This window comes from Bacillus cereus group sp. TH152-1LC, from assembly GCF_027710505.1.
Classification (GTDB): Bacteria; Bacillota; Bacilli; order Bacillales; family Bacillaceae_G; genus Bacillus_A; species Bacillus_A mobilis.
In genome coordinates this window covers 115,343-173,013 of the sequence record NZ_JAQFNK010000005.1, presented here as the reverse complement: position 1 = coordinate 173,013, position 57,671 = coordinate 115,343, and the positions used below count along the sequence as shown (strand labels likewise).

Genomic DNA, 57,671 nt, shown 5'->3' with positions numbered 1-57,671 from the left:
CAAGTGGGGAGCTTTCCTTCATTCCTATTATAAACCTTCTGGGTTTAAAATGAGGACCACTCGTCCATCGCCGAGAATCGTCGCGCCAGAGAAATAGTTTGAACTATCTGCAAAGAAGTCGCCTAATGACTTTAAGACTATTTCTCTTTGACCGATAATTGTGTTTACAATAAGTCCATAGCTACGATGTGTATTACGAACAATTAACACAGGAACCATTTGACTATCATATGACCCAAACGCCTCATCTACTGTTTTTTCACCAAATACAGTACTTAAATGCTTCACTTCAATAATTTGATCACGATAGTTTAACACGTCTTTTCCTTGTACGGATTGGATGTCTTCTCTCTTAATTCGAATCGCTTCGACAATGTTACCAAGAGGTAGGGCATAGCGCGTGTCATTTGTTTGAACAAGCATGGATTGAATAATAGATAACGTTAACGGAAGTTCAATTCTAAATGTACTTCCTTTTCCTTCCTCTGAATCAATAATCAAATGCCCACCTAGACTATGAATTGTATGTTTTACAACATCTAATCCAACGCCACGTCCTGAAAGATCCGATACTACTTCAGCTGTACTAAATCCTGGTTGGAAAATGAGATCATACACTTCACGATCCGTTAATTTATTTGCCTCAGATTCTGTTACAACACCATTTTTAATCGCTTTTTCTAATACTTTTCCTTTATGAATACCATTTCCGTCATCCGTAATTTGAATAACAACATGATTTCCACTATGAAACGCTTCTAATTTAATCGTACCTGTCTCATTTTTTCCTGCATCACGGCGTTGTTCAACAGTTTCAACCCCATGATCAATCGCATTACGAATTAAATGAACGAGTGGATCACCGATTTCATCAATAACAATTTTATCGACTTCAGTGTCTTCACCTGAAATTTGTAAATCGATTTTTTTCCCTAAATCTTTCGCTAACATACGTACCATACGAGGGAAACGATTGAAAACAGTTTCTATCGGTACCATACGCATATTTAATAGTACATTTTGAATATCTTTTGAAATATCACCTAATCGATTTAAATGCTCAATTAACTCCTTGTTTTGAATCGTTTGTGCCAATTCATCAATACGCCCACGTTCAATTACACTTTCTTCAAACATGTTCATTAATCGTTCGATTTTCTCTAATTGAACACGAATGGAACGATTCTCACCTTTAGCATTTTTCGTTTTTGCAGCGCTTTTCGTTGTCGTAGCACTTGCTGGTTGCTTCGCTGCCTCCATAGGGGCTTCGACCTGCGTAACTACATCCGATTGGATCATTTCTTCTACTTGCACAGCTTCTTCTATAGCAAACTTCGAATCTACTTCCTGTAAAGATTCTCCTTGTTTCACTAGTACTTTCTCAATTTCAGAAACATGAAGCACTACCTGTTTTAATTCTTCTACGCTACGATCCGTATTCATAAATACTGTGAACTCAAATCCGAAAGCATCCGCTTCGATTTCTTCAATACTAGGAACTGTTTTTTGTATATCACCTATATTTTGCAGCGCTTCAATACACATAATGGCACGTACTGCTTTTAAAATAGCTTGCTGTTCAACTGTTATATGCACTTCATGCGAAACTGCATCATTATTTATAGGTTCTTGCTCAATATATTCCGCAGGAGTTTCTACATTGCCATTCAATAATGCTTCTAATTTCTGCTTAGTTGTAATTACATCAATATTGCCCATTCCGCCTTGTTGCACATCTGCAACCATCTTCTCCAAATTATCAATGCACTCAAAAATCACATCAATAATATTCGCATGTACTACTATATTCCCATGACGAATTTCATCTAAAACGTTTTCCATTTTATGCGTTAAATCCGCCATTTCCGTAAATTCCATACTCGCAGACATACCTTTGAATGTATGGGCTGAACGGAATATTTCTCCTACTACACCCATATCAGCAGGATTCTGTTCTAAAATTAACACATTTTCATTTAGCGACTGCAAATGTTCTTCCGATTCTTCAAAAAATATATTTAACAGATCTGTTTGCATTTTCATCCCCTACCTGTCTAACAAACATTTCATTTATGTATAACAATTTAGTGTTTTAAAACGAGAAAAAAGGGTGCCACACATCTTTCCGTTATCACTGTTTTGATTCCTTGTGGCACCCCTTTTATATTAGCTATTTGCTACTTTTGTTAAAGCTTCGATTACACGATCTGCTTGGAATGGCTTTACAATAAAGTCTTTTGCTCCACCCTTAATTGCATCTAATACCATACCTTGTTGTCCCATTGCTGAACAAATAACAACCTTTGCACTTGAATCAATTTTCATAATTTCTTTTAATGCTTCAAGTCCGTCCATTTCTGGCATAGTAATATCTAATGTTACAATATCAGGTTGAAGTTCTTTATATTTTTGAATCGCTTCTACTCCATTCTCTGCTTCTCCGATAACCTCAAATTCAGAATTACTTTTTAATAAGTTTTTAATCATCGTTCGCATAAACATTGCATCGTCTACAACTAAAATTTTATGTGCCATTCTATTTGTTTCTCTCCTTCTATGTATAAATATATCTTAATATTTCACCTTATCATTCTCACTCATTATACAAAATAAAACGATAAAATTTAATATTTTTTTAAAAGAATTTCTGTATTTTTATTATTTTATTACTAAAATAAAAATATACTATTCTTTAATATAAATGACAACGCGACGGTTTTTCTCCCAATTTTGCGGTGAATCATTTGGTACGACTGGTTTTGTGTCTGCATATCCGACCGCAGCTAACCTTTTATCCTCTACATTATACACTTCAATTAAATGGTGGATCATATTAGCGGCCCTCGCTGAAGATAACTCCCAATTAGAAGGGAACTTCTCGTTATGGATCGGTCTACTATCAGTATGCCCTTCCACAACAATCGGGTTTGGTACAGATTGAAAAAACCCGACTAATTGACTAATGATATCTTTCGCTTCAGGTTTAACGTTCGCATCACCCGTATCAAATATTAAATTATCTACTATAACGACGCTCACTCCTGTATCTTCTCGGTATACATTCACTTGACTAATACCGTTACTATCTACATATGCTTTTAACTTTTTGTACAAGTCATCCATTCGCTTTTTCGAGATCATTTTCTCATCATTTTTTTCATGTGAAATATCTGGTATTGTATTTTCCATTACTTTTGCATCAACTTGCTCCACGTCACTAAACTTTTCAAGCATCTGTGATAATTTTACTGTATCTTGCTTTGATGTAGCAACTAGTAATACAAAGAAAGTTAATAATAACATCGTTAAATCTGTAAAAGTCGTCATCCAACGAGGCGATCCCTTTTGCGGTCGTTTCATCATAACCATAACACTCCTTGCAATATTAGGCTGCTCGTTTTACTTTTTTCATCTTTGTTTCATATACATATGTATCTAGTTTCAGCTTTAATTTAGAAGGAATTTGTCCACGATACAATTCTGAAATTGCTTCAATAACAAACTTCTTCTCTGTATATAAATCTTCAATACCACGATACACTTTTTCAGCAAGAGGGATTGCAATCATATTTGCAAGTACTGATCCATACAATGTCGTTAACATCGCAACTGCCATCCCTGTACCAATTTGTGATGTGTCTTGCAAGTTTTGAAGCATAATAATAAGACCGATTAAAGTCCCTATCATGCCCCAAGCTGGAGCGAAATCACCAATTTTATCTAATAATGTCGCTCCCTTTCGTAACTCATACACTTCCGTTTCAACATCTTTCATTAATACTTCTTTTAATTCCTCTTCATCGTAACCACTTAACATAAGTTGAATTCCTTTTTGAATAAAAGGATTATCTACTTGCTCTCCATCAACTTCTAAAGAAAGCAATCCGTGTTTTTTAGACTTTTTCGAAAAATCAACAAACAAATCTGTTAACTGTTCCAAATCTTCTTCTCTTCTATGTAAAACAGTAAAAATACTTTTCGTATATTTTTTTATTTCTCCAAATCGATACGCCACAACAATTGTCGCTGTAGTTCCCCCTATGACAATTAAAATAGATGAAACATCTAAAAAGTTTTTAAAAGCTTTTATTCCGCCGCCGCCAATCATAATTGCCGCTATTACTATGGCAAAACCTACTATAATGCCAACTGGGCTAGAAATGTCAAACTTCCTTTTTCTTCTTTGCGGTCTAGCAAATCCTTGATTTTCGTCTCCCATATTCCTGCCCTTTCCTTTTCATTTTTATAAAACATTTTTTTATTTTAATAATGCGTTTTCACATATAACGTTTATTATACGCTTATCATCTATTTATCGCAATATACTCATAAAATTGACACATTTCATTTCCATATTAGAATTATAGTATGGAAATATGAGGAGGATTACAATGGAACATAACATTTTACAAGTCATTGCACTAGCAGAAAAACTAAAATATGAAATGCGACATAGCTGGCTTTCTAATGGACGTCAAGAAAGTGTTGCTGAACATACGTGGCGCATGTCTCTAATGGCCATTTTAGTTGAGCCTTATTTAGATCAAAAAGTAAACATTGAAAAATTACTTAAAATGGTTATTATTCACGACTTAGTCGAAGCTGAAGCTGGTGATATTCCTGCTTTTGATACAATGAATAGTCATGAATTACAATTACAAAAACAAAAAAATGAGCAAGAAGCCATTTTAAATATTAAACGAACATTAAAAGGTTCTCTCGGTGAGGAATTATATGATTTATGGATGGAGTTCGAAGCAAAAGAAACGTACGAAGCAAAAGTAGCTAACGCCCTTGATAAGCTTGAGGTGAAAATCCAGCATAATGAAGCTGATATTGATACGTGGCTACCAATTGAGCATAAAATGACATTCCAAGTAGCAAAGCATACAAACTTTGATTCTTTCCTGTCTAAATTACAAAAAATGATTGAACAAGATGGTGAAAAGAAATTACTAGCTGCCGGCATTGACGTGGAAGCTTGCAAACGATAATGAAAAGACACTCAATTTGAGTGTCTTATTTCATTATCGTTGATACAGCCTGCTTGTAAATCAGTTGTTGTTTCCCATCAACTAACATTAAAACGGTAAATTTGTCTATTGCAACAACTTCTCCTACTATTCTAACGCCACTCTTTAAAAAAATTGTAACAATACCTTTTTCTTCTTTTATTTGTTTATATAGCTCTTCTTGTAAATGTTCCAAATACTTTTCTCTCCTTTTTCGCAAAATATCTTAATATAAAAAACTACAAATTATTTATGTGCTTTATCTTTTACATTCATAAACTTATTAATAAGTATATCTAAATCTCGGCTAAATAACAAAACTTTATCATGTTCCAATCCATGTCTAGCAACAAGTTGAATTAGCTCTTTCTTTTTGTTTTCTATTTTATTGTGTAATTTTCCCATCTCCATCTCTTTACTAAAACTCCCTTTTCCCATAATATTACTTGTAAAATTATAGTACAAATCCTCTCATAAAAAAATATAAAAATGGTTTTTTTTACAATTTTTATATTTTTTTATGAAGAAATCGCAAAATATATAACGATTTCTTCACATATCCCTAGCTCAATATACAATCAAAATGACCATACAGGCGTTTGTCTAATTACAAAAGAGACTGGCTCCTTTTCCATACAAAAAACATACTGTATATAGTAGTCCATGAATTATATAGATTAACTTACTCAAAAGGAGGAAAACATATGAGCTATGGTGGAAGTTGCGCTGGTTTCGGCGGTGGATTTGCTTTGCTTATCGTACTATTCATCCTTCTAATCATCATCGGATGTAGCTGCTGGGGTGGCGGCGGATACGGATACTAATATATCCTATCCTTAACAAATGAACGAAAAACTATACGAAAACAGCTCATATTTGAGCTGTTTTTTCATACTTTCGTATGAAGTGATATCCCTCTTTTTTGCGATTTCAACTAATTACAAAACGTTTACGATGAAATTAAGAAATACTTTACTAAGGAGGATTACAATGATTAAAGGTCTTTACGAAGCACATTTACCTGTCCGCAACTTAGAGATATCTATACCTTTTTATGAATCACTTGGACTGAAATTATATAAAAGAGGAGATGATATTGCTTTCTTTTGGATTAAAGAAAATGAAAGTTGGCTCGGCCTTTGGGAAGGCACAGAATACAAAGTTAATTATCATCCCTCTTTACGACACATCGCCTTTCAAGTAAGCTTACATGATTTAGAAAATGCGATTCATTGGCTAAATCAAAAAGGCATTTCAGCACGAAAAGATTTCGGAATGGAACCAATTGAACCGATTGTTTTTCCAGAATTAGCGCATGCCGCCGTATACTTTAACGATCCTGATGGAAATAGTTTAGAATTGATTGCTCAATTACCTGTTGGACTTCCTACAGCGGAAAAAGTGTATGTAAGTGAGTGGAAAAAACAAGTTCAAGCATCATCATTACATAAAGATTAATCTTGTTATGTCAGTTTCTTATTCTACACTTCTAAAAACAAATAATAACTTCAAAAAACTATTTTACGGTCAAACGTTAAGTGTACTTGGAGATTGGTTTCATACTGTAGCTTTAGTAACATTCGTCTATAGCATAACGGAATCTCCGTTTATGATTGCACTCACCTTTATAAGTAAAGGATTACCTCAACTTCTGCTTAGTCCATTCATAGGCGGCGTTGTAGATCGTTTTTCTAAAAAGAAGATTCTGATTTTTACCGATATTTTACGAGGTATGATCGTCCTCACTTACTTATTTGCACTATATAAAATTGAGATTATTTTCATTTCTAATATATGTTTAGCTGTACTTTCTTGTTTATTTGAGCCGGCTAAACAAGCAACCTTAAAAAATACCGTACACCAAGATCATTTCGTAACTGCTAACTCTCTTTCTAGTATAATGAATAGTTTTATGTCTATTATGGGGGCTTCTTTAGGCGGAATCCTTGCACAATCTTTACATATTGAGTTCGCTTTTTTAGTTAATAGCCTGTCATACTTTATTTCAGCCTATTTTATTTATAATATGAGCGCCCCTTCTCATGATACTTGTAATAAGAAAAAAGCATTTTTTACTGATATAAAAGATGGTTATACGTACATATTACAAACAAAAATCATTTTAACCTTAATTCTTGTCGGCATTTCATGGGGCATGATTGGAGGTGCTTATCAGCTACTTCTAACGATCTATGCCGAAAAAATTTTTCACACGAATATCGGAATTTTATATACGGTTCAAGGGGCTGGGCTTATGATGGGAAGTCTCCTCGTTAATCTTTATATGTCTCATAATAAAGAAAGAATGAAAAAAGCATTTGGCTGGGCCTACTTCCTACAAGGAATTTTCTTTCTCGGATTCATCGTATCCGATCAGCTTATTGTCGGTGTGATTACATTGCTCTGTATGCGCATAGCAGGAGGAATCATCGTTCCACTTGATACGACATTACTTCAAACTTACACGAAGGAAAATATGATGGGTAAAGTTTTTTCATTCCATTATTCCATTTATGGATCTCTTATTCAGTTATCTATGTTTTTTACAGGAGCGCTTCTAGAAGTTCTTTCTCCGCAAGTTATCGGTACCTTGTTGGCTATATGCTGTATTTTTGTTAGTTTTATATGGCTTTACTTATTCTATCGCGGGAAACTGAGTAAAGAATCCACTATCACTTAATAGCATGTTTAATACATGCTATTTTTATTTTTGTCGAAATTCAAAGGAAAAAGGCGATTTATTTTCCTTACGTTCTAATTTTTTAGAATATACAATAAATTTAGATTGTAAGAAAGGAGATGTCATAATGTTTGACGATAGACTTACTATTTCAGCTGAGCAACAGAAGCTCATTTCTAACGCAACTCGCATTCAAATTCTTCACCTTTTAAAAGACGAAGCACTCACTGCAAAGCAAGTAGCTACTAAACTAAATAAATCTGCTGGTAGCGTACATTATCACGTTCAAATTTTATATGATGGAGGGTTACTTGAATTAGTAGACACGAAAGAGAAACGAGGAATTATTGAAAAATATTACAAAGCAAAATCTGCTCATTTCTATATTGAAGAAAGCGGCACAGAAGGAACGAATACAGGTAGTCATATTGTATCTCATTTATTTTTAACTCCAGAGGAATTACAACAGCTTACGTGGGAAGTTTCACAAATTTTATTACGCTGGGAAAACAAAACCGCTCGTCAATCAAACTCCGAAGAGGAATACGCTATTTCCTGCAAGATTAAAAAACAATGAAAGAAAGGTCCAGCTGCTCATGAAAAATAAATTATTATTATTGTCGGGAACAGGAATTTCTCGTTTAGGTGATTTTATGTATCTCATCGCCCTAAACGTAATGGTGTTAAATAGCACAAACTCCCCTGCTGCTGTAGCAGGATTATGGATTGTAGGTCCAATTGCGACCGTTGTTACAAAAATATGGTCTGGTAGCATAGTAGATCGATTAAACAAACGGTCCATTATGCTCATCACAGATATAATTCGGGCAGCTCTCATTGGCTGTATTCCACTATTTGATTCTATTTGGGCCATTTATATTTTTATCTTTTTAACTCGCATCGCTACATCATTTTTCGATCCAGCATCATTTTCTTATAGAACAATGCTCATACGAGCTGAAGAACGCGCTCAATTCAACGCTTGGAATAACTTTTGTACAAGCGGGGCTTTTATTATCGGTCCAGCCCTTGCTGGAATACTTCTCACCACGTACTCAGCATCCTTTGTTATTTACTGCAACTCACTTTCCTTTCTACTTTCTACTATTCTCATTTATTTCTTGCCAAACATTACATTACAAACAAAGCAAAACGAAGAAGTTGCAAATACTTTCGTACAAACATTACGAAGTGATTTGAAACAAGTTTTTTCATTCGCTCGAACGGAAACTTACATCATTCTCATATTCGTTTTATTTCAAGCTACTATGCTTGTTTCTATGGCGCTCGATTCACAAGAAGTTGTATTCACAAAACAAGTACTGTTTTTATCCGACATGGAATATAGCATGCTTGTTAGTATAACTGGTGCTGCATATATTTTCGGTTCATTTCTTGTTTCTCTCTTTGCTAAACGATTACCGATTCAACATTGTATCGGATTCGGTATGTTTTTTACAGCAATAGGTTATGTAATTTTCGCCTTTTCAAATTCATTTATAGTCGCGGCAGGCGGTTTCATTTTACTTGGCATTTCTTCATCATTTGCTGGTACTGGCTTTATCACATTTTATCAAAATAACATCCCAGTTCATATGATAGGACGTATTGATAGCGTATTTGATTCTATAAAAAATTTCATCCAAATCTTTTTCATTTTAGCAATTGGGGCATCCGCACAATTTCTTTCCGTTCAAATTACTGTAATCATTAGTTCATTACTCATTCTTCTCCTTTCCTGTTTATTAGCAATCCGGGTAATGACGCCTTCACGAGAAAAATATTTTAAGGCTACAGGGTCATCATTGGAATATTAAATGCATCATAAAAAGCGGCTATTTAGCCGCTTTTTTCCCATTTTAAAGGACAGTAAGCCCCCACTGATTTAAGTTTCACTTTATGTTAAAATATGTATTGGATTTGATTATGTAGGAGGGCTATTTTGGAGATTATATTCATTTTCATATGTATTATATTAGTAGCTTCTATTTTACAAACAAGTACAGGTTTTGGCTTTTCTATTATGGCAACACCTTTCTTACTCATGCTATTTCTACCACAAGAAGCTATTCAAATAAATATTATTTTATCATTAATTATTTCCATATCACTCATTTGGAAAATAAGAACAGACATTGATTTTATTCTACTGAAAAGATTAATTTTCGGAAGCATAGTTGGTGTTCCGTTTGGTATTATCATTTTCACTTCCATTAACATCAACACATTTAAATTAGCAATTAGCATCCTGCTCTTACTATTAACGTTGATGCTAATATGCAACTTTAAGATTCAATCAACAAAATCTAGAGATTTCATAGTTGGCGGATTATCTGGTCTTTTAACGACAAGTATCGGTATGCCAGGACCACCTCTGTTGCTTTACTTTACAGGAACGGATACGAAAAAAGAGAAATTGAGAGCAACCACTTTAGCTTTTTATCTATTTATATATTTCATTAGTCTACTAACTCAAATACTCTTTACTGGTACAAATAAAACAATTTGGGAATCCAGTTTTTATGCTATTCCAATCGTATTTCTAGGTTTGTATATAGGTCAAATTATTTTCAAATGGCTTAATCAACGGATTTTCAAAATATTTACGTATATCCTTTTAAGTTGTACAGGTATGTATCTTCTTATTGAGAGTTTACATTTGTTATAAGTAAGTTTTTCAATATAAAAGATGCTTTATATTATTACGTGTGGTGGAGTAGTCTACATCGAAAAAAAACATATTTTAGAGCTACAAAATCATAAATAAAATACTAACTAAACGATAAAAAGCGGCTATTATTCCGCTTTTTATATTCACATTAAATATTTTAAAACTAAAATCCCACCTATTACTATTACAAAGACATTGAAAAAAATCATCCAACGTTTTTCAAATTCCTTATATCTCTCTTCTTTCACTCCATATTGTTTTAGTTTTTCAATTAAAATTGTTAATTTTTGATTATACTCTTCACTTCCTAATTGTATATAATTGTTATTTATTTTAATTCCATATACATTTTTCATTTTTTTATGTTGCGAAACTGCTTGAATTGAGTTTATTAGTACATTGTATTCATTCAACTTTTTAAAATAACAATCTAACGCTACAATTTGTAACCTTGTATTAGTTAAAACAATGTAATAATAAAAAGTAGCACCTGCCGTGAATATATTCGGTATAACTTTAGAATTAACAAATCCTCCTTCTTCCACTAATATTTCACACTCGATTTCTTCTCCTTCTTGTAACTCTTTCCGAACTGATTCTTCCAACATTTGCACCGTTAATTTCTTCAATAATTCCCCGTTTTTCACATAATACTTATCTACATTTATAGACTCATTCGCTTCTTGCTCTAAACGTGCAATTTCTTCCTCTGAATATTGGAGCTCATTTAACATAGATAATAATCTTTTATCCATATTACACACTCCCTTTCCACAGTTTTTGGAGTTTTTTCTTCCCACGAGAAATTCTATTGTATATATAATCTGCCGTCACTTTTAATTCTTTCGCAATATCGTCAATGGAATATCCATCAATATACCTCTTCAAAAAGATATATCGATCTTTCTTATTTAAATCTTGAACTATTTCCATAATCTCTTCTTCTTCTTCTTGTTCTATTTCATACCTATCATGAATACCTGTATCTATTTCTACGTCTTTATCGATTTTATTCTCTTTATATATTTTCTTTTTATATTCCAATGCCTTTAATTTAGTAATACCAATCATCCAAGATTTTAAGTTTCCCTTTTCTGTATCAAATTGTTCGATATGAAACCAAATGACAGTAAATACATCGTTATAACAATCATCCACATATTGTTTCTCCATAGGGGTACTTAATGATTTATGAATAATGTATAAAATTAACTTTCCATATTGATCAATTACTTCTTTCAAAGCATCTTGATCACGTTTTTTCATAGCTATAATTAAATCCTCTTCAGAATCGAAAATCATAAACATCTTCCTTCCTCAATTCCCCTTTAGCAGCTGCCTTTACTTACTATTGGTATTTCATTCTCATTTTCTATCACTTTTGTAAAAATTTCTTAATTTTTATTTCTATGTATAATGATAACAAATAAAATACCTAAGTTCAGAAAGGAGTATCTACATTCTGAACTTAGGTATTAACAATTAAATTATTCACTTATACTAACGTTTCATCACAAACCTCTGTTACATTTTTAAAATATTGCAAGTTCTCCTTCGCTTCAGCTTCATTAAATAAATTGAGCTGCCTCATTATTTCAGCAGCAAATTCAACGTACGCAGATCCTACCGCTGTTATAATTTTTCCATCAACGGTTATATCTTTATTTTGTTTATATTCCCATTCATGTAAATGCGCTAATTGTTTTTCATCTGGTGTTAATGATGTTGAGAATTTCTTCTTATTAAGTACTCCTGCTGCATGTAGTAAAGATGTCCCTGCACAAATACCCGCTATCCATTTATTTTGCTTATGTAATTCGTTCACGATAGATAACAACTTTTCATTTTCTAAATGGTCAAAAATATGTCCTCCTGGTACGATAAGCACTTCATGGTCCGCTACTTCAATAAGCTCGATAGAGACATGTGGTTGACACAAAAAACCACCTTCTCCTGTAACTGTTTTGCCGTCTATTGTTGCTGTTATATTTCGAATTGCTTACTGATCAAAAATAAACTCGCTATATTTACTTCAAATTCTGCAAATCCATCAAATAAAAAGATTAATGCTTTTTTCATATTATCTCCTCCCCCTATACTTATTCGAAGACAATCATATTTCTCCTCCAAAAAAGGCAGACCTGCATACAGGTCTGCCTTTTACTCATTTCTTATTAAATCCTTTTTCCCTTAAAAATTCTTTCATATGCATTCTTTTTTCTTTAGCCATAAACGAACTCATTGATTCCGTCCATGTTACGTTTTTCTTATTTGATGATCTTTCTTTGTAATACGAACTCATCGTTTCATCGTATTCGTTTAATAATTCATCATATTTCTTTTCATCATATCCATTTTCATGAAGGATTGCTGCTACTGGTAAACGTGGTTTCACTCCATGATTTTCATCTGGTACACCAACTGTCATTCCGAATACAGGATATACTTTATCCGGTAAATGAAGCAATTCACTCACTTCTCTCGGATTATTACGAATACCACCAATATAACAAATACCGTATCCTAACGACTCTGCTGCTAACGCTAAGTTTTGTGCGAAAAGTGAAGCATCTACCGTTGCAACGATAAAGTCTTCTACTCCTTCATGTTTTATCTCTGTACTATGCTGTTCACACGCTATTTCAAGTCGTTTTAAATCTGCACAACAAACAAAGAATGCTGCGCAGTCTTTCACGTGACGATTTCCGGATAACTCTGCTAGTTTAGCCTTTAGGTCTTGATCTGTTACATATATAACAGAATACGCCTGTACAAAATGTGAGGAAGCGGCATGCTGCGCAGCTTGCACCATTCTTTCTACTACATCTTTCGGGATTGATTCTTCTTTATATTTACGAACTGAAACGTGTTGCTCCATTTTATGTATAATCTCATTCATGAAAAACCCTCCTTTTTTCTCTTCATAATGAAAAATTAACATATCTTTTTTAATATTCACAACTTATAAGCACAAAAAGAGCAATTCTTTTTGAATTGCTCTTTTTAAAACGTCTATTAATACGGTAAATGAAATTTTATCGATATATCGATAAATAACAATAAATTATTTCTTATCTTATTACGCTGTTTTCAAAACTTTAATACCTTTTACGATATTCCAAATAAAGTAGTAAATCCCTACAAGAATGAACACCGCATATGTGATCATCATTCCAATTCCAGCACCATCAGATTGATTGAAGCTTAAGCCATATATGCCAGATACTGCTAATCCACCAAATAAAATCGCATACGGGAAAATATGTGACCAAAATGCTTTTTTCGCGTGGTATTTCACTTCATCCTCCGCAACGAAGTACACGATAATTGGCAGTAAAAATGGTGCAAAAAAGATACTAAAGTAACATAGTGAAGATAATATATTATTTCCTTTCATCCGATTCACCTCTAAATAGTTTTTGTTATCTTCATTATGTCAGGAATCCATTGTAGAAACTATCGCTTTACCTTTCATGAACATGACATATTTGTAAGATTTCCATCAAAAATAATCCCGCCTGGATTTCGAGGCGGGATTATTTTCTCTATATTCGATTCATAAACCAATATTGCGTAATGGCTAAATACTCTCGTATATTCGATGGAATGACAATTCGCTTCGGTGTTTCAGCCGGAAGGCCTTCTAATTGTAAACCTTGTTTTGCTGCTATTTTTTTAGCTCTAAACATATGAAAATCGTTTGTTACGATCATTCCTTTTTTCATATCGCTCGGAATTAACGTTTTTGAGAATGTAATATTCTCATCTGTACTCGTTGATTTATCTTCCATTATGATTCGGTCTTCTGCAATTTTTAGTTTCATTAATCCATTTTTCATTGCTAATGCTTCTGAAATATCTTCCCCTTTTCCTTTCCCTCCAGATACTATAGCAATTGTTTTCTCATGTGATTGTAAATACTCAGCTGCTTTATCAATACGATATTGCAATGAGTACGATGGTTTCGTTCCGTTGACTTTCGATCCTAATACAATTATATAATCCGCATCGTAGGTAGCATTCATTTGCCCATGCTTATAAATGTTATATTGTAAAAATCCCGCATAAACGGCGCAAACCATTATAATTCCTATCATATACTTAATTATTTTCTTCTTTCTCATATCCATATACCCCTATGTTCTTTTCTTCTTTCATGATAATATCCATTTATTTGTTTGTATACAGACAAATTCCAATTCACCCTAATTTATCCTCCTGAAAGTAATATTTATATTTTCTTTCGGGAACAGTAAGTACAACTTTGCACGAAGGAGTGTCTCTATTGCTTCTCTTTTTATGTAACGTATCGTTCTTTTTTATCTTATTTTTACTATCACTTAAGATGCTCGGGAAATCTGCTTTAGCACAACTAACTCCTCATGATTTTGGTGCTATTATCTTTTTATCTTATTTAGCTTTTCAGGCCATACCAGTCTCTGGTGCTTTGCAAGCTTTTCTCGGTATGGTCGTTATTACAGGTTTGCATTTACTTCTTACAAAATTAAGCTTACTAAACAAACTAAATCGTTTCATTCTCGGACATCCTATCATTTTAATTAAACATGGTGACATTATTTTTGAGAACTTACAAAAAAGTAGATATCCAATTGCTGAACTACTTTCTAATCTTCGCGTCGCAGGATATCCAAGTGTTCACGAAATTGAATACGCTATTTTAGAAGCAAACGGAGCCATTAGTATTTTACCAAAGCGTGAGCTTGTACCATTAACTCCAAAAGATTTGAACATAGATGTTACGTATGCCGGATTACCAATTGCCCTTATCGTTGATTCGCAAATTCAATACGATAACTTAAAGTTAATTCATAAAGACGAAAAATGGTTATATAAAGAATTAAAAGAAAAGGGCATCACTAATATTAAAAGCGTTGCTTTCGCGTCTGTTCAAGAAACAGATGGATCTTTTGCGATTAGTTTAAAAGCATAAAAAAATCCCCTTACTTGCTCAAGGGGATTTTCTTCATTATATCGCTTCTTTCTCTCCCGCTATATTTAATGGAACAGGATGTTTCATACGATTCATCGTAAATACGATAATGGCTGTCAATACTTCAGCTACTGGCATAACGAGCCAAATTCCATTTATCCCAAATAATTTTGGCATAATCCATAATAATGGAGTAATAAATAGTAACCCTCGGCTCATTATAATCAGCACTGATTTTGTCGTTTGTCGCACGGATTGGAAGTACTCTCCATACACAATGTTATAGCCTAAAAATACATATTGGATAAAGAACAAGCTAATACCCGTTAATGTTAACTCCAATAACTCTGGAGATTGGACATCAAATAGACCAATAATATATTTCCCGAAGAATAATCCGACAATTATTGCAATACCACCGAGTACTACCGCAATTTTTACAGCGAACTTTAATCCTTCACGCAATCTCTCTGATAAATTTGCGCCGTAATGGAAACTAGCAATCGGTTGTAATGCTGCTCCAACACCGAAGAATAATAGTAATGTCATAGCGTGAATACTATTCACCATCGCATAAGAAGCGACTCCAACTTCTCCTGCATATTGAACGAACGCGATATTAAAACCGATTGTTACAATCGCTACTGTACTTTCTGCTGTAAAGCTCGGGAAACCTATGATCATAATTTGTTTAACTGTATCCCATTCAAAATGGAATTTCGTCCACTTTAAAATACTACTTTTTCTAAAGAAGTGCGTTAATAATACAAGGAAACCAATTGCTGCTGAAAGAATAGTCGCTGAAGCAGCACCCGTTACACCCCATCCAAAGATGAATATAAAGATATAGTCAAACACTATATTTAATACTGCCGTTACAACTAGACCTGCCATTGCTAAATTAGGATTTCCGTCATTTCGTATAAATGTACTTAAAATATTTTCTAAAACGTATATCATTCCAAACATTAATAACACATGTAAATAGTCTAACGCATACGGTAAAATCACTTCGTTTGCACCGAATAAGTATGCTATATCTTCTATTCTCCATAAACAAATCGCTGCTAAAACACCTACGATCATTACTGCTACTGTCATGGATTGCGTAAAAATAGACCTTGCTCTTTCTATTTTATTTTCACCTAGAGCAATGGAATATAACGTTGCTCCGCCCATTCCAATCCATAATGAAATAGAGAAGAAAATTGAAAAAGCTGGAATAGCCACGTTTACTCCTGCTAATCCGTTTGCTCCAACTCCCCTACTAATCATAACCGCATCAATCACAATATTAACTGACATTAATACCATTCCAAGAACGGCTGGTATTAAATATGAAATAAATAAACTTTTTATCGGTTTTTCTCTTAACTTTTCTGTTGTTTCCATCATATAAATGCTCCTTTTTTCAATGCTCTGTTCACAGTTTAAACCTTAAAGTTACTTGAAGGTCAATAGAGAATTTGAAAAATAGGTAACTTAATTATTCTGTTTGATGTCAATTTGTAATGATACGAGTTCTACATCTTATTGCTTTATTTTTTCATGATAGGAATTTGAATTTCAGTTACTTGCTCCTCTGGATTTTCTGTTACAGACCAATCAATTAATGCAATCTCAATTGCATCTCCACTTACTTCGTATCCTTCTTGATCAATATATTTCATTAATTTCTTATATGTTTCATCCGTTTCTTCATATGGGCCGTGATGGTATACACAAGCGAACATACCTTCTTTAATTTCATCTGAGCTATGTACTTGAAAAGGCATGTAATCTAACAGAATGAAGACACTACTATATGCTTGAAACTCATTTTGCATTAATCCTTTTTTTGCCACCGTTACACCGATATCTCCAGAGAATAAACTATCATCCATTTGTTTCATATTTTTTTGCAGCGAATGAATATAGTACTCAAACATATCATCCGTCGTATTCGGGGCAACAGCAATGGCTGTTATCTTTCGCTGCGGGATCTCTTTAATTACCATTTGTTCAGCTTTTGCTTTTGTTGCTTCCTTAATTAAATGAATTCTATGCTCCATTTTTGCCAAAGCATACTCAATTTCTCTTTGTTTTTTCAACATCATTTCTTGTTGTTTTTCCAGTAAATTGAGTGCATATGCTGGATTTCTTTCATCAATATATTTCTTAATTTCCTTTAATGGAATATTTAATTGGCGTAAGAACTTAATCGTATCTAATAGTGAAAATTGATCGATTGTGTAATAACGATAATTCGTTTGCGGATCCACAATGGACGGATGAAAAATCCCCTTTTCATCATAATAGCGTAGAGTAGATTCTGCTATATTATGCATTTTTGCCATTTCTCCAATTGTAAAGCGTTTATTTAATAACATATGTCCTTCTCCAATTCATAAAAAATGTCACCTTGTTTCTTCTTATTATATAGTGGTTCCCTCCATACCTAAATCGAATCCTATCATGAAAATCTGCTATTTTTTCATTGATTTTTCATACATTTTATTATATATTAATTACAGGTTCAAATTACGAGTTCAAAAGAACTTGTAATTAGACCCTTTGTTTAATGGGTTTTACATATTTTCATTAGGCAAATCCCGAGAAATCGTATGATAAAAATAAAAATGATGAGGAGAGGATCCGATGGAATTCGAATTTTTCTTTCAAATTGCACTTATTTTATTAAGTACAAAGCTTGCTGGTGATCTTAGTGTTAGACTAGGTCAACCTTCTGTACTAGGTAAATTAATTGTCGGTATCGTTATCGGTCCAGCTGTATTAGGTTGGATTGAAAATTCAGAACTTCTAACACAATTAAGTAATGTTGGTGTTATTCTTTTAATGTTTATGGCAGGACTTGAAACAGACTTAGAGGAATTAAACGCAAATCGTAATTCTTCTTTAGCAGTTGCACTTGGAGGTATCATTCTTCCATTCGTAGGTGGTTACGTTTCTGGTCTTGTTATGGGAATGGAACAAGGAAATGCTGTATTTTTAGGATTACTTCTATGTGCGACAAGTGTTAGTATTTCCGTACAAACACTTCGTGATTTAGGAAAGATGAAAACACGTGAAAGTACAACTATGCTTGGCGCTGCTGTATTTGATGACATTCTTGTTGTTATTTTATTAGCATTTGCAATGAGCTTCTTAGGTACAGACGATGTTAACTTAACAATGGTTATCTTGAAGAAAGTTGTATTCTTCGCTTCTATTATTTTAATCGGATGGAAAGGTGTTCCTGCGATCATGCGCTGGTTATCACCACTACGCGTATCTGAGTCTATCGTGAGTGCGGCTCTTATCATCTGTTTCTCATTCGCATATTTCGGCGAGCTATTAGGAATTGCTGGCATTATCGGTGCTTTCGCAGCTGGTATCGCTATTTCTCAAACGAACTACAAACATGAAGTAGAAAAGAAAGTAGAACCAATCGCTTACGCTATGTTCGTTCCAGTATTCTTCGTTAGTATCGGTATGAATATTACATTTGACGGTATTGGTGATCAAATTTGGTTCATCCTAGCATTAACAGTAATCGCTGTATTAACGAAACTAATTGGTTGTGGATTCGGTGCACGAATGACTGGATTTGACGCTAAGTCTTCTGCAATTATCGGTGCTGGAATGGTTTCTCGTGGTGAAGTTGCACTTATCATCGCTGGAACAGGACTTTCTTCAGGTCTACTAGCACAAGATTACTTTACAGCTATCGTTATCGTTGTTATTTTAACTACAATGATTACACCACCAATGTTAAAATACACTTTTGGTGCAAAAGATAAAGCAATGAAAGCAAGTAAATAAAATTTATATATAAAAAGAGATTGCTATCTTATAAGATAGCAATCTCTTTTTACTTTTATCTTTACACAATCTCGTTCTTTTTTAACCATTTTTCAAACATAATTCGTGCTTCTTCATCGTCAATATCATCACTAAATGAATACACCATAATGCCGTAATCATCCGTATATTCACCCAGTTTCATTTTCTCCACTTTCTTATAAAAATCGTCTACCTCATAATGCGGAATATAAGCATCCCAAACTGGTTCATTTATTCTTTTGTACGCCGTCACTTCTAAATCATATCCATCTTCATAATATCCGATGTGATAATGTTGACTCAGATCATGTTTCTCCATAAAAAGCCCCTCCTACTAAACAAAAGCGAGCTGTAATCTACAAGCTCGCTTCATTCATTAAATACGTTCCATCGCTGTCTTCAACGTTCCAACAACAAAAGCGATTTCTTCACTCGAAATAACAAGTGGTGGTGCTAATGTTAAGACGTTATTATATCCTGCTGTTGTCATACCATTTCGCCCTATAATTAACCCTTTTTCTTTACAAGCATTTACAACACTTGCAATTTTGTCGTTATCAATGGGCTCTTTCGTCTCTTTATCATTTACTAGTTCGATTCCAACTAGTAGACCTTTCCCTCTAATATTCCCAACAAGTGGATGTTCTCCAATTTCTTCTTTTAATTGCTCTAATAAAAGCGAGCCCATTTGTGCAGAACGCTCAATTAAATTTTCATTTTCCATAATCTCTAAGTTTTTAAGTGCTAATGCACAAGCTGCAGGATTTCCACCAAATGTATTAATATGACGGAAGAATTCATATTCTCCATTCCCTTTAAATGCTTCATATATTTCTTTTTTCACAGCTGTCGCTGATAATGGTAAATATGCGCTCGTAATCCCTTTTGCCATCGTAATAATATCTGGCTTCACATCATAATTCATAAATCCAAATGCCTTCCCTGTACGTCCGAAACCGCAAATTACTTCATCGCTAATGAGTAGTGCACCGTGTTTTTGACACGTCTCATGAACGGCTTTCATATAGTCTTGTGGTGGCATTAAAATGCCTCCGCCCGTAATAATTGGTTCCATAATAAAAGCTGCAATCGTTTCACTTAATTCCCATGTCATAACACGATCTACTTCTTTTACACATTCTACATCATAAATGTCCTCTGCTTCTATTCCAGGCATACGATAACAATCTGGCGGTGTTACATGTAAAAATCCTGAAGCAAATGGCTCATATTGATATCTACGCTGCGCTTGTCCCGTCGCTGCCATCGTAGCCATTGTATTGCCATGATACCCACGGTAACGTGACATAAATTTATAACGATGCGGTTCACCTTTTTGCGCATAGTATTGCCTTGCTATTTTAAAAGCTGTTTCGTTCGCTTCCGAACCACTATTAGAGAAGAAAATAACATACTCTCCTCCAAGCCACTCATTTAATTTTTCAGCAAGCTTTATAGCAGGTTCATGCGATTGTGACATCGGAAAGTATGATAATGTTTGTAATTGCTTATAAGCCGCCTCTGCGAGCTCTTTTCTTCCATATCCACTATTCACACACCAAAGACCACTCATACCATCTAAATATCTTTTTCCTTGTATATCTTCAACCCAGCACCTTTCTGCTTTTGCCCCTACCATTGTACTATTTGGACTAAAGGGACGCATTCCGTGCCAAACATATTGCTCATCTTTTGCTAACAATTCATCTGTCTGTTTCGTTTTCATCATTTCTTCCACCTTCCATAACAACTTATTTTTCACAAAAGCTGCGCTGGTGCCATGATGATTTAATTTTCTCCCTGCTTATTTTCATTCCACAAAATTAAGACAAAATCCTACTTACAATACAGTAATATTTACAAGAAAAAAAGAGCTTTTCTTATATATCGAAAAGCCCTTCTCTTTTTAATGGGAAGATACATCACTAATACCATGACCAGTATTAGATTTCACAAGAATTTCATCAAACTTCGCTGCATCTTCTTTCTTACTAGATAACACGGTTCCTAAATATGCTGCAAGGAATCCAAGCGGAATTGAAATAATTCCAGGTGTCGTATATGGGAAAATCGCTTCCCCAACAAATATAGCTTTTCCAGCTACAGGGTTCCAAACATTTGGACTTAACGCTACGAGAACAATTGCTGATACAAGACCAACAACCATACCCGAAATAGCACCCGTTGTATTAAAGCGCTTCCAATATATTGTGAATAATATAACGGGTAGATTTGCACTCGCTGCAACTGCAAATGCTAATGAAACTAAAAATGCTACATTCAATGTTTGAGCAAATAACGCTAGTATAATGGATAATACCGCTACTCCAATAGACGCATAGCGAGCCATTGAAACTTGCTCTTTTTCCGTTGATTTCCCCTTGCGAATAATTTCATTATAAAAATCATGTGCAAATGCTGATGCGGCTGTTAATACAAGTCCTGCCACTACAGCCAAAATCGTTGCAAAGGCAATGGCTGATACGAAAGCAAATAAGAAATCTCCACCTAGCGCTTTCGCTAATAAAGGTGCTGCCATATTACCAGCTGGATTCGCTTTAATAATCGCCTCATTCCCTACAAATGCCGCTGCCCCAAATCCTAAGAAAATTGTCATAATATAAAATGCACCAATTAACCACGTAGCGTATACAACAGATTGACGTGCTGTTTTTGCGTCACGTACTGTAAAAAAACGAACAAGAATATGTGGTAATCCAGCTGTACCAAGAACTAGTCCTAAATTTAAAGATAGCGTATCAAGACCATCTTTATACTTTACTCCTGGATTTAAAAATGAATCTTTTAATGGCGTAGCTGTTTTCATTTGAGCGAACATTTCAGTCACACTAAAATTAAATTTGGAGAAAACGATAACAGAAATAATAAATGTACCAGCCATAAGTAGTACAGCCTTTACAATTTGAACCCAGCTTGTCGCAGTCATTCCGCCAAAAATAACGTACACTGTCATTAATGTACCAACGATTAAAACGGATGTCGTATATTCGATCCCTAATAATAATTTAATAAGTGCACCCGCCCCAACTAGTTGTGCAATCATATAAAAAATCGAAATCGTCATCGTATTAAGCGCTGCAACTCCGCGAACTTTTTTCGCATCAAAACGCGCCGCAATCATATCTGCTAGCGTGTACTTCCCTAAATTTCGAAGTGGCTCTGCAACTAAGTATAATACAACTAAGTAAGCAACTAAGAAACCGATACTATAAAAGAACCCATCAAACCCAGTTAATGCGATCGCTCCGGCTATACCAAGAAAAGACGCAGCAGACATATAATCTCCCGCAATGGCCAGACCATTTTGCCAACCAGTTAATCCCCCTCCAGCTGTATAAAATTCACTCGCATTTTTCGTTTTTTTCGATGCAAAATAGGTTATGACGAGCGTACCGAGAACAATAATTAAAAATAGTGCAAACGCAGTAATATTCAAATTCAGCCCCTCCCTTTTTGCATATCTTGCAGAATGTTTTGTGAGATTTTATCAAAGGATTCTGCTTTTTTGCTATAAATCATACATAATGACCACGTCATGATAAATTGTGCAAATGCAAACACCCACGCCCACGTAACATCCCCAAATGCTGGTGTATTGAGCACCTTTGAATACGATGTTAAAATAGGTAATGCAATAAAAAAGCTTAAAAAGAAAATACTCATCGGAACGATAAACTTCTTTTTTGTATTTAATAGCAATTGAAATTCTTCTGACTGAACAACCTCTGTATAATTCACCTCATTTTGTAACTTACGTGCTGACGTATCATCTCGTTTCATTCTCTAATCCCCTCTCTTACTAGAAATACAATTCCCCCTTGCATACACAAAGACTAAATTTTATAAATATTCAGAAACTTATTTTCATTTTAGACAATCCATACATTCCTGCAAAGATTTTTCGATAGACATTTTTCGGCATTTTCCCCTAAGTTTTTAATATACTTTTTCAACATAAAATTTACGTACTGCAATCTCATACCAATAAAGATTCAATGCTCATTAAAACAAAAAGACAGAAGTAGTGCTTATCGCACTACTTCTGTCTTTTTCTCTTTTTCTAAATTACGAGCTGTTTCGCTTAATTCAACTTCTTTTCCATCTTTAAGCGTTCCAAATATGAAATCGAATACTGGATTTGAAACACCGAACCAAAACTTTTCATTTTTATAGTGGTGTAATATGTGCTGTTTTTTAAGCCATCGTCCAAACTTAGTGAACGGACGAATTGGTTTATGGGCAATATAATGTTTCCATTCATAAACGAGAAGCATAATAATCATTCCGATTCCAAATGAAAGTGTAATAGTAACACTTTTTGTTATAGCGTATGATATGAGTAAATATATAGTAAAGCTAGGTATGCTAAACCATACAGGCAAAAATAATAGTTTTAAATCATCTGGATATACGTGATGATCATAATGCAATCTTCTTAACATTTTTAATAAAAATACGTTTTTTGGTGGCTTTAAGTGAAATAAAAATCGATGTGTTAAATATTCGTTAAGCGTATAAAAAACAATCCCAAACAAACACGCTAACATACCGATCCATGTGAATAATTGCATTTTTAAAATAATGATGAAAATAAATAAAATACCATACATAATAACGATATCATGTTGTAAAAAGAACTCTTTCCCCACTCTCTTCATCTTCCTTCCCCCTTTTCCAAAAAAACAGCCGCAACATATCGTTACGACTATTTCTTTTATTTTCTATTCTTATTCTATTCACCTTACAAATTTGCCTGCTGCTCTATTGTCGAGAAAAAATTGTTCGATCCAAATATATTTTGCTTTGGAATAATATGTTCCACCGCAAATACTGTTACTTCTCCTCTTTGAACCTCTCCAATAATGAGCCCAAATATTTCATGATTTACCGCAAACGTCGGTTGCTTTGTTTGTAGTAATCTTGCTGCATTATGAAATACCGCTTCATATAGTGGATTCCTATCAGTAATTTCTTTTCGGATTTTTGGTGCTAGCGTAATAATAATTTCTTTTCCGTCAATAGTGGTTCGATACATAAAAATCTCCCCTTCAATCTTATGTGAACAACTGTAAAGCTTTGTATGCAAAATGGATAGAATATCCTACTAAAATAATACCTGCTCCGGCTGTTATATAGCCAAGTGCCTTTTGTTTTAATAAAGTTCTGCCAAAATGGACAGAAAAAGCAATATTTAAATTCCACAAAATAATGCCAACGATAATACAAAGACTGTACAAAAAGGCTTCTTGTTTCGTTACTTTCGTAAGCAATGAGCTAAGTGTACTTCCGTATATACCAAACCAAAAAACAAGATTTAATGGATTGGATATCGCAATTAAAAAACCTGCCATAAACGATTGTTTAAGGCCACCTACCTCTTCCTTTTTATATTCCATATTCGTGTGGGAAATTCCTTGTTTTACACTTTGAAATCCTAAATAAAATAATAAAAAAAAACCTGTACAGTACATAAAAGCTTGTACATATGTATACATAAACACGGAAGATAAACCGAAATAAATGAGAAGCATAAACAAAATATCTGCAGTCATTCCACCAATTCCAACAACCCACGCATGCCAAAAACCTCGTTCAATTCCTCGTTTTAACATTTCAATATTAATCGGACCTACCGGCGCAGCTAATGAAATACCTAATACAATTTGTTGTATAATTGCTCCAAACATCGCTCTATCCTTTCTACTTCCTTTACTATTAAGTAATGATGTAATGATTAAAAATAGACTAGCTTTCATCAAAATATTTACTACTAAAATACCCTTTTTTATCCAAAATATGCAAAAGAGCCATCCGAATGATGGCTCTTACTTTTCTAACTTATGAAGAAAAGGACATTTTCCTTTTATCGGCTCCACATCGTCTCCTATGAAGTATTGTTTCCATTCACGATGATCTGGATCACCATAATGACTAATATTAGGATGCTTCGGCAGCTGATCCCACTTTTCAACTCGATCTCGGACCGTTTGTCTTGAATATGCCCCTTTAGGACGATCCCCTTCTAATCCATCAAAGATGGTGCGTGGCTGAAACCCAATAACGAGAGAATTTCCTAAATGCCTAGTTTTTCGTTGTTTATAAGCTGGCGCATTTCCAAATGCGAATATCGGTTCCCCACCAAATGAAAATTCCCATAAGTAATGGTCGGGGTCTTCAGGAATTTGCTTCGGCCATGTTTGATCATCGTTTTCATGTAAATATTGTAGTACTTTCCAAAAGTAATCACGATAATATTCCAGTGATTGTTCCTCACATTCCGGTTCTACAAAAAGAAAAAATCCTCTTCTTACAATTGGCCGCTCTTTCATCAACTCTAAAAAAGCTAGCATTGTATGTGGCAAATGACTCCAATCATTATGAGAAAGAAATGAATAACGAAGTTCATTCTTTTTCAAAGCTGTTAAGCCGAAATAGCACGGAAAAGTTGGTTCTAGCACGACACTCGAAAAATTTTGAAATTCTTTTGTAACCCAATTTGGTATGTCAGTTCTCGTTCTCATTCCTTCATTATCTAATAAATAAGACTCATTCATTCTTTCTTTCACCTCATTATGTATATCAATTAAGAATATTACATACTCGGCCTGTCCTATACCTATTTAAAAATCTGGCTGAAAAATTATTTAAAAATACAAAAAAATAAAATCGCTTACTTGACTAAATTCTACCAATTCGTGTATATTTAAATTAATCATTTAGCAGAATATTCAAGATTATAGCATTTTTAGTTTATATTATCTTTCAAATGAATTTCACTAAATGAAAAAAGCAAATGTTTTTAGGAGGAATTGTAACATGCAAGGAAAAGTAAAATGGTTTAACAACGAAAAAGGTTTTGGATTTATCGAAATGGAAGGCGCTGACGATGTATTCGTACATTTCTCTGCTATTCAAGGTGACGGCTACAAAGCTTTAGAAGAAGGTCAAGAAGTATCTTTCGATATCACTGAAGGAAACCGTGGACCTCAAGCTGCTAACGTAGTAAAACTTTAATCCAACATATAACAGGAGGTTACCTTATTTGGTAACCTCCTTTGTTATTCCTTTGTATATTTCCGTTTTACAGAGCAAAAACTATGTGAAATGCGCAATATACAAAGGAGGAATTATCAATGGGATCAGAAGTAAATGATTTTGAAGAAGTAAAATTCCGTGTAGAAACAGCACAAAAAATGGTAGGATCAGCGACAATTTCAATGGATCCAGATACGTTAGAGCATGCTACTACTGCTGTAGAAGCCGCTCGCTCTCAGCTTGAAATTATGAAATCTGTTGCGACAGATTTAGATGAGCCATTTCTAATGAATGAGGAAAAAAAATTAAGTAAATGCGAGCATCAATTAAATGAAGCAAGACACTAAAAAACATCCAGAGAATTTTCTCTGGATGTTTTTTCATGATAACTGTTCTCCATACTTTTTCAATGTTTCTCCAACTGTACATTGCCTAATACAAAAGGAATGAGCATAATACTTACTATTTGTCTTTCGATTATGTTCCCGCAGAAAACACCCTTCACAATACGTTTCTAATAAGTCATTTACCTCTGTAATGAGTTGCTTTTTATCCACCTTCGCACCTCTCTATTCGGTTATTTCTTTATGACTATCAATGACGGTTCCTTCTAATGCTTGCGTAGCTAATTGATGCGCTTCTTTATTTTGTTTTCTAGATATCGGTTCACAGACAAGTTTTAACTTCATTTGCTTCGCTTTTTGTTCAATTTGATCTAAGTAATGATTTAAATGCTCATCATAACAAGGCCATTCTCCAGCCAATTGCTGTAGTACAACTTGCGAATCACCGCGAAGCGTAACTGCTTCATACTTAATCCCTAATTCCTCGAGTATATTCATGCCGTATAGTAGTGATGCATATTCCGCTTCATTATTATCATATATACCTTCTATATATGCATTACGACGAATTCGGTATTTTGTATTTCCTTTTTTATAGTATACACATATACCTACTCCAGCTTCTTTCGTCTGAACATCATACCCTCCATCAAAATAAAAGACTATTTCTTGGGGCTCTTCCTCCACTTGTTTACTCAGCTTTTTCATTTCCTTTAATGACCATTCTGCATCCATTTCATCATAAAATGATAGTTCTTTCACTCTTCCTGTTTTCTCGAAATCCTCTGCAAATTGCAGTACATCTTCTATGTTCATATAGTCTGTCGTTAATTCCGTCTGCAAACCGCGCTTCGTTTTATACAACCAATGAATTTTATATTTCATACTAGATTCCCCTTATATAAGACTTCTTATATGTAGCCAGCTAATGAAAGCCTCACTTTATTTTATTATATTGTATCAAGAGTGACAGCATTATATTCAATTTGCTTACATACAAAAAGAGCTATCCCTTTAGGAATAGCTCTTTCATCTATTACATAAATCTTTCAAATTGTACTCGTTTATTAATCCAGTACATTACAGGCATACCAATTGCCATGACAACAAATTCACCAATGGCACATGTTAACCAAGTCAACATAAATGGTAAATCAAATGCAAGATGAAGCTCAATTGCAATCATAAACATTGTAATTGTAAAAATAACTGTATTAAAGATCATACGAGCCCAAACACCTTTAATAAATCGCATAGAAATAATCGTTGCAACTAATGCAAGAATAGATTGCCCTACTCCAAATACTAAATCGTAAGCGATCATTGGTGAGAAAAAGAGATTTGTTAAAAATACACCTAATACAATTCCGTAAATTGCTTTCTTATTAAATACAACAAGATGATTAAACATCTCTGAAATACGAAACTGTACATTTGTAAAGCCAAATGGCTGAATAAGCATAGAAACAGCAATATATAATGCCGCTAAAATACCATTACCGACTAATGTTCTAATATTCATGACAAAATCTCCTTAGTTTTTTTACGTGGGATGGTTTCGAACCACGTTATTCGTTTTTTAAGCAACAAGATTATATTCTACGCAATACACACTCTTTCGTCAATAGTTTCCTATCATTAACTACCTTTTTTCTTTTAGACAACGTATAATAAAACATATGAAAGTTTTAGGAGGTTTCACTTCATGACAGCAACAATTCAAAATGAAAAAGTGATCGTTTCCATTTCTGACAAAGGTGCAGAATTACAAAGCGTTCGCTTAAAAGAAGATAACACTGAATATTTATGGCAAGGCGATTCTACTTATTGGGGGCGCCGCGCACCAATTTTATTCCCAATTGTCGGCCGATTAGTAGATAATACATATTACGTAGATGGTGAACCATATTCTTTAACACAACACGGCTTTGCTCGTGATCTTGCATTCTCTGTAAAAGAACAAAGTGAAACGAAAATCACTTATATTGTAACTAGTAATGAAGAAACATTAAAAAAATACCCATACGAATTCGAATTACTCGTTTCTTATGAGCTAGACGGACAAATCGTTCATGTAACATATGAAGTAAATAACCCTACTTCAAAAGAGATGTTCTTCTCAATCGGAGCACATCCTGGTTTCAACTTCCCCTTATTAGAGGGCGAATCATTTACAGATTATCATTTATCATTTAATGGTTCTGAACGTTTAGAAACAAGCGTATTAGAAGGGCCTTACCTTTCAAGTACAAAGCAATTAATAGCTGAAAATACGAATGAATTACCACTTACATACGATTTATTCAAAAATGATGCACTTATTTTTGAAAATATGAATACGGATGAAATCTCTATCCGTTCTCATAAACATAATAAATTTGTAAAAGTAGAATTTGACGGATTCCCATTTGTCGGCGTATGGACACCAGGCGAGAATGCACCTTTCTTATGTATTGAACCTTGGTACGGAATTGCCGATGAAGTAACTCCAGCAAGAGATTTCAAGGAAAAAAAAGGAATTCAATCTTTACAAGCGAATGAAACATTTACATGTCGTTATAGTATTACAATCGGCTAAGTTACTCTATCCCCTACTTAAAAGGAAACATATAAGTAGGGGATCATCTTATCATTTGGAGGTTTCTCATTTTGATTGAAGTATATATTGATGGTGCATCAAAAGGAAATCCTGGTCCTTCTGGTGCAGGCGTATTTATTAAAGGGGTGCAACCAGCTGTACAATTATCATTGCCTCTTGGGACAATGTCCAATCATGAAGCAGAATACCACGCTTTACTTGCGGCATTAAAATATTGCACGGAGCATAATTATAACATTGTCTCTTTTCGTACAGATTCGCAACTTGTCGAGCGAGCTGTCGAAAAAGAATACGCAAAAAATAAAATGTTTGCACCGCTATTAGAGGAAGCACTGCAGTACATAAAAAGTTTCGATCTCTTTTTTATTAAGTGGATTCCAAGTAGTCAAAATAAAGTTGCCGATGAGTTAGCTAGAAAGGCTATCTTACAAAATTAACGGGGGTATGAGTGTGAAAAAAGATTGGATTGCTCCTCTTGCTTTATTATTTGTCTCTTTTATTTGGGGAGCTACATTTGTCGTCGTTCAAAATGCTATGTCTTTCGTTGGTCCATTTACCTTTAATGGTATTCGCTTTTTATTTGCTGGAATTATTTTATTATTCGTTCAAATGATTTTCGTAAAAAAAACATCAAAACAAGATATAAAACAGAGTAGCCTCGCTGGATTAATCGTTGGATTCTTCTTATGTGTTGGCTATGTGTTACAAACATTTGGCTTACTTTATACAACTTCTTCAAAAGCAGGTTTCTTAACAGGACTTAGTATCGTTATGGTACCCATTTTGTCTTTTATCTTTTTAAAACAAAAAGCTACTATTTTTATCGTAATGGGTATTGCTGTAGCAACAGCTGGTTTATACTTATTAACGGCTGGTGATTCTTTTCAATTAAACATTGGAGATATACTCGTTCTCGGTTGTGCAGTTGCTTTCGCTGCTCATATTCTTGTTAACGGATTCTTCTCTAAGAAAATATCACCTTTATTATTAAGCACGTCGCAAGTATTAGCTGTCGGCATGTTTTCTTCTATTTGCGCCTTTTTGTTTGAAGATTGGGAAAAATTATTTTCAATAGCACTATGGACGAATTCTTCCTTTTTATTTGCTCTATTTTTAACTTCCCTATTCGCGACATCCATTGCTTTTTTTATTCAAACCTCAGCACAAAAACATACGTCTCCAACGAGAGTAGCAATCATTTTCGCAATGGAGCCCGTTTTTGCTGCCTTAACAGGCGTTCTCGTGGCAAACGAGCAACTTTCTGTTTCTGCTATTATCGGATGCCTATGTATTTTCCTAGGCATGGTTTTTGTTGAATTACCTTCCAAAACAAAAAAAGAAGCGCAGGCTGCATGAAGTTACGCTTGTAACTTCCGCATAAAAGCCTTAGCGCTTTTTTTATCGGTAATTTCTTCTTCTTTCAATCGTTCTAATAACGCAACAAAATAACTCCCATCAAACTGTAATTGATGTTTAATTGTCGCTTCTATTGCTGCGTTCACAATTCCATCAGATGCACCCGTATACCCTTGTCCGAACATAATAAATCCTTGTGCTTCCTCTGATAGTTTAAATCCTTTCATATGTAAGAATGAAAGATAATCTTCTACTGTTTGCATGTTATTCCCACCTACTCAAAAATTCTCCATCTCCTATCATACATGTTTTTACACGCTATGAGAATGAAATTTCTTTGACAACTTTGTAAATCTATCGTCTACTGCATAGACAATAGAGGATTTCCTTGCAATATGAATGAATATGTATAGTGGCACTTATTTCATATTAAAGGGGAGACACGATGAAACAAGCACTATTAATTATCGATGCGCAGCAAGAATTAATGGATGGAAATGAACAAGAACATGAAGTTTTTCGTAAAAAAGAGTTATTATCTACACTAAATACAGCCGTACAGAAAGCGATAGATGCAAATGCCCTTATTGTTTTCGTAAGAGATATCGATGTTGCTTCTGGCAGCGGAGAAGGATTTGAAGTACATAATCAAATTAAAGTACCTCAATCTGCAATCCTTATTAATAAAGCAGCAACAAACGCATTCTATGGCACTTCTTTACTCGAACTTTTAAAAGAAGAAAAAATTAACCATATCGTTATCGGTGGATGTAAAACAGAACATTGCATCGACACCGCTGTTAGAACAGCTACTGTACAAGGATTTGACGTTACATTAATTAAAAACGGTCATTCCACAACTGATTCTAACGTATTATCTGCAGAACAAATTATTGGTCATCATAATAAAACTCTACATGGACATTATAACGTTGATCATTTTTCTATGGTGAGAGATATTGAGGAAGACCTCTTTCAACCAACTCATGACCAATATCGTGATTAAATTACCTAAAAAAGAATCCTTACGTGAAAAGGATTCTTTTTTCATCCAAAAATTTGCGCTGCAATGCTATACAGTTCATTACTCCTTTTTAATAATTTATCGCTATTTTTCATCATAATTGGTGGTGTATGAACCTTTTGAAAACCAGTAATCTCTAATTCTTTCATGAAACCATTCTTTCCTTCTGGTACATCCATTCTTAATTTACCACTATGCTCTCTTGCTAAATAATGTACAATCCTCATTGCCATCGAATCATTTTTCGCAACGACTGGTCCTATTATTTTATTTTCTGATGTTTGTATACTTAAACCGTAACCTAATACATTTTGTTCCTTGTCCTTTACAACGATGCACTGTTCACTTTGCATCATTCTTTTCGTTAAAAACTCTTCTCTATTTGTTCCAAACGAACACTCATCCAATTTTATTATTTCTTCTAAATCACACTCTTCATAATTCAAAATATAATCTTCATTTCCTACACAGTAATCATTCACATTGTACGAGTTACATATGTATTTAGAAACATAGCTTACTGCCCTAAATCCTAGTTTTTCATATAACGGCTTTCCTTCATCCGTAGCAATAAGCATAATGGGAGTTTGAACCGATACGCTCTTCATGCATGCATTCGTTATCGCCTTTCCAATCCCTCTCCCCTTATAATCTGGATGTACAATGACCATTCCGATAGACGTTAATTTCTCCCCATATAATATTATTGCCGCGCTAGCAATTAGTTTCTCCCTCTCATTCCACACACCATATACGATACCTGAATCAAAAATAGTCTCAATTTCTTCTCTGTTATAATCCCACCCAATATAAGAAGATAATGCTACAATATCGTCTATTTGTTCTCTCCTAAGACGCTCCACCTTAATTTCCAATTCAAGCATACTTCATCCCCTTATCTAGACATTTAAATCATTATTACCAAATCAACTTGTACATGTTTCACTTTCTCTTTCACACACATATCCTATTTTGACCAAGACTATATTGTAAATGAGGTGACAACATGCCCATTACGAATCGATTTTCTACCACCACTAACGGCGCACTCGCAATTACAGGTAATACTTTAGGTTTAAGTAAAATTAGTAATCAAAACCGTGCTGGTACAATCGGGGCAATTGGTGCATTCGCAACTACGAATACTGCTTTACAAGTACCTACTTTTCCTGCTGGTACAACATTAAGCTATACACAAAATAGTTCTACCGCTATTTTAAATATCCCTGCTGGTAGTACTATTCTTTATGCAGAACTTGTTTGGGGTGGAAACTATTTATCTCGTGATCAAAACATTACGAGTGTATTAGGAAACCCAGTTTCTTTTACAACACCTGTGTCAACATACTCGATTACCCCTTCAACTGTTACAGCTTCTAATCAAACATTCGTTTCTGGCTCTGTCACATTTGGATTCTATACACGATCCGCAGATGTGACCTCGCTCATTCAAGCTGGAGGGTCTGGCTCTTATACAACCGGGTCTGTCCCAGGACTTGTTGATCCTATAGATGCTTCTAATGGAACAATTAATTCAGCTGGATGGACGCTTATCGTCGCTTATCAAAACGGGACATTACCTGCAAGGAACTTAACCATTTATGTAGCTGGTAACCGTGTTTCTGCCGAAACCGGTAGTGCCGATGTATCTGTTTCAGGATTTTTAACACCTTCAGGGGGACCTGTAAGCGGGAGATTATTTTTAAGTTCTACCGAAGGAGATGCTGATTTAACCGGAGATCAAGCATTATTCGGACCAAATTTCAGTTCATTAAATGCTTTATCCGGGCCAAATAATGCTGTAAATAATTTCTTCGGTTCTCAAGTGAATAACGCTGCCGGAAATTTAGATACAACTGGGACATTTGGAACACGAAATCAAAGTGCTTCTACAAGTACAAATATCTCCGCTGGAAGGCAAGGCTGGGACATTACTTCTATTGATATTTCTCCTTATTTAACAAATTCCCAAGTCTCCGCCGCAATCCGTTTAACAACTAACGGAGATGCATATATGTTAAATACAGTCGGATTACAAATTAATATAAACTCGCCTAACATACAAGCAACGAAAAGCGTGAATAAAAGCGTAGCTGCAATTGGAGATGTTCTCACTTATACCGTTACTATCCCTAATACCGGGCTTCTTCCCGCCAATAACGTTATTTTTATAGACAGTCTTCCTAACGGTACCTCCTTTATACCTGGCACTGTAACGATAGATAACATACCTCAAACAAATGCAAATCCCGCTGCTGGTATATCTCTTGGAACAATTAATAATAGCGCTTCTCGTACAGTAACTTTCCAAGCAACTGTCGTTTCTCTTCCAAGCCAAAACCCTATCTCTAACACTGCTAATATTACATTTCAATATACACCAATTGCCGGTGGAACGACTTTTAATGGTCTTGCAACAAGCAACTCTGCAGGAACACAAATTAACCTCGCAGATATTAATGGTACAAAATCAGTTAACAAAATCTTTACCGATATTGGCGAAACGTTAACTTATAGTATCGCCTTAGCTAATATAGGGAATATCGCCGCAACGAACGTTTTATATACAGATCCGATTCCTAGCGGGACTACTTTCATTCCAGGAAGTGTAACTGTTAACGGAGTTACTCAAGCTGGTGCAAATCCCGCTACTGGTATATCAATTGGATCTATTGCTGCTAATTCTACGACTACTGTTTCATTTCAAGTATTCGTTCCTTCTATCCCGCAAACAAATCCAATATTAAATAGTGGTACAACAACTTATCAATACATTCCTGTGCCAAATCAGCCGGCAGTAAGCGGGAGTGATACGACCAATATCGTATCTACTCAAGTGAATAACGCTACTGTAACTATGGCAAAAGCAGTAGATAAAATTTTTGCAGATATTGGTGATACATTAACATACACCGTTTCCTTTACAAGTACAGGTAATACGAATGCGAACAACGTTATTTTTACAGATGTCATTCCTACCGGAACAACTTTTGTCCTTAACAGTTTAACAATAGATGGCACGACACAAGTTGGAGCAAATCCCGCTACTGGTGTGAATATAGGATCTATTCCAACTGGCTCAACAAAAACTGTTTCATTTCAAGTAGTAGTAAACACAATACCCGCGTCAAATGTCGTATCTAATGGTTCAAGTGCTTCTTATCAATATACCGTCAATCCTAGCCAATCACCCACTACAAAAAACATTTCTTCTAATCTCGTTTCCACTCAAATTAACAATGCGAATTTAACATTAACAAAATCAACAAATAAACAATTTGCTACAATTGGCGAAACAATCAGTTATACAATTCTTATTACAAACAGTGGAAATACAGCTGCAACTAACGTACAACTAACAGACCCACTTCCAAATGGAACGATATTGACTCCTAGTACTGTAACACTAAACGGAGTTTTGCAAAATGTAGATTCTCTCGTCGCTTTACCGATTGGTACAATTCCTGGCGGAGCTACATTTACCCTCTCTTTCCAAGTAACAGTTATCAATCTTACTGCACAAAACCCTATCATTAATAATGCTTTCGCCTCTTATCTTTATACTGTAAATCCAAGTCTGCCACCCACTTCAAAAACAGCAAATTCTAATTCTGTTACATCAACAATTAGACTAGCAAATCTTCATGCTACTAAGTCTGTAGATAAAACATTTGCGGAAGTTGGAGATGTATTAACTTATACCTTTGCTCTTACAAACGATGGAAATATTGCGGCGAACAATGTAATACTATCCGATTCAATTGCGAATGGTACTGCCTTTGTACCGAACAGTGTCATAGTTAACGGCATTACTCAGCCAGGCATTACACCAACTAGCATTACTATTGGTAGTATTAATGCCGGTACTACAATCACAGCTTCATTCCAAGTATTAATAACTAGCATACCAAATCCAAATCCTATTTCAAATAGCGCTTCTATTGCCTATAACTTTATTGTGGATCCAAATGCTTCCCCTGTAAGTAAGAACACAACTTCAACCACTACATTTACTCAAGTGAATGACGCAAATGTCATTTCAGACAAAGCAGTGGATCGAGCGTTTGCTACCGTAGGAGATATATTAACTTATACCGTTACTTTGACGAATGCAGGAAGTGTTTCCGCTGATAGTCCTACTTTCGTTGATACGAATCCTGACGGTACTACCTTTATCCCAAACACTTTCCTTATTAATGGTGTACTCCAAAATAACGCCGATCCAAATGTCGGTGTTCCGTTACCTTCCATTCCTGCTAACGGCTCACTTACCGTCTCTTATCAAGTAACTGTCACCTCTTTACCCACACAAAACCCAACAATAAATTCATCTAGTACACAGTATAGCTTTATTTTAAATCCAGGCGACCCACCAACTATAGAAACATCTTTAAGTAACACTGTAAGTACACAAATCAACTTAGCAAATGTAGTTATTGTCAAACAGGTAGATGTAACTATTGCAGATGTTGGGCAACCGATCACATACACAATTGCCCTAGCTAACCCTGGAAATACTCCAGCAAATAATGTAGTCGTTACCGATATACTCCCCCCTGGCACAGCTCTCGTACCAAATAGCACTTTTATAGGCGGCGCTTTACAACTAGGTGCGGATCCAAGTGTCGGTCTTCAAATTGGTACGATTCCAGCAGGCGGCATTACAACAATTGTTTTCCAAATTAGTGCAAATAGTTTACCTTCACCAAATCCAGTTCAAAACAGTGCTGCACTTCAATATAGCTTTATCGCAGATCCAAATTTACCTGCTGTTGTTAGAAATGCAACTAGCAATATCGTAGCTACACAAATTAATAACGCTAATATTGTTGCTACGAAACTAACGAGCACAAATTTCGCTGATGTTGGCGATGTCATAACTTATGCAACAGTTTTAAGTAATAATGGCAATATCCCCGCCTCTAGTGTAACGTTTACAGATATCATTCCAGCTGGTACTATCTTCCTTCCTAACACTGTAACGATTAACGGTGTCCCTATAGCAAATGCAAATCCTGCTAACGGCATTCTTATTGGTACGATAGGAGCAAATTCATCACGTACTGTTGCATTCCAAGTTTTTGTACCAACTATTCCTGCTTTAAATCCAATTACAAATCAATCAGGCACTACTTTCCAATACACGTACGACCCATCCAAACCAACTGTCATGCAGATGGTGGCATCTAACACTGTACAGACAACTATTAATAATGCCTCTATTACCGCTACAAAATCTGCTGATAAACAGTTTGCGAACGTAAATGATATTATTACGTATACGACTACTTTAACGAATAACGGAAACACACTTGCATCAAATATAGTATTTACCGATGCTATTCCAAGCGGGGCGTCTTTTATTACAAATAGTGTAACAGTAAATGGTACTCCACTCTCTAATGCAAATCCAGCTAATGGCATAGCAATTAATCCAATAACCCCCAATGCAAATACGACCATCTCGTTCCAAGTGCAAGTAAATTCCATCCCGAATCCAAATCCAATCCCAAATCAAAGTAACACAGCGTACCAATATATCGTAAATCCTAACTTACCTCCAGCATCCTCTAATGCGCTAAGTAACGTAATAACAACTCAAATTAACAATGCTACGATTATCGCTACGAAATCAGTGAACACACCGAACGCTGCAATTGGAGATATCGTTACTTATACGATTGCAGTTACGAACACAGGAAATATCCCTGCTAGTGCTACAGTTTTAACAGATGGACTTGGACCAGGTGCATCCTTCGTCCCAAATTCCGTTACGATAAATAACGTATCTCAACCTGGAGTAGATCCTTCATTAGGGATTCATTTAGACGATATCTCACCAGGAGGCACTACTTTCATTACATTCCAAGTGAACATCCTCGCTATTCCACCTAGTGGAACTTTAACGAATAATGCTCTTGTAAACTACGAATATGCAGTGAATCCAACTGAAACACCAGCCGTCGGTAGTACTATTACAAATACGACAGTTACACCGATTATTGATGCTACTTTAGTAATAAATAAAAATGCTAGTACAACTTTCGCTACAATTGGGGATACAATTACATTCACTTCATCTGTTACAAACACAGGAAATACAACTGCTAACAACATTGTTTTTACAGATTCCATTCCAAATGGCACTGCCTTTGTCCCAAATAGCTTTAAAATAAATGGTGTAACTGTCCCGAATGCCAATCCACAAAACGGTATTACTATTGGTAACTTGAATTCAAATGCATCGGTTACACTTAGTTTCCAAGTAAATATTACAACTCTTCCAAATCCTAATCCAATTCCGAACAAATCATCTCTTCAATATAGCTTTATTGTTGACATAAATGAACCGCCTGTTTCACGCACCGTTAAATCCAATAAGACTTTTACACAAGTAAATACTGCCTCCGTTATCGCAACAAAAACTGCGAGCAGTACATTTGCTGCTGTTGGAGATACAATTACGTATACAACTACGCTCACTAATAGCGGAAATACTACCGCTAACACACCTGTTTTTATCGATATATTACCACCTGAACTTTCATTCGTGCCTGATAGCGTACAAATTAATACGATCCCACAACTCGGCTTTAGACCAGATAGCGGAATTTCTTTAGACGCAATTCCAGTTGGAGGAACGACAACAATTAGTTTTCAAGCGATCGTCGGCTCAATACCAGCTACAAATCCAACTTTAAATCAATCCAGCACGACATATTCCATCATTGTGGATCCTACCCAGCCGCCAGTGACAGAAACAGCTACAAGTAATCCGACTTTAGTACAAATTAACGAAGCAATCATCCAAGCAACGAAAAGCGTGGATCGTCTATTTTCTGACATTGCTCCTGGAAATTCATTTTTAACGTATACAGTTTTATTAGAGAATATTGGAAACGCAACTGCTACAAATATCATTTTTACAGATGCAATTCCAAATAATACCGTATTTATAGAAGATAGTGTTCGAGTAGGCGGGGTTTTATTACCTGGAGTAAATCCAGCGAACGGGATACCCATTGGGGATATTATTGCAGGAGATTTTATAAACGTCACTTTCCGTGTGCAAGTAGTTAGCATCCCAAATCCTATTTTTACAATCGGACCTGGAGGACCAAACTCACCAGTTGTAAATGGCGCTTCCATTGAATATCAATTTATGACAGGTCCTAATTTACCACTTGTTTCACGAAGTACGACATCTAATTCGGTTTCGACACAAATAAATGCTGGGGAAATCGCACTCGTTAAATCTGTAGATAAAACTTTTGCAACGATTGGCGATACCATTTCTTATACAATCACATTAAGTAACCCTGGAAATGTCACTTCACAAAATATAATTTTCACGGATATTTTGCCTGATGGAACGACATTTATATCTGGCACTCTTGTAAATGATTCTGGTGCGCAGCAAATTGGAAATCCTGGGAACGGGATTCAGATTGGAAATATAAACCCTGGTAGTACGGTTGCCATTACGATAAACGTACTTGTTACAAACATTCCAAGTATAAACCCAATTTCAAATTTTAGTTCTGTACAGTTTGCACATGTGGTCGATCCTAGCCAACCTGCCGTATCACAAACAAATATATCTAATACGGTTTCAACAAAAATTAAGAGCGCTATATTAACAACTACAAAAAGTGCCGATAAATCGATTATTTCTGTCGGAGATACGATTACGTATACAACTACGATTACGAATACCGGTAATACACCAGCAACGAATATAACATTCACAAGCGCTATTCCAGCAAACACTACATTTATACCAAATTCGGTCACAATCAACGGTGTTCAGCAATTTGGTGCACAGCCAGCACTTGGGGTAACTATACCAAATATCGCTCCTGGTGAAACAGTAACTGTTACTTTCCAAGTAAATGTTATTTCAGTGCCCCCTTCAAGTTCGATTATGGGTAACGATACGATTTTATACTCTTATACTGTTGATCCAAGCACAGCTCCTGCTACTACTTCTACTTCAACGAATATCGTTACAAACCCTGTACTAGATGCTATGATAACAATGGGAAAATCGGTCGATCAAACACTTGTAACACTAGGTGATACGATTACCTATACGACACTTTTAGCGAATAATGGGAATACAAACGCTACGAATATTACGTTCACTGATCTTATTCCAGACGGCACAACGTTCGTTTCGGATAGTGTCACAATAAATGGCATCACACAACTCGGCCTTAACCCTAATACAGGTATTACGATTGGGTCAATTGCTCCTAACAGCTCAATAGCAATAGCATTTCAAGTTATCGCTACTTCTACACCAGCCCAAAATCCTATTTCCAATTCCGCTACTGCTTCTTACACATTTATCGCTGATCCAAATGCACCAATTGTTTCAAGAACTGCTACTTCAAATACAGTGTTTACTACCATTAATACCGCTACCATTCTTTCATCAAAACAAGTCGATAAATCATTTAGTCATATCGGGGACACACTCACTTATACTGTTACTTTAACAAACAACGGAAATTCATCCGCACAAAATGTTATATTCACAGATACTGTGCCGAGTGGAACTACATTTATTACAAACTCTTTTTCTATTAATGGCATTCCCCAAAGCGGTGCGGACCCATCGAACGGTGTAAATATTGGGCCTATAACAGCTGGGAATACAGTAACAGTTTCGTTCCAAGTTACTGTAACGTCATTACCAACCGAAAATCCAGTTGTAAATTTCTCATCAACATCGTATCAATTAGTCTCACCACCTGATGCAGAAACTTCAATTAGCAATCCTGTTTCAACGCAAATGAAAGAAGCTATATTATCCATGACGAAAAACGAAAGTGTATCTTTTATAGATGTCGGGCAAACTGCTTTTTACACTACTTCTATTTCGAATATAGGAAATACAGATGCAGCCAACATTGTATTCACAGATGTATTACCGAGCGGACTCACATTTATTCCTAACACATTAACTGTTGATGGTATTTTACAACCTGACGCGAATCCAAATACCGGTGTATTACTTGCAACACTTCCGCCTAATGAAATATATAGTATCGTATTTCAAGTTGCGGTTAACAGTATCCCACCTATTAATCCGGCACCAAATACAGCATCAACGACGTATGAGTTTACTGTTGATCCTGTTACCACTCCCGTTTCAAGTACAGCTAATTCTAACACTACGCTTCTTCAAATAAACAACGCAACTATTATTAGTACAAAAACAGCTAATCTTGCTTTTGCGGATGTTGGTAATACAATAACATTTACACTTAACCTTCCTAATACCGGGAATGTGGCTGCAACTGATGTTACCGTTATCGATATTCTTAATAGCAACTTAAGTTTCGTTCCAAATAGTTTCACTGTTAATGGTCAAACCATTCCAAACGCTGATTTATCTACTGGTGTAAATATCGGTTCAATTAATGGTGGAAGCACATCAATTGTCACATTCCAAGCCATCGTTTCAACCCTACCAAACAACAATCCTATTTCTAATTCGGCTCTTACCACTTACCGTTATATTGTTGATCCAGATCAGCCGTTCATTTCAACTTCTAATCAATCTAATACAACGACGACACAAATTAATAGCGCTATCCTTACTGCACAAAAAAATTCAAATGTAGCAACAGTAGATATTGGGCAAGATATTATCTACTCCGTTACGATTACAAATAGCGGAAATGTTAGTGCGACGAATGTTATTTTTACTGATATGATTCCAGACGGAACCTCCTTTGAACCGAATAGTTTTACACTTAACGGAACTACCATCCCAAATGCAGACCTAATTACAGGCGTTCCAATTGGAGATATCGTACCAAACCAGTCTGTCATCGTAGCATTTCATATTAATGCCGATGAAATTCCGCCTATAAATCCAATTACCAATCAATCTAGCGTTAGTTTCCAACATATCGTTAATCCAGCTAATCCTCCCGTTTCAAAAAACATTACTTCAAATAGTGTTACAACAACAATTGAAAGTGCTATTTTAACTACTACTAAAATCGGAGATAAAGCTTTTGCAACGATTGGTGATACGATTACGTATACAACTACGATTACGAATACAGGAAATATTCCTGCTAATAACGTTATTTTCTCAGACCCGATACCATCGTGGACACAATTTGTTGCAGGATCAGTTATTGTTGATGACACTCCATTAGCATCTGCTTCTATCATTGACGGTATTGGCATAAATACGATTATTCCAAATCAAACTGTAACAATCGTATTTCAAGTGCAAATTGTAAGCAACCCAACAACATTCACACCTGAACTCCAAAACTTAGGATTTGTGAACTTCCAATATAATGTAGGAAATGCATTACAGGCTCAGCCTGGCAATGTGGAAACGAACGTCTTCGTTACTTCTATTAATTCAGCAATACTTTCAGCTGTAAAAACTGCTAATACTGCCTTTGCAAACATCGGAGACACGATCACTTATACAGTTTTAATTCAAAATAACGGGAATACAAACGCTACGAATGTAAATTTCTCAGATTCGATTCCAGCAGGAACGACTTTTGTTGAAAATAGTTTCACTGTAAATGGAAGTACCATCCCAGGTGCAAATCCAAATAACGGAGTGAATATAGGAACCGTGAATACTGGTAGTTCCTCAACCGTTACGTTCCAAGTCATCGTTACATCTACTCCACCTTCGAACCCAATTACAAACGTTGCATCTATTCAATACGAATTTATAGTTAATCCGGCCTCTCCTCCTGTTACAGGTACAATAACTTCTAATAGTGCTTCCACACAAATTAATAACGCTACTGTTACAACTGTTTTAGAAGCAAATCGATCAATTGTATCTATCGGAGATATCATTACGTATACAGCAACATTAACGAATACTGGAAACTTCCCTGCAAATTCTGTATTACTCATTAATGGAGTTCCTGAAGGAGCATTATTTGTTCCAAATAGTGTTACGCTTAACGAAATTTCACTTCCAGATGCAAGTCCAACTCTCGGTATTCCAGTTGGCATTATCGCACCAGGTAATTCTGCTACGATTACGTTCCAATTTCTTGCAAGTTCTATTCCACCGCAAGGAGCAATTATAAATCAAGCACTTACAAGTTACACGTATATTGTTGACCCAAGTCAACCTCCAGTTACAGCAACATCTTCATCAAATACGGTAAATACAGCTGTCGTTGATGCATCGCTATCTGTAATTAAAAATACAGATTCCCTCGTACAGTCTACTAACGGTACAATCACTTACACTGTAGTTGTTCAAAATAACGGGAATACAACTGCAAATACAGTTACTTTAACAGATCTAGTCCCAGAAGGAACTGCATTTATTCCAAATAGCGTAACGATTAATAGTGTTTCAGCTCCAGGTACTGATCCAAACGTAGGAATCTCATTAAACTCTATTGCGCCTTTGGAAATCGTCATCGTCACATTCCAAGTTATCGTTCAATCCATTCCAAGTGTGAATCCAATTTCTAATATAGCCCGTATTGACTATACTTTTATCGCCGATCCAACTGCCCCTATCATCTCTCGAACCATTACGTCTAATCCAGCTTTCACACAAATTTCGGATGCGAATGTTCTTTCTTTAAAAGCCGTCAATGCACAACAAGCAACAACAGGGGATATTTTGACCTATACGATAACACTAGAAAATACCGGAAATATTCCAGCTACTAATCTCATATTTTTAGATACAATTCCAGAAGGGACTACATTCGTAGAAAATAGTTTTACACTTAATGGAACAGCTATACTTGGTGCAAATCCGAATGCAGGTGTTACTTTGCCTAACCTAGCAGCAAACGCTACTCACCTTATTTCGTTCCAAATTCTTATTAACGATCCATTCTCACAACAATCGATTACAAATCAGTCTAATACAACATATACAATTCAACCAGACCCAGGACAACCGCCAATTACTGAAACATCTACAAGTAATATTGTCATTACAAATTTCGTGCAAGCACAATTAACAGTTACAAAAACGTCCAATCCAATAACTGTAGATATTGGCGGAACTATACTTTATATTTCTGAAGTGAAAAATACCGGAAATGTTGACGCAATAAATATTACTTTTACAGATTCTATTCCAGCTGGGACTACATTCGTTCCAGACAGTGTCACAATTAACGGTGTACTTCAGCCTGGTGTAAATCCAGAAAACGGAATACCAATTGGAACGATTCCACCAAACAGTTCCAAAACAATACTATTTCAAGTACAAACAAATAATCCACCAACTGAAACCGAAATTGTAAATCAATCATCTGTAAATTACCAATATGTAAGTATTCCTACAGCTCCACCAGTGAATCGCACTGCAAATTCTAATATCGTTACAACATCACTTCAAAATGCAAATATTATTTCTGTTAAACAGGCGGATGTTACTTTCGTATCAATCGGGCAAATTATTACCTACACAAATACACTACAAAATATAGGAACTGTTCCAGCTAACAATACGGTGTTCATTGACAACATTCCAGAAGGGACTATATTTATTGAAGATAGCTTATCAATAAATAATATAATTCAGCCTGGTGCGAACCCTGAAAATGGAGTAACTCTTGGCACGATACAACCAGACGAAACAGCCACTATTTCATTCCAAGTACAACTTATAAGTATACCAGAGGGCAACACAGTCATTAACATTTCAGACACTTCGTATGAATACCAAATTGATCCTAGTTCTCCTATTATTCAGCGCAGATCGTTATCAAATGCAGTAAATACTGAAGTGCGGACGGCAAATGTTAGTGCAATTAAATCCGCTAACAGATCTATTACACGCATAGGTCAAATCATCACATATACAATCGCAGTTACAAACGCTGGTACAGTACCTATTACAAATACTCTCCTAATTGACGCAATTGCTGCTGGCACCACATTCGTTCCAAATAGCATTCTTGTAGATGGCATACCAAGACCTAATGAAAATCCAATTACCGGAATCACCCTTGATATTATCCTTCCAAACAATACAATTATCGTTACATTCCAAGTAAATGTAGTCTCTATACCTTCTCAAAATAACATTAATAATATCGCCGTCATCCACTATGAGTATCAACCAGACCCAAGCTTACCACCAATTTCAGAAACGACATCTTCCAATAGTACAAATATACAATTTATTGATGTGATTCTTATCGCTACAAAATCCACTAATACAGTATTAGCTAATATTGATGAAACCATTGAATATACAGTACTCATTCAAAATAACGGATCCACTACAACTAACTCCATCTTTTTTACAGATACTATAGAAGATGGAACAGTATTTATTCCGGGAAGTGTAACAGTTAACAACACTGTACTTCCTGCAGCAGATCCGAATATCGGCTTTTCCATTCCTAATATCGCATCAGGTCAATCGACAACAATAACATTCCAAGTTTCCGTTACGAATTTACCTGCCGTAAACCCAACACCTAATACTGCAAACATCGTCTACGACTTTATTTTCAACCCTGACTTTGCACCAATTCAAAAATCTACTACTTCCAATACTACTTTCGTTCAAATTAATGACGCTGATATCGTTTCACTTAAAACTGTTGATTTGACTTCTGTAGCAATTGGTGACATTTTAACTTATACAACAACTTTAACGAATACAGGAAATACGGATGCTACTTCTGTTGCATTTACAGACAATATTCCTGTTGGAACAACTTTTATAGACGGTAGCGTTTTAGTAAATAATATTCCACAACTTAACGCGAATCCAAGTACTGGTATACTTGTAGGAACGATTGCTCCTAACACTTCTATCCCAGTCACGTTTTCCGTTACCGTGGTATCTCTTCCAGCTAGCAATCGTATCCAAAACCAATCAACTTCTCGTTATACAATTAATGGTGAGGAACAAATATCAACTAGTAATATTACCTTCACTGAAGTTATTTCTGCTAGTGTAATTGCGACAAAAACAACGCCTATCCAATATGCTGACCTACAAACGATTATCCCTTACACAATTTCCATCACAAACAATGGGAATATACAAGTTGAAAACATTATCGTTACAGATATCATCCCAGCAAATACGAGCTTTATAGAGAACAGTGTTATTGTGAATGGCACGGCTCGTCCAAATGACAATCCACTTAGCGGGATACAACTTGATAACATTCCACCTAATACAACAGCAACAATTCTATTCCAAATACGGGTGAATTCGATTCCGCAAACCAATCCAATCTCTAACACAAGTACAATTGAATACCAATACACGTTACCGAATCGACCACCTATTACTGAAACTATTATTTCATCAGCTGCCGTAACAACAATTAATCACGCAAATTTGAATAGTAATAAAGCTGTTGACCTTGCATTTGCAACGGTCGGTGACACATTAACGTATACGATTACACTCAATCAAACTGGTAATGTTGCAGCAAATAATGTAACCATTCAAGATATGATTCCTCAAGGTACTACATTTATAGAAAATAGCGTCATTGTAAACGGAGAGGCCCTTCCGGGAGTTAATCCAGTAAGTGGTATACCAATTGGCACTATAACTGTTGGTGGAGATGCTAGTGCTTCATTCCAAGTTTCTGTAACTTCTATTCCAACACCAAATGAACTCAACAACAACGCAATTACTACCTTTAACTATATAGTCAACCCAAATAACGTACCTGTTACAAATACAACTACAACAAATACCGTCACAACAACTGTTCAAAATGATAATGTCGTTGCCATAAAGTCTGTTAATGCTACGAATGCATTACCTAGTCAAAATGTAACCTATACAATTACGATTACGAATAATGGTAATGTGACTATTGAAGATATTATTGCTATAGACACCGCACCAGTAGATACAACCTTCGTTACGGGAAGCGTTACGATTAACGGAATCACTCAGCCTAATGCAAATCCTGAAAACGGTATTTCGTTAGGAAACCTTGCTCCTAATGAATCTACTATTATTACTTTCCAAGTAACAATATCTCCTTCGACTCTTCAACCTGCAATCAATAACGATGCTTCTGTTTCCTATGCTGTTACCATTGATCCGAATGAACCGCCTATTACAATTACAAAGCAAACAAATACCGTTACAACAACAGTAGTTGATCCGATGGTTCGCATTGAAAAAACAGCAGATAAATCTATCGTAGCAACAGGGGATACGATCACTTTCACATTAGAAGTGATAAATCATTCACCAATTCCTACAATCAGTACTTCAGTCCTAGATATCATTCCAACTGGTACAACATTTATAGAAAACAGCGTAACCATTAACGGCACTCCGGTTCTAAATGTCCGTCCAGACACTGGTATTAATATTGGTGCTTTACCAGCTGGTTCAGTAGCAACAATAGCATTTAAAGTTCTTGTCACTTCTATCCCTTCAAACAGTACAATTATCAATTCCGCAACAGTTACAGCCGCATTCCAGTTGACACCACAAGATCCAATTATTACTTTCATTGTTAATTCAAATATCGTTCTTATACCCGTTCAATTTATAACTGCGACAGTAGTGAAAGGTGCTTCCGTTAGCTCAGCTTATTTACACCAATATTTTGATTATACGGTGCGTATTACGAATACTTCTGATATTTCACTTTCAAATGTTTCTTTACAAGATACCATTCCAACAGGTTTACAATTTATGAATGGAACTGTCTTTATTAACGGCGAACGCTCTCCACTAGCGAATCCGAATATCGGTTTCCTAGTCGCTACTAATTTGGAACCGAACGAAACAATTATCTTGTTATTCACAGTACAAGTAATAAGTCCACCTGTTACTAATGAATTTAAAAATACGGCCAATATTTCATTACAACTTCAAGTCTCGCCTACCGATCCACCAATTACAGTAACCGTTACAAGCAACGAAAATATTGTCACCTTTATTTCAGAAAATCCTAATGAAACACTTCCAAATTTTAATTGCTTCTTTGACGGGGAACGCTTCATACGCATTACTCCTCGAAATGTACGAAATTACTTTTGGACTTGGATTTGGTGGGATTAAATGAAACAAAAAGAGATTGTAGTTTGGTTGAAACCAAATTACAATCTCTTTTTCATTCTCTTTATCGTATCACTTAATAACTTGTCCAAGCATTTATAACCGAGCATCATCTCAAGTTAATTTAGTCGTAATAAGTTGGCCAGCCTCATTAATCGTTACTTTCCATTTCGCTCCACTAGCAGTCTTCATGACGATACCTTTACTTGCTTCTATTTCAATATCTCCAAACATTCTTCCACCAGTTGTCGCTAACCAAGCATTCCCATTCTCCATAGAAGACCTCGCGAACATACGATTAATCCGAAAACGCTTATGGTCTTGAACGTAACCACTGAGTGTAATTCTTATTTTGTATAACTGGCTCGCCTTCATATTCGATATAATTGTATCACCTACATTTAATGGAACGTCTAATGCAACAACCCAATTTCCAGTTGCACTTAATGCATATTCAATTTTAATTTTCTTCGGGCTCTCTCCCCATCCAAAATACATGCCAAAACAATTCAACATTTGGATTGGATTTTTCGTAAAATCTAATTCAATCACAACTGGATTACTATCTGGAACATCGATATAGTTTACACTTTGTTCATCTATTAAATTAAAACAATTTGCAAGATTCCCCCCGTAAGGTAATTTCCCACTTGCTTGCTTAACAGTATACTTCTGCTGAGCATTTACTAATATATCATCTTGATTCCCTATTAAATGTGGTTTATTTAACGTAATCGGCAACTGAATCCGAAGAGATTCTTCATAGGTAGACTTACAAACATTGTATTGTCCTTTATCTACAATAGTTGTGGAAAGTACATTCGAAAAAAGGTAGTTACGATGCGAATTAGAAGAAAATTCAATGACAATCTGTTCACTACTCATCCGGTACGTATCCCAAATCATACAATCAAATGTATTATAGGCACCCGTACAACGAATGACTTTTTTCGTTTGCTGTCTACATTGTACTTGAATATCATGAAATGTATTCCCTGAACTTTCATTTGGCAAATCACTATTTCCATCTACTTCTATCCCATATTGACATCCATCAATAAATATAGATTGAAATACATTTGCGTTAATCCAGCAAGGTGTATTTATATCATCTATAAATTCTGTCTTTAAATGTATTGCAGTTTGAAAGTTTTTAATTTGAATAAAGTTAACTTGAAAGAAACTAATATAATCCCATGCTTTTTGACAATAAAAGTGTATAGCCTTTCCTTTATATGACGACGTTGCATTTATTATATTTATATTTGATATAAGAGAGTGATTAGGAACTTCTATTTGTTGCGAACCGGAAACATAAATAACTGCAGATTGAAACACTGGATTTATAACTTGAACTGTACCACCTGTTATAGCCGCATTCTGTTGCAGTTCAAACGCATTAAAATCTCCATCAATTTGTAACGTAACAGTAGGATCTAGCTCTAACCTTACATTTGATTTAATAACAATCGGCTTTACAATTTTGTACGTATTTACCCCTGTAATTCTAACCGTCGAAATTCGGTTCGCTACACAATAATTTATAGCTTGCTGAATTGCTAATGAGCTATCATTCCCTGAGTTCGGAACTGCTCCAAAACAATCAATATGAACGCTATTTTCTGGTGCACAATCTTCTTGTGATGAAATATACTCTGACAAAATAAATTCACTCCTTATATTACCTTTTTCATATAATATGTGAGTTTTCTCTTAAAAGTTTCTATAATAAAAAAAACAAACGACTTCTAAAGTCATTTGTTTAATTCATATAAATCTTTCGTTTCTTCTATCATTTTAGTTAACGAGAAATATCTCTCTGCTTTCTCTCGTGCTTTCAGTCTAATACCATTCACCTTTTCTTCATTCTCTTTTAATTCCTCAAGCGCACTTACAAATCTCGATTCGCAATATTCAGATATCAAAACACCTGATTCTCCATCTATTACCGCTTCATTTATTCCGCCGACATCTATTGAAATAATTGGTGTCCCTGTGGCCATCGCTTCAATTACCACCATCGGAAACACTTCACGAAAAGATAATAAAAGTAAGGCATCCATATTTCCTATAAATCCATGTGGTTCCGAAATATTCCCTAACATCTTTACATTTTGCTGCAATCCATACTTTTCTATTTCTTTCATAATAGACTCTCTCTCTGGTCCATCACCAGCAATATAAAACTTAAAATCATCTCTCTTTTTCAACACATTTGCAATTTTTACAAATAGTTGATGGTTTTTTTCTTTGGATAATCTAGCTAATATCCCTACATGATAAGTAGATTCGGTCTTTTTCTGCTGGAATAAGAACTTTTCAATATCTACACCGTTATAAATTGTCTTTATTTTTTCTGCAGCTACATGCATTGAAATTAAATTATTTTTTTCAAACTCACTTACTGTAATAATATTGTTCACATATTTATTCATGAAATAACGAAAAAGAATTGGCATTTTCTTTTCTAATATCGTTACATTATGTTTCGTATACACGACTTTTATCTTTTTTTTCATAAACTTTTGAAGCAAAAAGGAATATAAGACCATTCGTAAACTATTGGCATGAATAAGTTCTATCTTTCGTTCACATATTTCTCTTCTTAAGTAATAAATATTTCTCAAATGATTCCATCGACTAAGCAACATGAAATTTTCTTTTCTAGTAAGAGATTCATATAGTTCTCCATCACCAGCAGCTGTATAAACTGTAAAGTTCTCATCACGCAAATTGCTTTCCAATTTACAGAAATAACTTTCAGCTCCTCCAATTATCAATTTGTCTGTCATCAACAATATATTCATAATTGCGTCTTCCCAACTACATTAATTTTATTTTTTCTATAGGCATGAAAAGCATACTTACTAAAATAGTAAAAGATTTGCGCTGTATTCAGTCGTTTTTGTTCCTTTAATAATTTCCAATACCGAAAAGCCGCTCTCATTTTATTTCTCGAAACAGAATTTTCTACAATTCTATACTTCGCTAACACTTGCTGTATTCCTTTCGCCTCATGCCCTTCATGTAATAAGTTTAGCCATAGCGCTGTATCTTCCGGCTGCACATTAGGCATTTCAATATGCGGAATTTTTTCACGATCAATCATTACTGTTAAACAACCGATAATTGTATTTCCTGCCAAACGATGATAGTCAACAGATTTTGGTACATTCACTTCTCGATTTAGTCCGTTACCGTTTTCATCAATTAAACTATACGATGCATATGAAAAGGCCGCATTCATTTTTTCCATAAATAACAATTGCGTTTTCAATTTATGTGGCAACCATATATCATCGCTATCTAAAAAAGCAATATATCTTCCTCTCGCCTCTTCAATCGCTAAATTCCGAGCTTTAGCAGCACCGACATTTTCTTTTAATGATATTAGTCTAATACGCGAGTCCCCTTCTATTATTTCTTTAATTTTTGCAAGAGATTGGTCAGTTGAAGCGTCATCAACGATAATCATTTCCCAATTTTCATATGACTGATTCTGTACAGATACAATCGTCTCACCTATAAATCGTATACTATTATAAGAAGGTGTTATTACAGAAACATGAGGCGCCTTATTATGTGCTGATAGACATTTTACCATCTACCTTTCCCCTTCCTTCATATATTGAAATGTACTTCACAACCATAGCTAAAAATAAAAAAAACGCTTCGTTAATAATGAGTGACAATGACATCATCTGAAATAAAAATGCAATCATAGTCAATAAAAGATACGGTTTTTCACGAAACAGAGTATACTGCGTTAACTTGACCATTAATACGAATAAAAAAGCGCTGTATAAAAGAAAACCAATTGTACCCGATTCAGACAAAATTTCTAAAAAGGTATTGTGCACATATAATTTTTCGTTAAATTGAAACTCATAATAATTCGAAAAATTAAACGCACCGATTCCGATATATGGATTGGATAAATAATATTTAAAAGCAGCTTCCCATAATGTAAATCTTCCACTTCCATTATCGTGCGAAAAATCAGAAATTCGTTTATTCAATATGTCATCCAATTGGCCACCCATTACACTATTTGATAAACTAAAAATTACTACACCAAATAATAGTAAACTCATTATTATTTTTATTTTTTTTGCAAAACTAGATGTACATACATATACAAAAACGACGAGCACAAGTGCTAATATTCCTCCCCTTGAAAAAGTTAATAAACTTGTCGTAACACATAAAATCAATCCTAAAATGTTCGTCATATTATGTAGGTTTGTCATATAATACATAAAAAATATTGTATTGTAAAAAATAAAAATGTTAGGATCATCTAGCAAACCAATCAATCTTGGATACCCTCTATCAACTAATAGTCCAGCAAAGGTTTCTCTTTCTTCTCCACCGTACAATCCAAAGTGCTGTAAACCGACTATATACAGTATTAGGCTTACAATATTGAATATAATTCCCACATAGACAATAGATGATTCAAGTGTTGCTATTTCAACATTTCCTACTAAATTTCTCATTATAAAATAACACCCTAAAACAAGTAGCACACCAAAAATCATACGAATACTAGCATGTAAATATATAGAAAGAATTCCACTGAAACAATAGATGAAATAAAATAATAAAAATACAATTTCATGAAAATATAGCTTTTGAATATGAAAGTTTTTAACTGTTAAACAAAAATATATGACTAAAAAAATCATATATATCTTCAGCGAAAATCCAATATATATGTTGTATTTACTTAACATGACAAATAATATTAAGAGCATAATCCATTTCATCGATATTTTCATATTATTTTCCATAGGCTATATCCCCTGTTTCGTAATATAATCCTTTTTGCGTGTTTTTTTTATAAACGAAAGAAGAAGTTTTTTCAGCTCATAATCATATAGGAATATACCCACTACTACGATTAACGTATTAAGAACGAGTGCAATGAAATGATATGTATGCAATATATATTGCACTCCAATAAAAGTTACGCCAAAATAAATTGTATAAGGTATTACAATTTGAAATACAATTTTCCCCTTCACTACACTTACTGCTATATACCCAACTAAAGCTACAATTTCAAATAAAACCATAGCATAAGCCGCTCCTATCACTCCACCAATACTACTAAAGCTATAAAGCATAATCCCACCTATCACTAATGCTATACATTGCACAACCGTTCTTTTATTTTGACGTCCACTCGTTGTTAAGCCGTCAGCTATAGCAATATTTAAACTTTGCAGCACAATGAGAAATGATAATATTTGGAGTGGCTCTACTGCATTTCTCCATTCTTCCTGAAAAAATATAGAAATAAAGTATGGCGCTAAATGATATAAACCTATCGTCATACATATTCCCACAATCGCCATTGATTTTATTTGAAGTAAGTTTAATTTCGTATGCTCTTCTAAATTATTCTGATTATAATGCCTAAAGAGTACTGGATAAAATGCACCTGCAATCACCCCTGGCACTTGATATAAAGCTGCTGGCATCCGATATGCCACTGCGAAAACACCTACCATACTTAATGGCAATGTATAGTTAAGTAAGATAGGTGCTAATTGTGGCGTACTCATTATTAAAAACCCACTAATAATAAAAGGTGTCAATTGCCAAAATAACGCTTTATGAATTACGACTTTCATATTCATACTCGTCATTCTTTTCATTACATATATGCTGAATACACCACCGATCATATAACCAAATCCATATAAACGAGCAGTTATATAAACTGGTAACTCTCCGAGAATACAAAAACATGTAATGATAATGACAACTGCTGCTGATACAACTTTAATAAGCGCTATGTACTTCATACGCTCCGTTAGCTGAAAGTAGGCAATCCCTATATTTTGCCAAGTTAATCCTATTAACATGAAAAACATTACGTTTATCATCATATAAATCAAATTTCTATCCGCATACATATAATGAATAGCAATATAGCCGATTATAGAAATAAAAATAAGTAAAATCATCCTTACTTTTATATACGATGATAAAATCGTCTCTAAGTCTACTCCATCTTTTGCGCCTTCTCGAAGAAACGTATTTGTAAGTCCTAAATCTGTAAAAAATAACATAACAAACGTCACTGCTATGGCAACACTAAACATCCCATAATTTTGTGCATTTAAAAAATTTGCTAAAGCAATTAAACTCACAGCCTGAAGAAGATTAGCTAAAATCGTGCTATAAAATAGATGGATAATATTATTAACAATAGATCTTCCCATACCTGCTCTCCTTTGCAAGCAACCTACTTACATATATTTATCTTGCACCATTACCGTTCAATACTATTAAAACGGTTTTACATAAAATCCGAATGTCCATCTTAATCGTTTTCATTTCAATATACTCCATATCCAATTTCAACTTTTCTTTCGGATCAAGATTATATCCTCCATTTATTTGTGCCCATCCTGTTAACCCTGGCTTCACTATTAAACGATCCTTGAATTCTGGAATATACGTATCAAATTGTTTATAAAAATACTCTCTCTCTGGTCTTGGTCCGACAAAAGACATATCACCTTTTAAAATATTTAAAAGTTGCGGTAACTCATCAATTCTCGTTTTCCTTATAAACGATCCAACTTTAGTAATCCTTGGATCATTTTCATTTGCCCATTGTGGTCCATTTATTTCAGCATCTTTTACCATCGACCTTAATTTAAATACATTAAATTTCCTTCCATTAATCCCTAAACGTTCTTGAAAATAAATTGGAGCTCCTGCTGTTTCTAAAGCAATCATAATACAAAAGAACAACATAATTGGTAGCGTTACTAGTAACAATATGAGTGAAAATATAATATCAAACAAGCGCTTTATACTTCGATTCAGAATACTGGTCTTTTCTTGAGACGGAATCGTATACAACTTGGCTTGGTTTGTTTCACGAATCATAGATCGTTACCCCCACATTCAAGAATATAAAACTATACCTATTAATTCACATTCTTTCCTCTTTATATTTGCTATCACTTTTTGCACCGTACGTAGGGAATCTTTTCTCTTTTTGACTGCTAAGACCACTCCATCGCATTTCCCTGCAATCATGTGCGTAGCAGGAAGCTCAAATACTTCAGAGGAATACAAGAAAATATAATCAAAATCTTCTTTCCACTTCGCAATTACATGATCAAATTCATCCGTAGCAACTAAAGGTGTACCGGTGTGTACTGTTTTTTTGGCAGGAATACAATATAAGTATTTAGATAAATTACTAGAAAAAGTTGCATAACTACAGGAGGGATCGCTTATTATATCATTCACTGTTTTCGTATGGTTGCTTTCTAATAATAGATGTAGCTTAGGATCGGAAAAATTCACATCGATAAGTAACACCTTTTTTTTCATTTCTGCAAACACTAACCCTATATTGACTATAAGTGAGGCAACAACGCCCCTATCCTTCGTTGAACTAACCGTGAACACTTGTTTTCCCGATTTTTTCAACTCGTGATACACCGTATAAAACTGCTCTTTCATTAGTACATCATGCGGATCAAATGAAAGTTGTTTCTTTGTCTTAAACATCGACATGTTCACCTCGATATACAGATGATTTCGTATCAATTTCTGTAGATTTCTTTTTTCTTTTCGGTTCCATATTTATGTGACCAATAACAGATACTGTTGTTATTTTCTCTAAATCTTGTTCCACGTATATACGCTCATCAAAATAATCTCGAAATACAGCTAAACCTATTCCAACAAAAAAACTAACAATTAAAGAGATAGGGATAATAAGTTGCAATTTCGGAAACAACTTTTCAGCTTTTTCCTGTAACTCAGGGTCAGTTAATATTTTTATCCCCTGTACATTCGTATACTGTTGAAAGCTTTTTTGAGATTGTTCTGCCAATGACTTTACAATTTCTTTGACGATTGTAGGATCTGAATCTTTTACTGTAACAGTAACGATTTGAGAGTTGTCCATATTCACCACTGAAATTTTTTGTGCTAATTCATAAATTGATTGCTCTAATTGTAAATTTTTTTTAACCGTTGAGATAATGAGTGGACTTTTTAATATATCAACATACGACGTTACAAGTTGCTTATTTTCCTGTGTTTTATTCACTGCATTTTCCTTATTAAACCCATCTAAATTCCCAACGAGAATTTGCGTTGAATATTGATACGAAGGCTTTAATACATACATAGAAATAAGAATTAAAGAAACTGTTACACAACACACCGTCAAAATAATTGTTACTACTCTTCTTTTCAATAGCTGCTGAAAATCCTTCATACTAATTTCTTGCTTCAATTATTTCACCGCCTTTGTTTGAATGACATCCTGCAACTCACTTTCTACAGATAGTCTTTTCTTTTCTAAATTCGATTGCTTTGTTATATACTTTCCGATCCTGAATGCAAATTTTTCTACAAACAAATAAGAAATTATTGCTAGTATAAACGAAAGAATGAGCGATAACATTAAAACAATGGGTAACGGAAATATTTCATGAAGCATATACACTAGGGAAAATAAAGATATGATGTGGTATAAATAAAGACTGTAAGAAATCTTCCCTAAATATAACAAGTATTTATTACGTAGCAAGGATGACAAAGTTGATACTGACAAGCTTAATATGACAAATAAACATGCACTTATCGCTACTACGTAGTCTCGAAATATAAAATTATTAAGTAAATTAATTTCTCCAACAAGCCCTTCATACATATAAAGTAAAATCGCAAATAAAAACCATGCAATTTTCTCATTTTTAGTACGATTACTATAAAAAACTATTAAATTATTTTTATATTTCGCAACTAGTGCTCCTAGTAAAAACAGCACTGTGTAATGCAGAGTTAATGCATAACTAGTTAATGTTAAACTTGAGTGAAATAAAAATAAAATCACGACAGAACATATACTAAAACTAAACAATGACAATAATGAATACCTCAACGTTTTTCGTAAACAAACCATCAAAACTAACGGAAAAATTATCGATATTCGCATTTCATGAACAAGTGACCAAATTACGCCGTTATATGCATCTGTATTATATTTCCCAATCAATAAAATATGTTGTGCGATTAAGCTTAAAGAACTTTCAATCGTCCATGAGCGATTAAACCATTCACTTAAATTAGAAATACCATATTTACTCATTGTAGTCTGGCATAAAATAGCTATACTTATTGCTACGATATATGGAATATAGATTCTAGATATACGCTTCAAAAGGAATGATCCATAGCTATCGTAGTTTTTTTGAATGGACTTATACAAAACAAATCCACTCAAAACAAAAAAGATAATAACAGATTCGTTACCACTACTAAAAATTAGACGAGCAGGTGTTTCTTTTAATAGATAAATAACAAATGGTTTATTATCTTCATAACTGTAATTTTGAAATACTGAAAAAATCATTAAATGATGGCCAATCATTACTATCAATGAAGAAATTCCTCGTATAGAATCCAGTTCTTCATACCTATCCATCGTTTTACATCAACTCCTACTGAAATGATAATAATCATTTCAAAGCGACACCATTATTCATATTCCTCTCCTTTCTTTTCATTCCAATTTTTCATATTAAAATGATTTTATAGCGTAATTTTGAATGTATTGTAACATTTTTTGTAATATTATGAATAGCGAATTTTCAAAATTGATATATACCAATTACAACCTCGAAAAATGAATAATATTGACAGAAAAACACTATAAAAATATCTTGCATAGTTGCAAAATTAAAGAGAAGAATAAAGTTTTTTCAATATAAAATAAAAAAGATAGCCTTTAAAGGCTATCTTTTTTATTTTATTTAATTATTGGCACCACTATATGCTACATGTCGTTTCTCAATTCTCTCTTCAATTTCTTTCATATTTTCTTTATTATTTAATAGTGTTTGTTTATTTTCAATTAATAATTGTTTAAAAGATTTTCGCACTTTTTTTCGCATTTTCATTTCCTCCTTGGGGGATGGTTTATATAAAAGATAAAGAATTATCTGGTTGTTCTTATAATAATTGATTGTTGTGAATTCTATTTGAACTTCATATGAAAATTACGTTTATTTTCTGACAACTTTGTGAACACACAAAAATTTAATCACCCTAAAACCATTTTGAAATTGCTTCA

General features: G+C 34.6%; 52 protein-coding genes, 1 pseudogene and 1 riboswitch. Of the genes and pseudogenes, 16 read left to right on the top strand and 37 right to left on the bottom strand.

What is annotated here, in order from left to right; genetic code table 11:
• Nucleotides 1-27: 27 nt before the first annotated feature.
• The 4 genes from PDL00_RS15200 to PDL00_RS15185 form a co-directional block, all read right to left on the bottom strand.
• Entirely contained in the window at nt 28-2,037 is a 2,010-nt protein-coding gene (locus PDL00_RS15200) for a chemotaxis protein CheA (protein WP_270729849.1), read from the bottom strand.
• Nucleotides 2,038-2,166: 129 nt separating this feature from the next.
• Nucleotides 2,167-2,535, bottom strand: coding sequence for a response regulator (locus PDL00_RS15195; protein WP_000940577.1), 369 nt, complete (start codon nt 2,533-2,535; stop codon nt 2,167-2,169).
• A 150-nt stretch (nt 2,536-2,685) separates the two neighbouring features.
• On the bottom strand, nt 2,686-3,363 hold the full coding sequence (locus PDL00_RS15190) for an OmpA family protein (protein ID WP_270729848.1): 678 nt from the start codon (nt 3,361-3,363) through the stop codon (nt 2,686-2,688).
• Nucleotides 3,364-3,385: 22 nt separating this feature from the next.
• Complete coding sequence (locus tag PDL00_RS15185) at nt 3,386-4,219, bottom strand: flagellar motor protein MotP (protein WP_097843325.1); 834 nt, start codon at nt 4,217-4,219, stop codon at nt 3,386-3,388.
• A 172-nt stretch (nt 4,220-4,391) separates the two neighbouring features.
• Between PDL00_RS15185 and PDL00_RS15180 the strand changes: the two genes are divergently transcribed.
• A complete protein-coding gene (locus tag PDL00_RS15180) occupies nt 4,392-4,994 on the top strand; it encodes an HD domain-containing protein (protein WP_000400774.1) in 603 nt (200 codons plus the stop codon).
• Nucleotides 4,995-5,019: 25 nt separating this feature from the next.
• Here PDL00_RS15180 and hfq read toward each other — a convergent pair whose 3' ends face one another.
• Both hfq and PDL00_RS15170 read right to left on the bottom strand, forming a co-directional pair.
• Complete coding sequence (gene hfq / locus PDL00_RS15175; protein ID WP_000400661.1) at nt 5,020-5,208, bottom strand: RNA chaperone Hfq; 189 nt, start codon at nt 5,206-5,208, stop codon at nt 5,020-5,022.
• A 50-nt stretch (nt 5,209-5,258) separates the two neighbouring features.
• Nucleotides 5,259-5,477: an aspartyl-phosphate phosphatase Spo0E family protein gene (locus tag PDL00_RS15170; protein ID WP_242250797.1), complete on the bottom strand. Its 219-nt coding sequence runs from the start codon at nt 5,475-5,477 to the stop codon at nt 5,259-5,261.
• Between the two features lie 239 nt (nt 5,478-5,716).
• Here PDL00_RS15170 and PDL00_RS15165 point away from each other — a divergent pair, with 239 nt between their 5' ends.
• From PDL00_RS15165 to PDL00_RS15140, 6 genes are all read left to right on the top strand, one after another.
• Complete coding sequence (locus tag PDL00_RS15165; RefSeq protein ID WP_000120179.1) at nt 5,717-5,836, top strand: YjcZ family sporulation protein; 120 nt, start codon at nt 5,717-5,719, stop codon at nt 5,834-5,836.
• A gap of 166 nt (nt 5,837-6,002) precedes the next feature.
• Nucleotides 6,003-6,470, top strand: a complete 468-nt coding sequence (locus tag PDL00_RS15160) for a VOC family protein (RefSeq protein ID WP_000589696.1) — start codon at nt 6,003-6,005, stop codon at nt 6,468-6,470.
• 7 nt (nt 6,471-6,477) lie between these two features.
• On the top strand, nt 6,478-7,692 hold the full coding sequence (locus PDL00_RS15155; protein WP_270729979.1) for an MFS transporter: 1,215 nt from the start codon (nt 6,478-6,480) through the stop codon (nt 7,690-7,692).
• 127 nt (nt 7,693-7,819) lie between these two features.
• The gene (locus PDL00_RS15150; RefSeq protein WP_270729841.1) at nt 7,820-8,269 is read left to right on the top strand and encodes an ArsR/SmtB family transcription factor; all 450 of its coding nucleotides are present in this window, start codon (nt 7,820-7,822) and stop codon (nt 8,267-8,269) included.
• A gap of 19 nt (nt 8,270-8,288) precedes the next feature.
• Entirely contained in the window at nt 8,289-9,509 is a 1,221-nt protein-coding gene (locus tag PDL00_RS15145; protein ID WP_270729839.1) for an MFS transporter, read from the top strand.
• A gap of 125 nt (nt 9,510-9,634) precedes the next feature.
• A complete protein-coding gene (locus PDL00_RS15140) occupies nt 9,635-10,360 on the top strand; it encodes a sulfite exporter TauE/SafE family protein (RefSeq protein WP_242250793.1) in 726 nt (241 codons plus the stop codon).
• 146 nt (nt 10,361-10,506) lie between these two features.
• On the opposite strand, the gene PDL00_RS15135 is transcribed toward PDL00_RS15140, so the two are convergent.
• The 6 genes and pseudogenes from PDL00_RS15135 to PDL00_RS15110 form a co-directional block, all read right to left on the bottom strand.
• Nucleotides 10,507-11,118: a hypothetical protein gene (locus PDL00_RS15135; protein WP_000361345.1), complete on the bottom strand. Its 612-nt coding sequence runs from the start codon at nt 11,116-11,118 to the stop codon at nt 10,507-10,509.
• A gap of 1 nt (nt 11,119) precedes the next feature.
• Nucleotides 11,120-11,671 carry a sigma-70 family RNA polymerase sigma factor gene (locus tag PDL00_RS15130; RefSeq protein WP_270729837.1) on the bottom strand — a complete coding sequence of 184 codons (552 nt, stop codon included), beginning with the start codon at nt 11,669-11,671 and terminating at the stop codon, nt 11,120-11,122.
• Between the two features lie 187 nt (nt 11,672-11,858).
• Nucleotides 11,859-12,442: pseudogene (locus tag PDL00_RS15125) on the bottom strand (DJ-1/PfpI family protein).
• Between the two features lie 85 nt (nt 12,443-12,527).
• Nucleotides 12,528-13,262 carry an oxygen-insensitive NADPH nitroreductase gene (gene nfsA / locus PDL00_RS15120; RefSeq protein WP_270729835.1) on the bottom strand — a complete coding sequence of 245 codons (735 nt, stop codon included), beginning with the start codon at nt 13,260-13,262 and terminating at the stop codon, nt 12,528-12,530.
• A 180-nt stretch (nt 13,263-13,442) separates the two neighbouring features.
• Nucleotides 13,443-13,760, bottom strand: a complete 318-nt coding sequence (locus PDL00_RS15115; protein WP_000678044.1) for a DUF4870 domain-containing protein — start codon at nt 13,758-13,760, stop codon at nt 13,443-13,445.
• Between the two features lie 148 nt (nt 13,761-13,908).
• Nucleotides 13,909-14,487 (bottom strand): YdcF family protein, encoded by a 579-nt coding sequence (locus PDL00_RS15110; RefSeq protein ID WP_270729833.1) that lies wholly within the window; start codon nt 14,485-14,487, stop codon nt 13,909-13,911.
• Nucleotides 14,488-14,648: 161 nt separating this feature from the next.
• On the opposite strand from PDL00_RS15110, the gene PDL00_RS15105 reads away from it, so the two are divergent.
• A complete protein-coding gene (locus PDL00_RS15105; protein WP_270729830.1) occupies nt 14,649-15,314 on the top strand; it encodes a DUF421 domain-containing protein in 666 nt (221 codons plus the stop codon).
• A 36-nt stretch (nt 15,315-15,350) separates the two neighbouring features.
• Here PDL00_RS15105 and PDL00_RS15100 read toward each other — a convergent pair whose 3' ends face one another.
• Together PDL00_RS15100 and PDL00_RS15095 are read right to left on the bottom strand one after the other, a co-directional pair.
• On the bottom strand, nt 15,351-16,706 hold the full coding sequence (locus PDL00_RS15100) for an MATE family efflux transporter (RefSeq protein ID WP_270729977.1): 1,356 nt from the start codon (nt 16,704-16,706) through the stop codon (nt 15,351-15,353).
• A 146-nt stretch (nt 16,707-16,852) separates the two neighbouring features.
• Nucleotides 16,853-17,683 carry a MerR family transcriptional regulator gene (locus PDL00_RS15095; protein WP_270729829.1) on the bottom strand — a complete coding sequence of 277 codons (831 nt, stop codon included), beginning with the start codon at nt 17,681-17,683 and terminating at the stop codon, nt 16,853-16,855.
• A gap of 268 nt (nt 17,684-17,951) precedes the next feature.
• On the opposite strand from PDL00_RS15095, the gene PDL00_RS15090 reads away from it, so the two are divergent.
• Entirely contained in the window at nt 17,952-19,115 is a 1,164-nt protein-coding gene (locus tag PDL00_RS15090; protein WP_098991726.1) for a cation:proton antiporter, read from the top strand.
• A 61-nt stretch (nt 19,116-19,176) separates the two neighbouring features.
• Here PDL00_RS15090 and PDL00_RS15085 read toward each other — a convergent pair whose 3' ends face one another.
• From PDL00_RS15085 to PDL00_RS15050, 8 genes are all read right to left on the bottom strand, one after another.
• Complete coding sequence (locus PDL00_RS15085) at nt 19,177-19,455, bottom strand: DUF3986 family protein (RefSeq protein ID WP_061680519.1); 279 nt, start codon at nt 19,453-19,455, stop codon at nt 19,177-19,179.
• Between the two features lie 57 nt (nt 19,456-19,512).
• Nucleotides 19,513-20,862: an aspartate aminotransferase family protein gene (locus PDL00_RS15080; RefSeq protein ID WP_270729824.1), complete on the bottom strand. Its 1,350-nt coding sequence runs from the start codon at nt 20,860-20,862 to the stop codon at nt 19,513-19,515.
• 180 nt (nt 20,863-21,042) lie between these two features.
• Nucleotides 21,043-22,593, bottom strand: a complete 1,551-nt coding sequence (locus tag PDL00_RS15075) for a solute symporter family protein (RefSeq protein ID WP_270729822.1) — start codon at nt 22,591-22,593, stop codon at nt 21,043-21,045.
• 2 nt (nt 22,594-22,595) lie between these two features.
• Nucleotides 22,596-22,937: a DUF485 domain-containing protein gene (locus PDL00_RS15070; protein ID WP_000817376.1), complete on the bottom strand. Its 342-nt coding sequence runs from the start codon at nt 22,935-22,937 to the stop codon at nt 22,596-22,598.
• A 248-nt stretch (nt 22,938-23,185) separates the two neighbouring features.
• On the bottom strand, nt 23,186-23,815 hold the full coding sequence (locus PDL00_RS15065; protein WP_242250783.1) for a sterol desaturase family protein: 630 nt from the start codon (nt 23,813-23,815) through the stop codon (nt 23,186-23,188).
• Nucleotides 23,816-23,898: 83 nt separating this feature from the next.
• Entirely contained in the window at nt 23,899-24,192 is a 294-nt protein-coding gene (locus tag PDL00_RS15060) for a hypothetical protein (protein ID WP_000286363.1), read from the bottom strand.
• A gap of 19 nt (nt 24,193-24,211) precedes the next feature.
• Complete coding sequence (locus PDL00_RS15055) at nt 24,212-24,844, bottom strand: LysE family transporter (RefSeq protein WP_000466561.1); 633 nt, start codon at nt 24,842-24,844, stop codon at nt 24,212-24,214.
• A gap of 138 nt (nt 24,845-24,982) precedes the next feature.
• Nucleotides 24,983-25,711 (bottom strand): YqcI/YcgG family protein, encoded by a 729-nt coding sequence (locus PDL00_RS15050; RefSeq protein ID WP_242250782.1) that lies wholly within the window; start codon nt 25,709-25,711, stop codon nt 24,983-24,985.
• 262 nt (nt 25,712-25,973) lie between these two features.
• Between PDL00_RS15050 and cspB the strand changes: the two genes are divergently transcribed.
• Together cspB and PDL00_RS15040 are read left to right on the top strand one after the other, a co-directional pair.
• Nucleotides 25,974-26,171, top strand: a complete 198-nt coding sequence (gene cspB, locus PDL00_RS15045) for a cold shock-like protein CspB (RefSeq protein WP_001161731.1) — start codon at nt 25,974-25,976, stop codon at nt 26,169-26,171.
• A 119-nt stretch (nt 26,172-26,290) separates the two neighbouring features.
• Complete coding sequence (locus PDL00_RS15040) at nt 26,291-26,539, top strand: DUF2564 family protein (RefSeq protein WP_000534395.1); 249 nt, start codon at nt 26,291-26,293, stop codon at nt 26,537-26,539.
• Nucleotides 26,540-26,572: 33 nt separating this feature from the next.
• On the opposite strand, the gene PDL00_RS15035 is transcribed toward PDL00_RS15040, so the two are convergent.
• The 3 genes from PDL00_RS15035 to PDL00_RS15025 all read right to left on the bottom strand — a co-directional run bounded on the left by PDL00_RS15035 (nt 26,573) and on the right by PDL00_RS15025 (nt 28,058).
• Nucleotides 26,573-26,749, bottom strand: a complete 177-nt coding sequence (locus tag PDL00_RS15035) for a zinc-finger domain-containing protein (protein WP_000358801.1) — start codon at nt 26,747-26,749, stop codon at nt 26,573-26,575.
• Between the two features lie 12 nt (nt 26,750-26,761).
• Entirely contained in the window at nt 26,762-27,421 is a 660-nt protein-coding gene (locus tag PDL00_RS15030; protein ID WP_270729818.1) for a ribonuclease H family protein, read from the bottom strand.
• Nucleotides 27,422-27,572: 151 nt separating this feature from the next.
• Nucleotides 27,573-28,058, bottom strand: coding sequence for a QueT transporter family protein (locus PDL00_RS15025; protein ID WP_001026467.1), 486 nt, complete (start codon nt 28,056-28,058; stop codon nt 27,573-27,575).
• A gap of 6 nt (nt 28,059-28,064) precedes the next feature.
• Nucleotides 28,065-28,109, bottom strand: a riboswitch (PreQ1 riboswitch).
• Nucleotides 28,110-28,241: 132 nt separating this feature from the next.
• Between PDL00_RS15025 and PDL00_RS15020 the strand changes: the two genes are divergently transcribed.
• The 3 genes from PDL00_RS15020 (at nt 28,242) to PDL00_RS15010 (ending at nt 30,491) form a co-directional block, all read left to right on the top strand.
• Nucleotides 28,242-29,114 carry an aldose 1-epimerase family protein gene (locus PDL00_RS15020; protein WP_270729817.1) on the top strand — a complete coding sequence of 291 codons (873 nt, stop codon included), beginning with the start codon at nt 28,242-28,244 and terminating at the stop codon, nt 29,112-29,114.
• A 71-nt stretch (nt 29,115-29,185) separates the two neighbouring features.
• Nucleotides 29,186-29,572, top strand: coding sequence for a reverse transcriptase-like protein (locus PDL00_RS15015; protein ID WP_000573873.1), 387 nt, complete (start codon nt 29,186-29,188; stop codon nt 29,570-29,572).
• Between the two features lie 13 nt (nt 29,573-29,585).
• The gene (locus PDL00_RS15010) at nt 29,586-30,491 is read left to right on the top strand and encodes a DMT family transporter (RefSeq protein WP_270729815.1); all 906 of its coding nucleotides are present in this window, start codon (nt 29,586-29,588) and stop codon (nt 30,489-30,491) included.
• A gap of 2 nt (nt 30,492-30,493) precedes the next feature.
• Here the strand turns inward: PDL00_RS15010 and PDL00_RS15005 are convergent, their stop codons facing one another.
• Nucleotides 30,494-30,754: a DUF6123 family protein gene (locus PDL00_RS15005; protein ID WP_031531799.1), complete on the bottom strand. Its 261-nt coding sequence runs from the start codon at nt 30,752-30,754 to the stop codon at nt 30,494-30,496.
• 182 nt (nt 30,755-30,936) lie between these two features.
• Between PDL00_RS15005 and PDL00_RS15000 the strand changes: the two genes are divergently transcribed.
• The gene (locus PDL00_RS15000) at nt 30,937-31,497 is read left to right on the top strand and encodes a cysteine hydrolase family protein (protein ID WP_270729812.1); all 561 of its coding nucleotides are present in this window, start codon (nt 30,937-30,939) and stop codon (nt 31,495-31,497) included.
• 41 nt (nt 31,498-31,538) lie between these two features.
• Here the strand turns inward: PDL00_RS15000 and PDL00_RS14995 are convergent, their stop codons facing one another.
• Nucleotides 31,539-32,399, bottom strand: coding sequence for a GNAT family N-acetyltransferase (locus PDL00_RS14995; RefSeq protein WP_270729810.1), 861 nt, complete (start codon nt 32,397-32,399; stop codon nt 31,539-31,541).
• Between the two features lie 122 nt (nt 32,400-32,521).
• Here PDL00_RS14995 and PDL00_RS14990 point away from each other — a divergent pair, with 122 nt between their 5' ends.
• Nucleotides 32,522-47,554: a DUF11 domain-containing protein gene (locus PDL00_RS14990; protein WP_270729807.1), complete on the top strand. Its 15,033-nt coding sequence runs from the start codon at nt 32,522-32,524 to the stop codon at nt 47,552-47,554.
• Nucleotides 47,555-47,665: 111 nt separating this feature from the next.
• Here the strand turns inward: PDL00_RS14990 and PDL00_RS14985 are convergent, their stop codons facing one another.
• From PDL00_RS14985 to PDL00_RS14940, 10 genes are all read right to left on the bottom strand, one after another.
• Complete coding sequence (locus tag PDL00_RS14985) at nt 47,666-49,213, bottom strand: hypothetical protein (protein WP_242250774.1); 1,548 nt, start codon at nt 49,211-49,213, stop codon at nt 47,666-47,668.
• 92 nt (nt 49,214-49,305) lie between these two features.
• Nucleotides 49,306-50,358 (bottom strand): glycosyltransferase family 4 protein, encoded by a 1,053-nt coding sequence (locus tag PDL00_RS14980; protein ID WP_242250773.1) that lies wholly within the window; start codon nt 50,356-50,358, stop codon nt 49,306-49,308.
• A complete protein-coding gene (locus PDL00_RS14975) occupies nt 50,355-51,155 on the bottom strand; it encodes a glycosyltransferase family 2 protein (protein WP_270729806.1) in 801 nt (266 codons plus the stop codon). Before PDL00_RS14975 ends, PDL00_RS14980 begins: the two co-directional genes overlap by 4 nt.
• On the bottom strand, nt 51,130-52,344 hold the full coding sequence (locus tag PDL00_RS14970; protein ID WP_242250771.1) for an O-antigen ligase family protein: 1,215 nt from the start codon (nt 52,342-52,344) through the stop codon (nt 51,130-51,132). The genes PDL00_RS14975 and PDL00_RS14970 overlap by 26 nt, the downstream gene beginning before the upstream one ends.
• A 3-nt stretch (nt 52,345-52,347) precedes the next feature.
• Nucleotides 52,348-53,784, bottom strand: coding sequence for an oligosaccharide flippase family protein (locus PDL00_RS14965; protein WP_242250770.1), 1,437 nt, complete (start codon nt 53,782-53,784; stop codon nt 52,348-52,350).
• Nucleotides 53,785-53,821: 37 nt separating this feature from the next.
• Nucleotides 53,822-54,460, bottom strand: coding sequence for a sugar transferase (locus PDL00_RS14960; protein ID WP_242250769.1), 639 nt, complete (start codon nt 54,458-54,460; stop codon nt 53,822-53,824).
• Between the two features lie 18 nt (nt 54,461-54,478).
• A complete protein-coding gene (locus PDL00_RS14955; RefSeq protein WP_270729801.1) occupies nt 54,479-55,099 on the bottom strand; it encodes a CpsD/CapB family tyrosine-protein kinase in 621 nt (206 codons plus the stop codon).
• Complete coding sequence (locus tag PDL00_RS14950; RefSeq protein ID WP_270729799.1) at nt 55,086-55,829, bottom strand: YveK family protein; 744 nt, start codon at nt 55,827-55,829, stop codon at nt 55,086-55,088. Before PDL00_RS14950 ends, PDL00_RS14955 begins: the two co-directional genes overlap by 14 nt.
• On the bottom strand, nt 55,830-57,023 hold the full coding sequence (locus PDL00_RS14945; protein ID WP_270729798.1) for an acyltransferase family protein: 1,194 nt from the start codon (nt 57,021-57,023) through the stop codon (nt 55,830-55,832).
• A 328-nt stretch (nt 57,024-57,351) separates the two neighbouring features.
• On the bottom strand, nt 57,352-57,492 hold the full coding sequence (locus tag PDL00_RS14940; protein WP_001228053.1) for an FbpB family small basic protein: 141 nt from the start codon (nt 57,490-57,492) through the stop codon (nt 57,352-57,354).
• Nucleotides 57,493-57,671 lie beyond the last annotated feature (179 nt).

Coding starts and splice junctions, on each gene's coding strand:
- PDL00_RS15200 (WP_270729849.1), bottom strand. CDS start 2,037: ATGCAAACAGATCTGTTAAATATATTTTTTGAAGAATCGGAAGAACAT.
- PDL00_RS15195 (WP_000940577.1), bottom strand. CDS start 2,535: ATGGCACATAAAATTTTAGTTGTAGACGATGCAATGTTTATGCGAACG.
- PDL00_RS15190 (WP_270729848.1), bottom strand. CDS start 3,363: ATGATGAAACGACCGCAAAAGGGATCGCCTCGTTGGATGACGACTTTT.
- PDL00_RS15185 (WP_097843325.1), bottom strand. CDS start 4,219: ATGGGAGACGAAAATCAAGGATTTGCTAGACCGCAAAGAAGAAAAAGG.
- PDL00_RS15180 (WP_000400774.1), top strand. CDS start 4,392: ATGGAACATAACATTTTACAAGTCATTGCACTAGCAGAAAAACTAAAA.
- PDL00_RS15165 (WP_000120179.1), top strand. CDS start 5,717: ATGAGCTATGGTGGAAGTTGCGCTGGTTTCGGCGGTGGATTTGCTTTG.
- PDL00_RS15160 (WP_000589696.1), top strand. CDS start 6,003: ATGATTAAAGGTCTTTACGAAGCACATTTACCTGTCCGCAACTTAGAG.
- PDL00_RS15155 (WP_270729979.1), top strand. CDS start 6,478: ATGTCAGTTTCTTATTCTACACTTCTAAAAACAAATAATAACTTCAAA.
- PDL00_RS15150 (WP_270729841.1), top strand. CDS start 7,820: ATGTTTGACGATAGACTTACTATTTCAGCTGAGCAACAGAAGCTCATT.
- PDL00_RS15145 (WP_270729839.1), top strand. CDS start 8,289: ATGAAAAATAAATTATTATTATTGTCGGGAACAGGAATTTCTCGTTTA.
- PDL00_RS15135 (WP_000361345.1), bottom strand. CDS start 11,118: ATGGATAAAAGATTATTATCTATGTTAAATGAGCTCCAATATTCAGAG.
- PDL00_RS15130 (WP_270729837.1), bottom strand. CDS start 11,671: ATGTTTATGATTTTCGATTCTGAAGAGGATTTAATTATAGCTATGAAA.
- nfsA (WP_270729835.1), bottom strand. CDS start 13,262: ATGAATGAGATTATACATAAAATGGAGCAACACGTTTCAGTTCGTAAA.
- PDL00_RS15115 (WP_000678044.1), bottom strand. CDS start 13,760: ATGAAAGGAAATAATATATTATCTTCACTATGTTACTTTAGTATCTTT.
- PDL00_RS15110 (WP_270729833.1), bottom strand. CDS start 14,487: ATGAGAAAGAAGAAAATAATTAAGTATATGATAGGAATTATAATGGTT.
- PDL00_RS15100 (WP_270729977.1), bottom strand. CDS start 16,706: ATGGAAACAACAGAAAAGTTAAGAGAAAAACCGATAAAAAGTTTATTT.
- PDL00_RS15095 (WP_270729829.1), bottom strand. CDS start 17,683: ATGTTATTAAATAAACGCTTTACAATTGGAGAAATGGCAAAAATGCAT.
- PDL00_RS15090 (WP_098991726.1), top strand. CDS start 17,952: ATGGAATTCGAATTTTTCTTTCAAATTGCACTTATTTTATTAAGTACA.
- PDL00_RS15085 (WP_061680519.1), bottom strand. CDS start 19,455: ATGGAGAAACATGATCTGAGTCAACATTATCACATCGGATATTATGAA.
- PDL00_RS15080 (WP_270729824.1), bottom strand. CDS start 20,862: ATGAAAACGAAACAGACAGATGAATTGTTAGCAAAAGATGAGCAATAT.
- PDL00_RS15070 (WP_000817376.1), bottom strand. CDS start 22,937: ATGAAACGAGATGATACGTCAGCACGTAAGTTACAAAATGAGGTGAAT.
- PDL00_RS15065 (WP_242250783.1), bottom strand. CDS start 23,815: ATGAAGAGAGTGGGGAAAGAGTTCTTTTTACAACATGATATCGTTATT.
- PDL00_RS15060 (WP_000286363.1), bottom strand. CDS start 24,192: ATGTATCGAACCACTATTGACGGAAAAGAAATTATTATTACGCTAGCA.
- PDL00_RS15055 (WP_000466561.1), bottom strand. CDS start 24,844: ATGTTTGGAGCAATTATACAACAAATTGTATTAGGTATTTCATTAGCT.
- PDL00_RS15050 (WP_242250782.1), bottom strand. CDS start 25,711: ATGAATGAGTCTTATTTATTAGATAATGAAGGAATGAGAACGAGAACT.
- cspB (WP_001161731.1), top strand. CDS start 25,974: ATGCAAGGAAAAGTAAAATGGTTTAACAACGAAAAAGGTTTTGGATTT.
- PDL00_RS15040 (WP_000534395.1), top strand. CDS start 26,291: ATGGGATCAGAAGTAAATGATTTTGAAGAAGTAAAATTCCGTGTAGAA.
- PDL00_RS15030 (WP_270729818.1), bottom strand. CDS start 27,421: ATGAAATATAAAATTCATTGGTTGTATAAAACGAAGCGCGGTTTGCAG.
- PDL00_RS15025 (WP_001026467.1), bottom strand. CDS start 28,058: ATGAATATTAGAACATTAGTCGGTAATGGTATTTTAGCGGCATTATAT.
- PDL00_RS15020 (WP_270729817.1), top strand. CDS start 28,242: ATGACAGCAACAATTCAAAATGAAAAAGTGATCGTTTCCATTTCTGAC.
- PDL00_RS15005 (WP_031531799.1), bottom strand. CDS start 30,754: ATGCAAACAGTAGAAGATTATCTTTCATTCTTACATATGAAAGGATTT.
- PDL00_RS15000 (WP_270729812.1), top strand. CDS start 30,937: ATGAAACAAGCACTATTAATTATCGATGCGCAGCAAGAATTAATGGAT.
- PDL00_RS14995 (WP_270729810.1), bottom strand. CDS start 32,399: ATGCTTGAATTGGAAATTAAGGTGGAGCGTCTTAGGAGAGAACAAATA.
- PDL00_RS14990 (WP_270729807.1), top strand. CDS start 32,522: ATGCCCATTACGAATCGATTTTCTACCACCACTAACGGCGCACTCGCA.
- PDL00_RS14980 (WP_242250773.1), bottom strand. CDS start 50,358: ATGAATATATTGTTGATGACAGACAAATTGATAATTGGAGGAGCTGAA.
- PDL00_RS14975 (WP_270729806.1), bottom strand. CDS start 51,155: ATGGTAAAATGTCTATCAGCACATAATAAGGCGCCTCATGTTTCTGTA.
- PDL00_RS14970 (WP_242250771.1), bottom strand. CDS start 52,344: ATGGAAAATAATATGAAAATATCGATGAAATGGATTATGCTCTTAATA.
- PDL00_RS14965 (WP_242250770.1), bottom strand. CDS start 53,784: ATGGGAAGATCTATTGTTAATAATATTATCCATCTATTTTATAGCACG.
- PDL00_RS14960 (WP_242250769.1), bottom strand. CDS start 54,460: ATGATTCGTGAAACAAACCAAGCCAAGTTGTATACGATTCCGTCTCAA.
- PDL00_RS14955 (WP_270729801.1), bottom strand. CDS start 55,099: ATGTCGATGTTTAAGACAAAGAAACAACTTTCATTTGATCCGCATGAT.
- PDL00_RS14945 (WP_270729798.1), bottom strand. CDS start 57,023: ATGGATAGGTATGAAGAACTGGATTCTATACGAGGAATTTCTTCATTG.
- PDL00_RS14940 (WP_001228053.1), bottom strand. CDS start 57,492: ATGCGAAAAAAAGTGCGAAAATCTTTTAAACAATTATTAATTGAAAAT.